Origin of the sequence: Kutzneria sp. NPDC051319 (genome assembly GCF_040682195.1) — a bacterium.
In the GTDB taxonomy this organism is placed as follows: Bacteria; Actinomycetota; Actinomycetes; order Mycobacteriales; family Pseudonocardiaceae; genus Kutzneria.
Window position 1 is genome coordinate 1 of record NZ_JBFBAM010000049.1, and the last position, 57,671, is coordinate 57,671.

Here is a 57,671-nt window from a genome sequence, read left to right on the forward strand (position 1 = left end):
TTTAACCATCTCAAAGGAACCCACTAAGGGGTTTATTCATTCAAGTACTGGCTATTACAGTACGCTGTTGAGTTCTCAAAGAACACACGCACACCATCTCGCATCGCAATTTCTTGCGAGTTGATCCGGGGCTTTGATGTTTCAAAGCTTATCCGGTCTGGGCTTTCCCGGTCAAATCGGCTCTGAGAGTCGAACTTTCTGGGGTCCAGGCCCGGCAGTCGCACACTCTACCACGTTCACACGGGAGCTTGTTTCGCGACTTGAGGATCTTGGTGTCTTCGCTTCGTCCTCGCCGGCCCTTGCGGTCCGGGGCGAGTCCGTGTTGCTCTGACTTGGAGAAAGTTACTCAGGTCGATCACCGAAGTCAAATCGCCTGGTCAGCGCGGTTAACAGTCGGGGTCAGACCCCTTTGCCCCGCGGCCGGAGCCACAACGTGGAGCTTCGCGAGTCGCCCGTGGCCTCCAAAACCTCCTCGGGGCTGACCACGCGCTGGTGGTCGACCGGCACGAGGTCGTAGCCCCAGGTGCGGAACTCGCGGAGCGCGGTCAGCGGGTCGTCGCCGAGCTCGGTGATCGCCGACGGGGAGAACGCGCACAACACGTGCGGGCGATCCCTGCGCAACAACCGAACGAGACCGCCGAGGGCACGGTGCTCACGGCCCGGCGCGTCCACCTTCACCACCGACAACCGCATGCCGGCCAGGCCCGGGATGCTCTCCAGCTCCTTGTCCAGGCGCACGCCGCGAACCGATCCGCCCAGGTCGACGGGGCTGTTCTCGTCCATCGGCTCGAGAACCGGCGCCCCCGCGAACTGGAGGGAACCCGCCGGCACCTGGTTCTGCGCCGGCGCCGCGGCGGCGTGCACGGGCGGCCCGGGGTTCGGCCGGACCGCCACCCCACCGGTCAAGGTGGGCTCGGCGAGCAGGTCGGTGGCCTGGTCCCAGGCCGCGCCTTCCACCACCACCAACCGCTCCGCGATCTGCGGCGACAGGTTCACGCTGACGTTGTGCCGCAACAGGCGGCGCACCGGGTCGCACGGTTCGACGGCGACGACCGCGCCGCTGGCGCCGAGCATGCTCAACACCCTGATCGTGTGATATCCGACGTGGGCGCCGACGTCGACGAAGATGCCGTCCGGCTCGACCAGCGAGTCGATCAGTCCCGAGAGCTGCGGCTCCCACACCCCGTTGCTCGACAGCAACGGCAGCATGAGCGCGTCCTCCGACGGCAGCCGCAGCAGCCCCACGTCGCACAGCACCAGGGAGCTCGACACCCCTTCGACCGTGCCGCTGTGCCGTTCGTGCTCGCGCACGACGACCCGCCGCAGCGCATCGGAGGTGTGCAGCGCCTGGTCCGCGGACCGGAGCCCGGATTCGAGCCGGCCGTCGCGTTCCCGCAGGTTCTCCGCGACCTTCGACTCCAGCGCGTCGATGCGGTCCAGCGTCTTGTCCAGCATCAACGTGAGCCGGTCGAGGCGGTCGGCGAGCGTGTCCAGCTGCTTCGTGCGCTTGCCGGCCTCGGCCACCAGCGCGTCCTCCACCTCCCGCAGCCGACGGCCCTGACCGGCGAGGTCGGCGCTGACCCGCACCACGCCGTCGTCGGTGTTGACGAGCTGGTCGCCGAGTTGGGAGTGGCGGTCGATGAGCCGCTCGAAGTCGGCGCGGAGGCTCTCCAGCTCCACGAGACCGCCGATGTCGCGGATCTCGTCCTGCCGGTGCAGCAGCTCGGCGGCGGTGCGCTCCATGCCGTCGAGCACCGTGCCGAGGACGTCGCGGAGGTGGTTGTCGTAGTGGTTCAGGACACGGAGCACGCCTTTTCGCAGCGCCGGCGCCATGGGCATCCGGCTGGCGACATCGACGTCCGGCTGGCGGAGCAGCGCGTGCTTGGCCGAGTGCAGCGGGCCCAACGGATCGCTGTCGTTGCCGCTACGGGACGCCGAGCGCCGGGCGCGCCAGGTGCGGTACGCGTGCTCGACGCGTTCCTTCAGCTGGTCGGCGACCTTCGGCAGGGAGTAGGCGCGCAGCAGGTGCCAGCGGCCGGTCCGCGACAGCCGGTCCGCGACCTCGGGGTCGTCGGCGACTTCGCGCAGCAGCTTCGACGCCACCTCGATGTCCGGCTCGGTGCCGCCGTGATGGCACGGCACCAGCACGGCGGTGTCGTTGTCGAACAGCTCCGTGACGACGCCGTGCGCGCTGGCGATCACCGGCACGCCGCGGGCGGCCGCCTCGGTGAGGCCCCAGGCGAGCAGGTCCGAGCCGCCGCCGCGGTGCAGCGACAGCGCCCAGTCGGCGGCGTCCAGCAGGAACGGCAGGCTGATCGGGTCCTCGACGAGCCGAATCCGAGGATCCGTCGCGGTCGCCAGCCGGAGCCGTTCCGCCGACTCCGGGTGCTCGGCCGAGCCGGAGACGGCGAGCACCAGCAGCACGTCCTGCCGGTCCGGGAACGCGGCCAGGAAGGCCGACACCGCGCCGAGAGCGTTGCCGACACGTTCGACGGCGTGATCCACAACCGTGGCGAAGACCACTTCGTCGCCGATGTTGTGCGCCGACCTCGACGCGGCCCGCGCGGCTTCCTCACGGGCCGGGCGGTCGAGCACGGGCAGGGTAATCGTCCGCACGGGGACGGTGATCGTCTGCTCCAGGGCGATGCGGGTCGTCTCGGAGGTGACCCAGACCTCGTTCGGCTCGATGGGACCGCCGATCGGCCCGGGCCCGGTGCGCACGGCGACGACGTAGCGCTCGGTGGCAGTGGCGACTTCGTCGTCGCAGAGCAGGACGACCGGGTAGCCGGGTTCGGTCGCCGCTGGCAGACCCGAGGCGCGGGCCGACGCGGCGATGAGGTCGGCGATCCAGCCGCTGCCCAGCACGGAGACGCCGAGCTGTTCGAGCAACGTGGTCTCGCCGCCGGGCCGCTTCGGCACGGCGTCGAGGTGCACCCGGCCGGTGGCCACGCCGGGCCCGGCGCACCATTCGCGGAAGGCCTGGCTGTCGGCTCCGAACGGTTCGGGGAACTGGCCGCGGAGCGCCGGGTCGTCCTGCCAGACCGCGAGGGCCCAGCGGGTGGAGCTGGGCAGGCCGTCGACGGCTTCCGCCGCCCAGTCGATGAACTCCGTCTGGGCCGTGCCGAAGGCCGGGGCCGGCGGAAGCTCGCCGGCGCGGTCGGCCGTGAGCAGTGCTCGGCGGTATTCCGTGCGAAGGCCGGCGGGCAGGGCGGTGCCGTCGGCGAGCTGCCCGAAGCCGTACTCGGCGCGCTCCTGGCCGAGGCCGTGGCGGACCAATTCGTTGCGGTAGCTGGTGCAGAGCTCGGCCAGCAGCGGGTGTTCGGACAGCAACACCCGCGGCCGGGCCGTGACGTCCACCGACAGCAGCCACGGGCGTTGCGGGTCGAAACCGCTGAACTGCACGGTGCGCAGCGGGCGCCCGTCGATCTGGAGCTCGCCGACGTCGTCCTTGGTGAGCTGGCGCTGCCCGGCGCTCCACACGGACAGGCCGATGCCCGGGTCGCGGAGCACTTCGTGGTCGACGAGCGCGGGCGCGCTGTCCAGGAAGGTCGCGGCAGTCTCCGGCGCCTGGCGGACGGTCTCGAACCAGGAGTGCAGGAACGCCTCCGCCCCCGGGGCCACCGCCACGAAACCCGCGTCGTAGACGCCGGCGGCGGCCAGTTCCTCCGGGGTGGGGCGCATGCCGTCGTCGGACAGCGGGCGGAGCACCCTCGGCACGAGGACCAGGGGCTTGCGGGCCAGCGCCGGCAGGACCTGGTCGGCGATCGAGCCGATGACGTGCACCGACGGGTCGAGGTAGAGGACCGGGCCGCGGTCGGCCAGCAGCCGCTCCAGCAACCGCGGGCGCAGGACCGCGCAGAGCTGCTCGGCGGTGCAGGCGGTGGCCAGCTCGGCCAGCTCGCGGTCGCCGATGCCGATGTCGGCCGGCGCCAGCACACCCTGGTTGGTGGTGGCCGGGTCCGCGTCGACGATGAGCGCGACGAAACGGCCGTTGCCGTGCACGGTCAGGAAAGCGGCGCCCAGGGTGCGGACCGCGGGCAGCTGCGCCTTCGTCGCCACCGTGCAGGCGCTCAGCGCCTGCTGCTCGGGCAGTGCGATCGACGGCGGCACATCCGGCCCGCTCGACCCGGCGGGACCGAAGCCGACCCGGACCACGGGGGTGGTCGGCTCGGCGGGCTCGTCGGCGTGTGGGCCTGCGGCAGGGACGTCAGTCACGGGCACAACCTAGCCCGATCCCGCGTCGGGTCGAAGTAATGCCGAGGCGTTGGTCGCCGCGGGGATTCACGCGGCCGCCAGCGCCGGTCGGCGCCGTGCGCGGCCCGTGCCGCGCTGGCCTGCCCGAACGCGTCGGCGTAGATCAACATGCTGCCATCGGCCGGTGGCGGGCGATGAACGACACGCCGCCGTCGTGAGACCTGCTCAGAGGATGGGCAGGAACGTGCTCAGCTCGAACGGCGTGACCCGGCTGCGGTAGGCGTCCCACTCGGCCCGCTTGTTGCGCAGGAAGAACTCGTAGACGTGCTCGCCGAGGGTCTCGGCCAGCAGCTCCGAGTGCTCCATCTCGCGCAGCGCCTCGCCGAGGTTCTGCGGCAGGCTCGCGTAGCCGGCGGCGCGCCGCTCGGACTCGGTCAGCGACCAGACGTCGTCCTCGGCCGCCGGCGGCAGCTCGTAGCCCTCCTGCACGCCCTTGAGCCCGGCCGCGATGATCACGGCGTAGGCCAGGTACGGGTTGCAGGCCGAGTCGAGGCTGCGCACCTCCACCCGGCGGGACGAGGCCTTGCCCGGGGAGTACATCGGCACCCGGACCAGCGCCGACCGGTTGGCGTGCCCCCAGCAGACCGCGGTCGGGGCCTCGCCGCCGACGATGAGTCGCTTGTAGGAGTTGACGAACTGGTTGGTCACGCCGGTGATCTCGCGGGCGTGCCGCAGCAGGCCGGCCACGAAGGCCTTGCCGGTCTCGGACAGCTCGTACGGGTCCTCGGCGTCGTAGAACGCGTTGCCGTCGCCCTCGAACAGGCTGACGTGGGTGTGCATGCCGGAACCGGGCTGGTTGGTGAACGGCTTGGGCATGAACGAGGCGCGCACGCCCTGCGTGATCGCCACCTCCTTCACCACGTACCGGAAGGTCATGACGTTGTCGGCCATGGTGAGCGCGTCGGCGTAGCGCAGGTCGATCTCCTGCTGGCCGGGCGCGCCCTCGTGGTGGCTGAACTCCACCGAGATGCCCATCGCCTCCAGCGCCTCGATGGCGTGCCGGCGGAAGTGCGGCGCGGTGTCGTGGCTGGCCTGGTCGAAGAAGCCGCCGTTGTCGGCCGGCACCGGCTCGCTGCCGTCGTTGTTGAGCTCGCGCAGCAGGAAGAACTCGATCTCGGGGTGCACGTAGCAGGTGAAGCCGGCCTCGCTGGCCCGTGACAGCGTCCGCCGCAGCACGTGGCGCGGGTCGGCCCAGGACGGCGAGCCGTCGGGCATGGCGATGTCGCAGAACATGCGGGCCGAGTAGTGGCCGCCGTCCGCGGCCTCCCAGGGCAGCACCTGGAAGGTGGAGGGGTCGGGCTTGGCCACCATGTCGGACTCGTAGACGCGGGCGAAGCCCTCGATGGCCGAGCCGTCGAAGCCGATGCCCTCGGAAAAGGCGCCCTCGAGCTCGGCGGGCGCGACCGCCACCGACTTGAGATATCCGAGCACGTCGGTGAACCACAACCGGACAAACCGGATGTCGCGTTCCTCCAACGTGCGCAGCACGAACTCCTGCTGGCGGTCCATGAGCGCAGCGTAGGCAGCCTTCGTTAACGGCATGTTTCGGGGGCCCGCCACTTCGAGTGAGCTTGCCCCCGTCGGGCACAGCGAGTACGACGTAGCGACGCCGTCAGTCACCGATCGGCCAGCGGATCAGGCCAGTGGATCAGGGAGGGGCAGGCATGACCAGCAGCGCCACCGAACCCCGGCAGCGCCTCACGCCCGACCAGCGCAACTCGTTCACCGCGGCCCTGCTCGGCTGGTCGATGGACGCCTTCGACTACTTCCTGGTCGTGTTGGTCTACGCCGACATCGGCAAGGAGTTCGGCGTCTCGCTCACGCAGATGGCCTTCCTGACCACCGTCACGCTGCTCATGCGGCCGGTCGGCGCGTTCCTGTTCGGGCTGTGGGCCGACCGGGTCGGCCGCCGCGTCCCGCTGATGACCGACGTCATCTTCTACTCGATCGTGGGCTTCCTCTGCGCCTTCGCGCCCAACTACACCGTGCTGCTCATCCTGCGCCTGCTCTACGGCATCGGCATGGGCGGCGAGTGGGGCCTGGGCGCGGCGCTGGCCATGGAGAAACTGCCGGCCGAGCGGCGCGGCTTCTTCTCCGGCGTGCTTCAGCAGGGCTACTCGATGGGCTACCTGCTGGCTTCGCTGGCCTACCTGGTGCTGCACGGCTGGGCCGGGCTGTCGTGGCGGTGGCTGTTCGCGCTCAGCGTCATCCCGGCGCTGATCAGCCTGCTGATCCGGGCCCGGGTCAAGGAGTCCGAGGTCTGGGAGACCACGCAGCAGAAGCTCAAGGCCCACAACACTTCGCTACGCAAGGTCATCTTCACCAGGCCGGTGCTGCGCCGGTTCGCGTACCTCGTGGTGCTCATGACCGCCTTCAACTGGATGAGCCACGGCACGCAGGACGTGTACCCGACCTTCCTCAAGGCGACCGAGCACGGCGGGGCCGGCCTGTCGGCCACGACGGCCGGCTGGATCGCGATCATCTACAACATCGGGGCCATGATCGGCGGCACCGTCTTCGGCACGCTGTCCGAACGCTACGGCCGTCGCTACACGATCGTGTTCTGCGCGGTGATCGGTCTGCCGATCGTGCCGCTGTTCGCCTTCTCCACGACGGCGGCGTGGCTGTGCGTCGGGTCTTTCCTCATGCAGGTCGCGGTCCAGGGCGCGTGGGGCGTCATCCCCGCGCACCTCACGGAGATGTCCCCCGACGCCATTCGCGGCTTCTATCCGGGGGTGACCTACCAGCTGGGCAACTGCCTGGCCGCGTTCAACCTGCCGATCCAGGAGTCGATCGCGTCCAGCCACGGCTACCCGTTCGCGCTGACCATCACCGTGATGCCGGTGCTCGCGATACTGGCGGTGCTGACCTTCTTCGGCAAGGAGGCCAAGGGAATCCGGTTCGGCACGACCGTCGGGGCGGCGCCGACCACTTAGGACGAACACCTCGGGTCGGCGGCCGGCAGCTTCAGGCTCACGAGATAGTCCACGCCCACCTGGTCGACGCAGTCGCTGCCCTGGAGGAAAGCGGTGTGCTGGGTGCTCTGGTAGGTCAGCAGGAACCCGCCGAGGGCCTTGGCCAGGTTGACGCCGGCCTGGTAGGGCGTGGCCGGGTCGTTGGTCGTGGAGATCACGAGCGTCGGCGGCAGGCCCGCGGCCTTGGGCAGGTGAGGCTCGCTCGTGTTGGGCACGGGCCAGTACGAACAGGCGTCGCCGGACGAGGTCGTGGGCAGCGGCTCGCCGTTGTCCAGGAAGGGGGCGGCGGCGGTGGCCCGGCGTTCGGCGTCGAGCTGCGCGGCCTGGTCCTTGGACTGGGGGTTGTCCACGCACTGGATGGCGGTGAACGCGTCCTGCTCGTTGGAGTACTTGCCGTCGGTGTCCCGGCCGTCGTACAGGTCGGCCATGGTCATCAGCGTCAGCCCGAGGCCCCGCTTCAGCTGCACCAGGCCGCTGTTCAACGTCTCCCACAGCTGCTGGGTGTAGAGCGCCTGGATCGTGGCGATGGTGGCGTCGCCGTAGGCCAGCTTGCGGCCGTCGCCGGTGTCCACCGGGTTCTTGATCAGCGGGATCACCAGGTCGTGATAGGCCTGCACGGCCTTGCCGGCGTCCCGGCCCAGCGCGCAGTCCTGGCGTTGCACGCACCAGGCCGTGAACTGGTCGAACGCCTTCTGGAAGCCGGCCGACTGGGCGACTTCGGCGTCGGTCGGGCTCTGCGTGGGATCGACGGCGCCGTCCAGCACCAGGGCCCGCACATTGGCCGGGAAGGCCTCGGCGTAGGTGGTGCCGAGAAAGGTGCCGTACGAGTAGCCGAGATAGGTCAGCTGCTTGTCGCCCAGGGCCGACCGCATCACGTCGAGGTCCTTGGCCACGTCACGGGTGCCGATGTTGGCCAGCAGGTCGGCGCCGCTGCGCTGGGCGCATTTCGCCGTGTAGTCATGCAGCTGCGCGACCTGCTTGGCGGTGCCGGCGGGCGATGTGTCCTCGATGTCGTCGGCCCGCTGCTTGTCGCGTTCCGCGTCGGTCAGGCAGTGCACCGACGGCTCGCTGGCCCCGATGCCCCGCGGGTCGAAGCCCACGAGGTCGAACCGGCGGCCGAGTTCGTTGCCGCCCACCGCGGAGGCCAGCGACGCGGCGGCGTCGATGCCCGAGGCGCCGGGGCCGCCCGGGTTGACGAACAGCGTGCCGATGCGCTGGCCGGCATCGGAGGCCTTGCGGCGCAGCAGTCCCAGGGTGATCGTCTTGCCGTCGGGCTTGGCGTAGTCCAGCGGGACGGTCAGCCGGGCACACCTGAGCTCGGGGCTGGCGGCGAACGTCTTCCGGTCGGTCTCCGAGCTGGCGTAGTCGTCGCACGCGCCCCAGCCCAGCTGCTGGCCGTAGAAGCGTTCGAGGCCGGCGGGGACCGGGCCGGCCGGGCCGGGCTTCTCGAAGGTGACGCCCGCGACGGCCTGACCGCCCGACACGGATGTGCAAGCGCCGGCCGCCAGCGCCGTCACGGCGAGTAGCGCTACCAACGGCACGGGGTGAGAACGACGAGGGCGCACCCGTCGATCGTGCCATCTGGTGACTCCGAATGAGGGAAAGGTCCACAACCGGCGCGAGCCGTGGGTGATCCTTGCGCCACAGATTCCGTCGGGCTCTCGGGGGTGTGAGGGAGGATGAGGTCATGCCGCAACTGCGCATCGCTCTCGCTCAGGTCAACCCCCAGGTAGGCGACCTGGCCGGCAACGCCGACCTGGTCGTCGAGTGGAGCCGCAAGGCCGCCGAGTCCGGCGCCCACCTGGTGGCGTTCCCGGAGATGGTGCTCACCGGCTACCCCGTCGAGGACCTGGCGCTGCGGCAGTCCTTCGCCCGCGCGTCCCGGACCGCGGTCGACGAGCTGGCCGGGCGGCTGGCCGACGCGGGTTGCGGCGATCTGCTGGCCGTCGTCGGCTACCTGGACCGCGACGAGGCCGGGGTGCGCAACGCGGCGGCGCTGATCCACCAGGGCAAGGTCGTCGCCCGGTACGCCAAGCACCACCTGCCCAACTACGGCGTGTTCGACGAGTACCGCTACTTCGTGCCCGGCAGCAAGCTGCCCATCCTGCGGTGGCACGGCGTGGACATCGGCGTGGTGATCTGCGAGGACATCTGGCAGGACGGCGGCCCGATCGCCGCGCTGGGGCAGGCCGGCGTCGACCTCGTCGTCTGCGTCAACGGCTCGCCGTACGAGCGGAACAAGGACGACCACCGGGCCGAGCTGGTCGCGCGGCGGGCGGCCGAGGCCGGGGCGCCGATCGCCTACGTGAACATGGTCGGCGGCCAGGACGAGCTGGTGTTCGACGGCGATTCGCTGGTCATCGACGCCAAGGGCGAGCTGCTGGCCCGGGTGCCGCAGTTCGTGGAGGAGCTCCTCGTTCTCGACCTGGACCTGGCGGCCGGCACCAGCACCTCGGTCGAGCCGGTCGACGGCTTCGAGGTGAGCCGCCTGACGCTGGACGCGGTGGAAATGCCGGCGTACGAGCCACTTCCGGCTCCCCCGCTCGCGGCGCCGCTGCCCGACTGCGCCGAGGTGTGGGGCGCGCTGGTCACCGGCCTGCGGGACTACGTCCACAAGAACGGTTTCCGCTCGGTGGTGCTGGGGCTTTCCGGCGGCATCGACTCGGCCGTCGTCGCCTCGCTGGCCGTCGACGCCCTGGGGGCCGATGCCGTGTACGGCATTTCGATGCCGTCCTCGTACTCGTCGGACCACTCGAAGTCGGACGCGGCCCTGACGGCGGAGATGACCGGGCTGCACTACGACACGCAGCCGATCGAGAACATGGTGCGGGCCTTCGTCGACCAGCTCGATCTCACGGGTCTGGCCGAGGAGAACATCCAGGCCCGCTGCCGTGGCATGACGTTGATGGCGCTGTCCAACGCCCACGGGCACCTGGTGCTGGCCACCGGCAACAAGACCGAGCTGGCCGTCGGCTACTCCACCATCTACGGCGACGCGGTCGGCGGCTTCGCGCCGATCAAGGACGTGCCGAAGACGCTGGTGTGGGAGCTGGCGTGGTGGCGCAACGCCGAGGCCGAGCGGCGGGGCGAGGTGCCGCCGATCCCGGAGAACTCCATCACCAAGCCGCCGTCGGCCGAGCTGCGGCCGGGCCAGGTCGACGCCGACTCGCTGCCCGACTACGAGCTGCTGGACCGGGTGCTCGACCAGTACGTGGAGGGCGACCACGGCTACTCCGACCTGCTGGCCGGCGGCTTCGACCCGGCGCTGATCGAGCGGGTGCTGACGATGGTCGACCGGGCCGAGTACAAGCGGCGGCAGTACCCGCCGGGCACCAAGATCAGCCTGAAGGCCTTCGGGCGGGACCGGCGGCTGCCGATCACCAACTCCTGGCGTGAGCACGCCACGGCACTGGTCTGAGGGTGATCTTGCTGGTCGGCCCGGGTGTGTGAAGCTGCTCGCAGGAGCGGGCCGGACCGGGGTCGGCGGTGTCACCCTTGTCCCGTAACACCATCCACATGACCCAGGGACCCGCCAGTGACGGGCCTTGAGGGAAGGACGGTCGGGACAATGACGTCTGCCGAAGTCACGGCGCCCTACGGCAACGGGGCCTCCAGCGCCAAGCCGGCGCGCAAGGTCCGCATCCACCACCTGCAGGAGCTGAAGGACCGCGGCGAGCCGTGGCCCATGCTCACTGCCTACGACATGTACACGGCCGGGCTCTTCGACGAGGCGGGCATCCCGGTGCTGCTGGTCGGCGACTCCGCGGCCAACAACGTCTACGGCTACGACACCTCGCTGCCGGTGACCGTGGACGAGATGCTGTTCCTCACCCGGGGCGTGACGCGGGCGGTGAAGCACGCCCTCGTGGTCGCCGACCTGCCGTTCGGCTCCTACCAGGTATCGGTGGAGCAGGCCGTGACCACGGCGGTCCGGTTCATGAAGGAGGGGCGGGCCCACGCCGTCAAGCTGGAGGGCGGCCGTCGATTCGCGCCGCACGTCGAGGCGATCGTGGCGGCCGGGATTCCGGTGATGGGCCACATCGGCTTCACCCCGCAGAGCGAGCACCAGCTCGGCGGCTACCGCGTGCAGGGCCGTGACGAGAAGGGCGACGACGTCCTCGCCGACGCGGTGGCGTTGGAGCAGGCGGGGGCATTCGCGGTGGTGTTGGAGATGGTGACGGCCGAGGTCGCCAAGCGGGTGACCCACGAGCTGCGGATTCCCACCGTGGGGATCGGCGCGGGCCCCGACTGCGACGCCCAGGTCCTGGTCTGGACCGACATGGCCGGCATGCGCCGCGGCAAGATGCCCCGATTCGTGAAGCAGTACGCCGACATGGCGTCGGTGCTGGGCACTGCGGCCAGCGATTTCGCCTCGGAAGTGCGGAACCGGGCGTTCCCCGGTCCGGAACACTCTTTCCACTGAGGCAGCCGGTGGGCCTTAACGTCGTTAAGGCCCACCTTTGCGCGGTTAGATGTCGGTGACGCGCAGACCGGCGTGCGCCTTGTACCGGCGGTTGATGGCGATGAGGTTGGCGGTCAGCGCCTCGATCTGACCGGCGTTGCGCAACCGGCCGCCGTACACGCCACGCATGCCGGGAACGGTGTCGGCCAGCGCGCGGACCAGGTCCGTGGCCTCGCGGTCGTCGCCCAGCACCAGCACGTCGGTGTCGACCTTCTCGACCTCGGGGTCGCCGAGGTGCACGGCCGAGACGTGGTGGAACGCCGCCGTGACGCGGGAGTCCGGCAGCAGGGCCTCGGCCTGCTGGGCGGCGCTGCCCTCGTCGATCTTCAGGGCGAACGGGCCCTGCTTGTCGAAGCCGAGCGGGTTCACGCAGTCGATCACGATCTTGCCGGCCAGCGCCTCACGTAGGGACGCCAGCAGGTCGCCGTGGCCCTCCCACGGGACGGCGACCAGCACGATGTCGGCCTGCCGCGCGCACTCGAGGTTGTCGGCGCCGGCGACGTGGCCGACACCGGCGAGCTCACGCAGCTCGCCGGCCGTGGCCTCGGCCCGGTCGGCGCTGCGGGAGCCGATGACGACCTTCAGGCCGGCCTTGGCCCACCGGAACGCAAGACCCTTGCCCTGGGGACCGGTGCCACCGAGCACACCCACTGTCAGGTCACCGATTTCAGTCACGATCTTCCTCTCCGAAAAACCTCTCGAAGGACACCTTGCGTCGTGTGGTGTCCGCCTCGACGAGCCGAACCCTGATCCGCTCGCCCTCGGGTAGCTCCGCCCCGGTGCACTTGGCCATCACCGGCGGTTCGGTCACGAAAACCTCGCCGGCGGCGGCCTCGGACCGCAGCACCACGGCGTCGAAGACATCGCCCACACGGTCGGCCAGCACCCAGGCCTCGACCTGGTCGAGGCAGGCCCGTTCGACCTTGGCGGCGATCGTGTCCGAGGCGGACATCAGGTGCGGCAGCTCCGGCAGCGCGGCGCGGACCCACGCCGGGACATCGGCGCCGGCCACGACGGCGAGGCAGCATTCCGTCGCGAACCGGTCGACCAGCCGCCGCAGCGGGGCCGTGACGTGGGCATAGGGGGCTCCGACACCGGCGTGGGAAGTCACCGTGGGCTCGGAGCCGTCGAAGGCGGTGTAGCCGGCGCCGCGAAGCAGGCGCGTGGCGGCGACATACATCGCCAGCGACTCGGGTCGGTTCGGGTCGAGGCCGGCCAGCAGCCGGGCCGGGCTCTCGCCCTCCGGCCACTCCACCCGGGATGCCGTCGCCGCGCGATGCAGCCCGGACACGGCGTCGACGTCGGCCGACGGCAGCGTCCGGAGCACGCCCACCTGGGCGTCAATCATGATCTTGGCCGCGCACATGCCCGTGAGCAGGGAGATCTCGGCGTTCCAGGCCTCGACGTCGGCCCGCAGCCGCACCCGCAGCGTCCACTCGCCGTCGCCGGACGGACTGATCTGCTGCTCGGGCAGCTGAAGCTCGACGGCCCCCCGCTCGGCTGCCATGGCCCGGCGCAGCCGGCCGACCTCGGGCAGCAGGGCGACCGACGGGTGCGGAGTCCCCGCGGCCAGGCTGGCCTGCACGGACTCGTAGTCGAGCCGGGAGACGGAGCGCACGAGCGCGCGCCGGACGACCACGCCCTCGGGATTGCCGTCCGGATCGAGGTCGATCGTCCACAACACCGACGGGCGGACCTGGTCGGGCAGCAGACTCGCGGCGCCCTCGGACAACACCGGCGGGTGCAGCGGAACCGTGCCGTCGGGCAGGTACAGCGTCTGGCCCCGGCGCTTCACTTCCTGGTCGAGCGCGCCGCCCGGCGGCACGAAACCGCCCAGGTCGGCGATGGCGTAGTGGACGCGGTAGCCGCGCTGCCGGCGTTCGATCAGGACGGCCTGGTCAAGGTCCTTGGAACCCGGCGGGTCGATCGTGACCAGCGGCAGTGCTCGGGCATCGAGGCGGGGGCCGCCGCGGACCTCGTCCAGCGCCTGCTCGGCCTCCACCAGTGCGGCCGCCGGGAAATCCTCACGCAGCCCGAACTCGCTCCGGATCGGAGCGAAGTCCCGCCCGCCACTGGTTGTGACCGTCCTGGACACCACACCGGAAACCTTAGACAACCGGCTCCGGGAATGTCGTTCTCAGAGGTCCACAACGTCGCGTCGCCGGCCGGATGTCACCAAGATCACCAGTTCTTTCGTTCCGGCGCGGACGGGTAGTGATACTCCGGCCGGGTATGGCCGCCGGGTGGGGTGGCCGGACCGGGCTGCGCCGGACCGGGCTGGACCGGGAAGCCACCGGGCGGGGTGGGCGGCGGTCCAGGCTGGGTCTGGCCGTGCTGCGCCGGGCCGTGCTGCGCCGGGCCGTTCTGGGTCGGGCCGTGTTGGACCGGACCGTTCTGCGCCGGACCGGGCTGGGCCGGGAGGCCGACGGGCGCCGAGTGCGGCGACATGCCGGCGGGCTCGACGCGGCCGTGGCGGTTGTGCGGGATCGGGTCGAGCACCGAGACCAGCGCGGTCGTCTGCTCCGGATTGTCGATCGGGGCGCCGTTGCGGCCGCGGTAGACGATCTCGCCGTCGGAGTCGATCTCCATCAGGTAGCCGGCCTCGGCCAGCTGCTCCTCGTCCAGGTCGACCAGCCGCTCGTAACGCGACGGCACGACCCGGTAGACCGGCCACTGGAGGTGGCCGTAGGCCTGGTGGAACTGCGACAGCAGGGTCGCGAACTGCTGCTGCCACGGCAGCGGCATGGACTCGGCCAGCGACCGGGGCAGCACCGCGTAGCCGGCGTCGACGCCCTGGTTGGTGGAGTTCAGGTAGTCGCGCAACGGTGTGCTCGACGCGGGTCGACCGGCCGGCCGCGGAATGGGCTCGGGCGTGAATTTCATGGACGCCTCCTGCTACACGCCGGGCCGTACGGCCTGGGGGACGACCTCGGCCTCGGTGAAGCTGAACGGCCGGATGTGGATCGGGATGCCGAAGTCCTGCGCCTCGATGATCTTGTGGTCGCCGAGGTACATGGCCACGTGGTGGATGGTGGCCGGATTGCTCTTGTCGGTGGCCAGGAACACCAGGTCGCCGGGCTGGGCCTGGTCGACCGGCAGCATCGAGCCGGCGTGGTATTGGTCGGCGGCCACCCGGGGCAGCTGGATCCCGGCCGAGAGATAGGCCTGCTGCATGAGACCGGAGCAGTCGTAGCCGACCGGCCCGTTGCCGCCCCAGATGTAGGGCTTGCCCAGCTGCTGCTGGGCGTAGGCGATGGCCTTGGCCGCGGCCTGGTTGGCCGGCAGCACCAGGCTGGCCAGATTGGCCTGCTGGCCGCAGCCGGTCGGGTCGGCCACGTCGCCGACGGTCTTGATCAGATCGGCGGCCATCGCCTCCCACTTGTCGTAGGCGTCGGGGAAGGCCGAGCGCTCGACGGACTGCGCGGCGTCGCCGGGGCGCATCTGCTGCCAGTTGGGGATCTTGGTCAGCACGTCGTAGAACTTGTTGATGGCGTAGCTGGGATCCAGCAGCTGGGCCTCGGTGCCCCAGCCCATGGTGAACCGCATCTGGAAGATGCCGCGGGAGTCGGGGCCGGCCACGTCGCCGTGGGTGACGTTGGTCAGGCTGGACTCCTGCATGCCGGCCTGGATGGCGGCCTGCCAGGCCAGCGGCGGCAGCTGGCGCTGCTTGCCGATCGAGATGATCTGGGCGGCGATGCCCCGCTGGTCCGCGCTCAGCCGGCCGGCCTGCCCCTCGCCGGCCGCCGCGTCGCCGACGGCGTCGGCCCACGGCCCGATCGCGGCGTTGCAGGTGGCCATGCGGAACAGGCTCAGCGCCTGCTGTTCGTTGGTGACCACGGAGGTCACCGTCAACGTGACCAGGAACAGCCCGGCCACCAGGCCGACCGCGACCCCGACGATGATCCAGACCTTCATGTCAGCCGGCCTTGTCGTACTTGGAGACCCGCCACCCCTGGCTCGGGGTGGTGATCACCGTGACCTGGATGGTGCCGCCGTCGGTCGACACGTCGGCCACGACCGAGCTGGTGGTCGAGTCGACGGAGACGGCCGCGCCGGTGACCTTGGTGGCCGGCACGTTGGCCGGGTCCACCGAGCCCATCTGGGGCAGGAACTCGTCGGTCGTGTACGGCTTGAGCTGGTCCAGCCACTGCTGGGCGGTGATGCCGGCGGGGTGGTTGACCCACGCCTTCACCCACTTCAGCGCCACGTCCAGGGCCTGCGGGGACGGCGGCGCGGGCGTCGGGTTCAGCAGCGGCGAGGTCAGCCGGGTCTGGGCCGTCGTGGTGGTCGTGGTCGGCGACTGGCCCGACGACGAGCCGGTGGCGCCCGCGCTGTCGGTGGTCGTGTCGCCGGCCGGCTGCGCCGAGCCGCTCGACGGGGCCTTCGGAATGACCGACGCCACCACGATGCCCAGCGCGACAACGATGATCACGAACGTGATCAGGTGCCGCGGCGAGCGCAGCGGCCAGCCCCACAGCTTGCGATACACCGCGGACCGGCCACGGTTGGTGCGGATCGGCATCGGTTACCCCCTCTCGCCCCGGCCGTACTGCGGCCCGTCCGGCTCCGCGACCTCGAGCCCGCGCGACGGGCGGTAGATCATGTGCACCGGCCGCCCGGCGATGACTTCCACCTCGGCCCGCCGCGGCTCGGCCTGCGGCCGCTGACCGCTGACCACCTGCGACGGCACGATCACGGCGTCCTCGCCGCGCCGTTCCCAGCTCCGGTCGACGACCGGCGGCGTGTCGACGGTCCGCGACGCCATCGGGCCGACGATCCCGCCGCCGCCCGACGGCAGCGCCGCCGCCCCGCCGCCGCCCGACGACAGGGCCCGGGTGCTGCCGGCCGCGAGCTGTGTGCCGTTGACATCGAGGCGCTGCGCCGTGGCGAGCACCGGGTTCGACGCCTCGGGCCGGTACCGGCGGCCACCACGCTGGGCGGCGGCGATCTCCGGCGGCAGGTGCTCGCCGTCACGGACGTTCTCCCAGAAGGCGTCCTGGGCCGAGGTGTCCGTCCGGCGGCCACGCATGCGGGCCCACAGGCCGCCGCCCGCGCCGGCCAGGTTGGACCCCATGGTGCCGACGGACAGCTGCACCATCTGCATCATCCGGCGACCGGGTTTGCCGATCATGAAGAAGGCGAAGGTGACCAGGCCGGCCAGCAGGATCTGGGCCAGCAGCGGCAGACCGTGGGCCGGGTCGAAGATCCACACCAGCACCAGCGTGTCCAGGCCGGCCAGCGCGGAGATGACCACCACGTTCAGCAGCGCGGCCCCGGCGGCCCGGCCGATCTTGCGCAGCAGGTCGGGGAAGACGATGGAGGCCAGGCCGATGAGCGGACCGGCCAGCACCACCATTCTCAGCAGCACCTGCGCGAGCAGAATGGCCGCCTTGGCCAGCAGCTGGAAAAGGGAGAAGGCCAGCGCCTGGAACAGCGCGAGGAAACCGTCGCCGATCCGGCTGCCGTCGGTGCCGTCGAAATAGCCGGTGACATTCCCGAGCTTGCCGCGGATATCCACGAACTGCTGCTTCTTGGCGTTCGAGTTGTTCGCGTCGGCGTCCTTGCCGGCGTTCACCTCGGCGATGCTGAACGCCTGCGCGCCGACCAGGTCCCGGCCGAACTGGGTGGCCTGCGGGGCGTCCGGATCCCCGAACTCGCCGCGCAGCCAGTTCCGGTAGACCACGTTGGTGTGCAGCATCGTCGGCAGCGAGTTGGCGCTGCTGCCCAGGCCGACCTCGCTGAGGAAACCGGCCTGGATCTCCGAGGTGCCGAAGATCAGCACCTTGTCCAGCACCTCGGTGTACACCAGCGGCGTCAGATAGGCCGCGGACGCCAGCCACAGGCCGGCCAGCGCCCAGGTGGTCCGCTTGCCGATGGCCGCCAGGTCGCCCTTCCATATCTGCCGGAAGAGCAGAATCGCCAGCCCCAGCGCGGCCAGCGCGAACAAGGGCGCGAACACCCCGTTGTAGAGGGCCTTCGTGCCGTTGGCCACGATGTCGTCCAGCGGGCCGGTCAGCAGATTGCCGGTGATGACGTAGTGCAGGCCGTTGGTCGCGCCGACCATCACCTTGGCCACGTTGAACAGCTGATTGCCGAACCACGTGTCGATCTCGGAGTTCGAGCCCGTCACCGCGGTGATCGAGCCGCAGTTCGGGTTGTAGACGTGCCAGGTGAGGCCGGCATAGCGGTAGTCGAAGTACACCGAGCCGGGATCGCCGTGCAACGCCAGCTGCTTGGACGGGTCCAGCGCGCCGACGAAGCCCAGGTCGGGTCGTTCCGGGTTGGGGGCGCAGTCGGTCGGCGCGGCCATCGCCGGCGAGCCGATGAGCGCCTGCATGGCCAGCAGCGCCCCGACCACCACCACCGCGCGGCCACGACGGCCACGGCGGAGCAGCCGCCACGCCAGAACTGCCAGCGTGGCGGCGAAGGCGACCAGCAGCAGGGCCGTCATTCCTGCTGGCCCCTTTGGTGCGGCGGCACCTTGACCAGAGCCTCCCGATCCGGCCGGCCCTGCGGCACCTCGGCCTCGTCGATGAGGCCGACCTCCAGCTCGGCGGCGAGCTCGTCGTCGTAGTCGTCGTAGCCGTTCTCGATGCCGTCCTCGGGCGGCATGCCGCTCTCCAGGCCCTCCGGCGAGGGCACGGCCGGCAGCTCGGCCAGCGGCTTCGCGCGCTCGTTGCGCTGGGCGTCCGGCGTGGTGTCCATGGCCGTGCGCAGCGCGCCGAGGTGGGGCCCGGAGAAGTCGATCCGGATCCGCTCGACGCCGCCCGCGCCGTCGCCGAACACGAACTGCCGGGGGGCGGTGTCGCGTTCGGTGCCGTTGCGGTGCGAGCCGGGACGACGGCCGAGGCTGGCGATGACCTGCTCGTAGCCGGCGCCCACGGGCACCTTGAGCAGGCGCAGCGCGTCGGCCTGGGCCTCGTCGTCGTCGAGGCGGCCGACGAAGACCGAGTCGAGCAGGGCGACGAAGCCCTGGATCTTGAGGAAGTCGGCCGGGATCTGGCTGGACAGCATGACCCGGACGTTCCACTTGCGGGAGTCACGGGCGAACCGGTTCATCAGCACCCGGCCGGTCGGCACCTCGGACAGGAAGAACGCCTCGTCGATCCAGACGCCCTTGCGCATGTCCTTGGGCCGCTCGTAGACCGACCGCTGGGTCAGCCACGCCGCCAGGTTGAGCATCTCGACGCCGAGCGCCTCGCCGTCGGTCCAGTGCTCGCGGCCGACGCCGTCCTTGGGCAGGGTCAGCCCGGCCATGGTGAGCACGGTGAGCCGGTCGTCGCGGGTCTCGGAGTACGGGTCGAGGCCGTGCTCGGGGATGAGCAGCGACATCCGCTCGCGCATCTCGTCGAGGAAGTCGGCCACCACGACGGCGTGCTCGTGATGCTCGCTGGCGTCCCGCCGCAGGGCCTCGAACACCAGGCCCGGATGCGCGTCGGGACGGCCGCCGACCATGCGGACGGCGCGCAGCAGCACGATCCGGGTCTGCGGCAGGCGGGCCACCTCGTAGGGCAGCAGGCCGGACAGCACGTCCAGCACCAGCCGACGCCGGGTGGCGGCGGCCAGCGCCTTCTCCCGCCGCCAGGCCCGCTCCGGGTCCTCCTCGTCGAGGAAGTGCTCCAGCAGCGGCTCGGCGACCACCCGGTACGGGTTGAGGATGCCGGGCTGGGCGTTGAGCAGGTTGATCGGACGCGCGTACGGCTTCAGCTCGGGCAGCTCGCACAGCGCGGCCAGCGGACCGGACGGGTCGAGCAGCGTCCAGTACGCGCCGGAGCGCAGCGTCTTGTAGACGATGCCGCCGCCGAGGAACGACTTTCCGCCACCGAGGCCGGCGACCATCGCGGTCAGGCCGGACCCGTCGCGGACCTCCTGCGCCATCCACGGGTCCCACGCCACCGGGCGCCGGGTCGCGGTGCAGGTCTCGCCGAGCAGGATGCCGCGCCGGTCGCCGACCTCGGCGGTCGCGGTCGGCACGGCCGAGGCCGCCCACACCACGGAGCCGCGCCGCAGATAGGCGGCCGAGGCCAGCGGCTCGCCGGGGATGAACTCCCGGGCCATCGCGTACTGGGCCTCGGGGTGCTCGATGGCGACCTTCGGCTTGTACAGCTCCAGCAGGGTCTGGGCCAGCCTCAGCGCGTCACGCTGGGTGGAGCCGGACACGGCGAGCCGCCACCACGAGCGGACCCGGGTGCCCAGCGCGGTGAAGCCCGAGGTCATCTCGTCGTCGATCTCGAGCACCCGGCCGGCCTGGCGGACCAGCGACTGCGGCGGCTCCAGGTCGTGCTCGTCGGTGTAGTGCCGGACCTGCGAGCGCACCTTGTTCATCTGGCGCTGGAGCTCGCCGCCGACCTCCTCGGGCCGTCGCACGTAGATGCGGGCCGACCACTCCACCGACGCCGGCAGGCGGTCCGCGCGCTGCACCCACGGGTCGTCGATCTCGGGGATCTGCAGGCCGTGCATGGGGCCGACGGTGAGCACGCAGACGTGTCGCCCGACACCGGCGTTGGACCCGGTGCGGCCACGCACGGTGACGGTCGGCGAGTACGGCTCCTGGTAGAAGTCGGCCGCGTCGGTGAAGCTGGCCAGGTCCTCCGGCTCCCAGGTGTCGGACGGCACGGCCGGCATGTTGCGCGGCGCGGGGAGCCCGAGCGAGCACGAGCGGTGCATCAGCCAGGACATCTCGTCGGCGCTGACCGGGCGGCCCTCCAGGCCGGCCGAGCCGATCACCTGGTCCAGGTACTCGACCTCGCTGTCCAGGGCGACCAGCTCGGCGTCCACGGCCGCGGGGAAGACGCGGCGCAGCAGCGGGGCGGCCCGCTCGACGGCGCGGTCCACGACGTTGCGGACCTGCACCTGGACGCCGAGGTAGACCTCCTTCTCCGCCATCGAGCGGCCCATCAGCTGCTGCTGCTCGCCGATCATGTAGTCGTCGAAGGACAGCCCACCGGGCGCGTCCGGCAGCCGGTTGAGCGCGTTGTGCACGTGCGCCTCGGCCCACATCCGGATCGGATAGGGCCGGGTCGTCACCCGCAGGTGCATCCAGCGGCCCTGCAGCTCGGCGTACTGGCCGGCGATGGCCGCGATCAGGTCCTGGCGCTGCGAGTCGGACCGGAACGACCAGCGCTGCGGCGAGAGCCGGTACCACGCGTAGACGTCCTGCCCGGTGCGCACCAGGTGGCCGTCGATACTGCGGACCGCGATGCTCGGCGTGTAGCTGGGGATCGCCTGCTCGCCGGGGAGCCGCCGTCCTCGTGTGCTGTACGCCCGCCTGTCGACCGGTAGCTCGGCGGCGGCATGCTGCGCCACGTGCTGCACCGAGCGGTTGTCACGGTCTCGCCGGCGTCCGAACACCGCGAACCTCCCTGGTACGACTGGCTGCCTGCCGGCGTGGTTGCTGTGTGTGCCGGCCGGGTGAGTTGTCCGCCGGCGGCAGCTGCCGCCGACCTGGCTTGGCCTGCGGCCGCTGGTCGCTGACCTTGATCCGGGTGGCGGTGAGCGCACCGCCGCTGCCGGTTGTGGACTGTCTGGGCGCGGTCAGCTCCCGCACCCACATGGTGATCACGGCGCCCAGGGGGCGCTCGTGGCTGATCCGCGAGCCGACCAGCCGGGTGATGACCACGGTGATCACCAGCGCCCACGCGACGCTGAAGAAGCCGAAGCCGATCCCGATCCGCCGCTCGACGGTGAGGGTGAGGAAGAACACGGCGAGGCCGATGCCCCAGGAGACGTACCGGGCGCGCCACGGGAACGTCGCCTTGGGCGGGCCGAGCCAGACGGCGTCGACCCGGTAGACCTCGTCGTCAGTGCGGATCCGCACGCCCGCTCACCCGGTGAACAGGCCGGCGAGCCACTTGCCGATGTCGACGCCCGCTCCCGTGATCGCGATACCGATGATGGCCAGCGCCACGATGACGCCACCGATGCGGCGCATGACACCAGCGTTGTCGCCCTTGCCGCCGCCCAGCCAGAGCAGCAGCAGCGCGACTGCGAGCAACAGCAGCGGCACGAGATTGCCGGTGATCCAGTTCTGGACGTTGGTGGTCTTGAGGGGCGTGTCGGCCACAAGGGTGATGAGGCTGCTGGTGGCGGTCATGTCCTACTCCGGAGTGCGTGGAGTGTTAACTGCCGGGGGGCGCCCCCGGTCGGCGCTGGCGAGTACAGCACGAGTGGTGGTGCCCGGCGTAGATGTCCCGGCCTGCTTGGCTGTCCCGGCTTGACTTGTCACAGTGTAGGGGTCGTCAGCGCCCTGGGTTGATCCAAAACGTTCCCCTCGGCCGCGTATTACGTCTAATCTGGCTCCACCCATCATCGGTGGCGAGGGCCGGATGGAGAACACGTGACACGGAATTCTCCCGCTTGCCGGAACAGTTCACCCGCTTGCGACAAAGCTCATCACACAGTGTGCGTCGACAACGGTAACACCGTGACAGACCTGACCTGTTCGGCTGACGGACCTGGCGACAGGGCCCGTGTGCTGCTGGACTTCGGTGACGGACGGCTCACCCCTCCTCAAGCAGGGATGTTCGCATGGCCCAGCAACCCGAGCTAGACCATGGCGAGGACGTCTCGCTGCACGCCGACCAGGCTACCGGCCGGAGCCGGGTCGCGGGCCGCCGGGTCCAGCGCACCGTGAACTTCGACCAGGAGGTCCTCGACCGCGCCCGGGCCGCCGCCGCGCACCTGGCCACCCACACGCCGGAGGCCGGCGTGCGCAGCCTGGCCGACATCGTCAACCCGGCCGTGGCCGAGCGCGTGGCCGAGCTGGAGGAGCGCTTCAACTCGGGCCAACCGTTCGAACCAGTCTTCCGCCTCCCGGCCGGTAGGCCACGAGAGTGGCAGTGACATGGCGCCGCCTTCGGCGCCGCGGCTCGGCCCCCGGGTAGCCGATGCCTCGCCCTTGCCGGATTTAGCCCGCCGCGTCGGCTTGGGTGGGGTGGGCGCGTGGGGTGGCGGCGGTCGAAATCCGGCAACCGGGCGAAGCACCGGCGGGGCCTCGCGCTCTCTGTCGGAGCACGAGCCCCTCACCAGGGGATGGGTGCGAACGAGTCGGCTTGTAAGCCGGATCCTGTACCTGGTTTGCGCCAGGCAGCGGCCATCCATCTTGGCCTGCCGTTGCCGGCAGGCTCCAGCGGCCTACCCGCAGGCATCGGGCGGGCAGCCCTCGAACGCCTGCGCAGGCGCCGCGTGCGGCGCCCTCTTGGCCTTGCTCCGGGTGGGGTTTACCTAGCCACCCCGGTCACCCGGGGTGCTGGTGGTCTCTTACACCACCGTTTCACCCTTACCCGGCCGCCTCGCGGCGTCCGGGCGGTCTGTTCTCTGTGGCACTGTCCCGCGGGTCGCCCCGGGTTGCCGTTAGCAACCACCCTGCCCTGTGGAGTCCGGACTTTCCTCGGCGGCGGACCGGGGCCCGCCGACGCGGCCGCCCTGCCGACTCGTCCGCGTCGCCCAGCCTAGTACGGGCCCGTCCCAGGGTCTGGAATGGGCTGGTCGACGCGTTGACCGTATTTGGGCTCCGTGCTCTACTCGCTGCATGGTCGCGGTTTTCCGACTCACCCGCCGTCGTCACGTGGATTTGGTCCGCGTCGCGGCGAGTGCCTGTCGAACCTGGTAGATCGTCCTCATTCTCCCCGTGATCCCGAGCGGGTTTCTTCTGTGTACGACACAAATTTCTGGAGAAGCCTTGTCCGAACACGTCGGATACGAGCCGGTGAAATTCGCCTACTGGGTGCCGAACGTCAGCGGCGGACTGGTCGTCAGCCGGATCGAGCAGCGCACCGACTGGGGCTACGACTACAACCGGAAACTGGCGGTGCTGGCCGAGAACAACGGTTTCGAGTACGCGCTGAGCCAGGTCCGCTACATCGCCGGCTACGGCGCGGCCTACCAGCACGAGTCCACGAGCTTCAGCCTGGCGCTGCTGCTGGCGACCGAGCGGCTCAAGGTCATCGCGGCGGTGCACCCGGGCCTGTGGCAGCCGGGTGTGCTGGCGAAGATGCTGGCCACGACCGATCACCTGTCAGGCGGCCGGGCGGCGGTGAACGTCGTCAGCGGCTGGTTCAAGGACGAGTTCACCAAGCTGGGCGAGCCGTGGCTGGAACACGATGAGCGTTATCGGCGGTCGGAGGAGTTCATCCGCGTGCTGCGGGAGATCTGGACGTCCGAGCACGCCGAGTTCCGCGGCGACTTCTACCGTCTGCACGACTTCGATCTGAAGCCGAAACCGCTGGCGAGCGAGGGCCGGCCGCATCCGGAGATCTTCCAGGGCGGCAACTCCACGGCGGCCCGCGCGATGGCCGGCCGGGTGTCGGACTGGTATTTCAGCAACGGCAAGGACTTCGACGGCGTCACCGAGCAGATCGCCGAGGTGAACGCGACCGCCGAGCAGCACAATCGACGCGTTCGATTCGGCTTGAACGGCTTCCTCATCGCGCGGGACACCGAGGCCGAGGCCAAGGAAGTGCTGCGGGAAATCGTGGCCAAGGCCGATGTCGAGGCGGTCGAGGGATTCGGCTCCGCGGTCAAGCAGGCCGGGCAGTCGACCGGCGACAAGACCGGGATGTGGCAGGACTCGACGTTCGACGACCTGGTCCAGTACAACGACGGCTTCCGCACCCGGCTGATCGGCACGCCCGAGCAGGTGGCGACGCGGATCGTGGAGTACCGGCGCCGCGGCGTCGACCTGCTGCTGCTCGGCTTCCTGCACTACCTCGAAGACGTCGAGTACTTCGGCCGCAAGGTGCTGCCGATCGTCCGCGAGCTGGAGGCGGACCTGGACAAGTCATCCGCGACGCCCGAACCGGTGCCCGCGAGCTGAACCACTCCCCTGCCTCGGTGCAGTGGCGGCAGCCGCTGCACCGAGGCGACCCAGGAGGTCGCCATGTCGACAGTGCTCTTGCTCTCCGGCAGCCCGTCGCCGGACTCCCGAACCGCGGTGCTGCTCGCGCACACCGGCGATTGGCTGGCCTCGCACGGGCACGAGGTGCAGACGCTGCACGTGCGCGAGCTGCCGACCTCGGCGCTGCTGACGTCCAACACCGAGCACCCGGCGATCCGGGCAGCGGTCAGCCAGGTGCACCGGGCCGATGGCGTGATCGTGGCCAGCCCGGTCTACCGCGCGGCCTACAGCGGACTGGTCAAGGCGTTCCTCGACCTGCTGGCGGACAACGCGCTGGCCCGGAAGGTGGTGCTGCCGCTGGCCACCGGCGGCACGCAGGGCCACCTCGTGGCGATCGACTACGCGCTGCGGCCGATGCTCACGGCCATGGGCGCGGACCGGCTGGTGCCGGGCTGCTTCGTGCTCGACCGGCTGATCCAGCCCGGCGACGACGGCGGCGCGATCGCCCCGGACGCGCGGGCGGCCGTCGACGGCGCGCTCGCAGGCTTCGACGAGGCGCTGAGCGCGACCCGGGAACGGCTGGCCGCCGCCTCCTAGCCCAGATACCCCTAGCCCAGGTGAGAGGTGTCGTTGAACAGCCGGACCGAGGCGTTGCCGTCGGGGTAGAACTCGGCGATCGACAGCGAGGCCGTGTCCAGGTGCAGCCGGTAGAGCAGGGACGGGCCGGCGTCCAGCGCCATCCGCAGCAGGCTCTTGATCGGCGTCACATGGCTGACGACGACGATCGTGCCGCCGCCGTACTTGGCGATCAGGTCGTCACGGCCGCGGCGCACCCGGCGGTGCACGGCGTCGAAGCTCTCGCCGCCGGGCGGCGCGACCGAGGTGTCGCCCAGCCACCGGCCGTGCAGCTCCGGATCGCGCTCGGCAGCCTCGCGGAAGGTCAGGCCCTCCCAGGCGCCGAAGTCGGTCTCGATCAGGCCGTCATGGGTGGTCAGCTCGACGCCGACCGCGTCGGCGACGGCCCGGCCGGTCTGCACGGTCCTGGTCAGCGGCGAGGCGACGACGGCCGCGATGTCCGAGACCTTGGCCAGCCGCTCGGCCGCGGCGGCGGCCTGCTGCTCGCCGAGCTCGCTGAGGGAGATCTCGCCGCGGCCGGAGTAGCGGCGCTCGACGGTCAGCGGCGTCTGGCCGTGCCGGAGCAGCAGGAACCGGGTCGGCGTGCCCTGCGCGCCGGTCCAGGCCGCCGGCGCCGTGGGCTTGGCGGCCGGCCTCGAAATGCCGGCCTGCTCGTCCATCGCCTCGTTGGCCAGCCGGTCGGCGTGCTTGTTGCGCTCGCGCGGGATCCACTCGTACGTCACCTCGGCGAAGCCGGCGACGAGCTGCTTGGCCTGGGCGTTGAGCGGCTGCATGGACGGGTGCTTGACCTGCCAGCGGCCGGCCATCTGCTCGATGACCAGCTTGGAGTCCATCCGCACGGCCACGGTGTCGGCCCCGAGCTCGCCGGCCGCGGTCAGCCCGGCGATCAGGCCCCGGTACTCGGCGACGTTGTTGGTGGTGGCGCCCAGGCCCTCGCTGCGCTCGGCCAGCACGTCGCCGGTGTCGGCGTCGAACACGACGGCGCCGTAGCCGGCGGGACCGGGATTGCCCCGGGACCCGCCGTCGGCCTCGACGATCACCTTCACAGGCCGGACTCCGCGGTCCGCACGAGGATGGCCCCGCACTCGTCGCAGGTCACGACATCGTCGGCGGCGGCCGCCTTGATCGTCGACATGGTGGTGCGGTCGATCTCGATCCGGCACGCGCCGCAGCGGCGGCCCCGCAGCAGGCCCGCGCCGATGCCGCGCTGCTTGCGCACCCGCTCGTACAGGCCGAGCAGGTCGGCGGCGAAGCCCTTGACCATGATCTCGCGCTCGGCGACCCGCTTGGACTCCGTGCTGTCCAGGTCGGCCAGCGCGGTGTCGCGGCGGCCCTGCGCGTCGGACAGCGCGGCCTGGGCCTTCTCCAGCTCGACGCGGGAGTGGTTGGTGTCGCCGTCGACCGCCTCGCGGCGCTCCATCAGCTCCAGCAGGTCGTCCTCCAGCACGCCCTGACGCCGCTGGAGCGTGGCCAGCTCGTGCTCAAGGTCGGACAGCTGCTTGGAGCTGACGTTGCCGTCGGCCATCAGCTTGCGGTCCCGGTCCTCGCGGGCCCGGACCTGCTCGATCTCGAGCTCCTGGCGGCGCACCTCGCGGTCCAGGTCGCCCAGCGAGGTCTCGACGGCCACCAGCGCGTCCCGCTTGGCCTGCACGGACTGCTCGGCCCCGGTGATCTCGGCCAGCTCGGGCAGCGTGCGCCTGCGGTGGTTCACCCGGCTCAGCTCGGCGTCGACCTCGGCGAGATCGAGCAGCCTGCGCTGGACATTGGCGTCAGCTTTCACTGGGTGCCCCCTTGAGGATCGTGCCGGTCGCTGCTCCGCGCGTGCAGAGTCCAGGGGTCCGTCCGGCGGGTGGAGACGAAGGTGTCGACGGTACCCGGCAGGGCGGCGGACACGACGTCCGCGGCCTGCTGGCACCAGGGCCATTCGCTGGCCCAGTGGGCGACGTCGACCAGCGCGGGCTGGTCGGCGCCGGGTTCGAGGTGCTCGCCGGCCGGGTGGTGGCGCAGGTCGGCGGTGACGTAGGCGTCCACGCCGGCCCGGGTGGCGTGCCCGAGGTAGGAATCGCCGGCGCCACCGGAAACGGCCACCGTGTGGATCATCCGGTCCGGGTCGCCGGCTGCGCGCACGCCCCACTCGGTGGCCGGCAACGCGTCGGCGACCCGCTGCACGAACACGGAGAACGGCTCGGCGGCGGGCAGTATTCCGATGCGGCCGATGCCGGTGCTGCTGCCGGGTTCGCGTGGGTCGAGGGGCCGCTCGACGGTCAGGCCGAGGGCCGCGGCGAACGCGTCGGAGACGCCGGGATCGGCGGAGTCGGCGTTGGTGTGGGCGCAGAACAGCGCGACGCCGGCCCGGATGAGCCGGTGCACGATGCGGCCCTTGGGAGTGTCGGCCGGGACGCCGTGCACGCCACGCAGCATCAGCGGGTGGTGGGCGACGATCATCTGCGCGTCTTCGTCCAGCGCCTGATTGACCGTCGCCTCGACGACGTCGACGCAGAACAGCACGCGCCGCACCGGTTCGGCCGGATCGCCGCAGACGAGGCCGACGGCGTCCCAGGACTCGGCGAACTCCGGCGGATAGGCGCGTTCCAGCGCGGTGACGACGTCCCCAACGGTCGTGGTCATGCCAGTACCTCACGCAGGGCGGTCAGGAGGGGCTCGGACTGTTCGGGCGTGCGGACGGCGATCCGGAGGTGGTCGGCGTCGAGCCCGGGGAAGGTGTCGCAGCGCCGCACGGCAAGGCCGCGTTCGCGGAGGGTGGTCCTGATGGACAGCCCGTCTTTGACGGTCAGCAACAGGAACGGGGCCGATGCCGGTTCGTTGACGTGAACTCCCGGCAGGTCGTTCAGCGCGCGGATCAGCTCGGCTCGATTCGTCTCGAACTCGGCGGCGGCCCGCTCGGCCTCGGCCAGGGCGGGCGGTTCGCTGCACGCGCGGAAGGCTTCTAGCGCAAGCGTGCCGACCGGCCACTGCGGCCGGTGCGCGGCCAGCCGCGCGAGCAGATCCGGCGCGCCGATCACGTAGCCGGCGCGCAGGCCGGGAAGCGCCCACATCTTGGTCAGGCTGCGGAAGACCAGCAGGCCGTCGGCGTCGCTGCCGGACAGCGATTCGCGCTCGCCGGGAACGGCGTCGATGAACGCCTCGTCGACGACGACCGTGCGGCCGGGCCTGGCCAGCGCCACCAGGTCGGCGGCGGGATGCAGCACCGAGGTCGGGTTGGTCGGGTTGCCGACGACAACCAGGTCGGCGTTCTCCGGCACGTCGCCCGGGTGCAGCCGATAGCCGTCCTCGGGCGACAGCTGGACGCGGTGCACGGGGACGCCGGCGTCGGTCAGCGCCACCTCGGGCTCCGTGAACGACGGATGCACGACGGCCGCCAGCTTCGGGCGCAGCTGCGGCAGCAGGGCAAAGCCCTCGGCCGAGCCGTTCAGCAGAAGCACCCGATCGTGTGGTTGTCCGTGACGGTCGGCGACCGCCCGCACGGCCGCGGCGTGATCGGCGGCGGACGGATAGCCGCCGATCCGGTCGAGCGCGGCGGCGAGCCGGTCGCGCAGCCAGCCCGGCGGGCGGGCCAGCCGCACGTTGACGGCGTAGTCGACCAGACCAGGCTCGGCGTCGACGTCCCCGTGGTGGCGCAGGAGCGCACGCGAGATCGATTGGCTGGTCATCGCGTGGAAGTCTAAGGGGGTGATGGTCAGCTTCATCTGCACCGGCAACATCTGCCGGTCCCCCATGGCCGAGTTGGTCTTCCGCGAGCACCTGCGGCGGGAGGGTCTGGCCGACGTCGTCGAGGTGAACAGCGCCGGCACCGGCCCGTGGCACGTCGGCGAGCCGGCCGACGAGCGGGCGCGACGGACGCTGGCGCGGCACGGGTACCCGACCGACCACGTCGCCGCCCAGGTCGACAACCGGCATCTCGGCGCGGATCTGCTGGTCGCGCTGGACAGCGGGCACGCGCGGACGGTGCGGCGCGTCGCCGACGCCCCGGAGCGGGTGCGGCTGCTGCGCTCGTTCGACCCGGACGCCGGCGAGGACCTCGACGTGCCGGACCCGTACTACGGCGACCAGGACGGCTTCGAGGAGGTGCTGGCCATGGTCGAGGCCGCAACACCCGGATTGATGACATGGGTTCGCGACAATCTGTGACGGAGGCCGTGGCGGAGATCACCGGTCTTGAGCCGGTCTCCGTGCACGGGTTGTCGTCGTCGGTGTGGGAGGTCGAGCTGGCCGACGGGGATCTGGTCGTCGCCAAGCGCACCGAGGGGGCCGAGGCCGAGGCGGCCGGCCTGGAATGGCTGGCCGAATCGGGCTCGGTGCCGGTGCCTGGCGTGCGCGGGCACGACTCCCGCTGGCTGGTGATCGAGCAGATCGAGCCTGGCCCCGCTTCACCCGCAGCGGCGGAGCGGTTCGGACGTCAGCTGGCCGCGCTGCACGCCTCGGGGGCAAACGCTTTCGGGGAGGCTCCGCCCGGGGCCCCGCCGTCGGGCTGGATCGGGCTGGCGGCAATGGATTACGCGTCGGAGGCCGGCTGGCCCGGCTGGTACGCGGAGCACCGGATCGCGCCGTACCTATCGCGGGCCACTGCTCTGAGCGCCGCCGAAAAGGGCGTTTTTGAACAGGTCTGTGCGCGCATCGAGGAGCTGGCCGGACCGGAGGAGCCGCCGTCCCGACTGCACGGGGACCTGTGGAGCGGCAACGTGCACTGGGCGGCCGACGGCCGGGTGTGGCTGATCGATCCGGCGGCCCACGGCGGGCACCGCGAGACCGATCTGGCGATGCTGCACCTGTTCGGGTGTCCGCACCTGGACCAGGTGCTTCGCGGCTACCAGTCGGTGTCGCCGTTGGCCACCGGCTGGCAGCGGCGGATCCCGCTGCACCAGCTCTTCCCGCTGCTGGTGCACGTCGAGCTGTTCGGCCATTCGTACACACATCAGGCCGTGAGTGCTGCGCGGCAGGCCCTTCAGCTGTGAGGATCGCGGCATGATCGACGTGACCGGATGGCAGTGGCTGAACGAACCCAGGTCATGGTCGGCGGGCGACGCGCTGACCGTGCGCACCGACCCGAGCACCGACTTCTGGCGCACCACGCACTACGGATTCGTCCGCGACAACGGGCACGTGCTGGCCCGCGAGGTGAGCGGCGACTTCCGGCTGCGGACCCGGTTCGCCGGGGCCTACACGCACCAGTACGACCAGGCCGGCGCCATGGTGCGCATCGACGAGGAGAACTGGGTCAAGACCGGCATCGAGTACGTCGACGGCCGGCAGAACGCCAGCGTCGTCGTCACCCGTGGCTTGTCCGACTGGTCCGTCACCCCGATCGAGACCGTCGACCAGGTCTCCATCGAGATCGAGCGGACCGGCGACACCGTGACCGTGCGCTACGGCGTCGGCGAGGACGAGCCCACCGTCATGCTGCGCCTGGCCTACTACCCGCCGGCCGTGCCCACCCTGGCCGGCGTGATGTGCGCCTCCCCGGACGGCCCCGGCTACACCGTCGCCTTCGACCGGTTGGAGCTCACCACCGGGTGAGGCATACCGTGGGGTCGTGCGGTTCCGGTTCCTGCTCCAGCCCAACTGGCTCCTGCTCACGCTGGTGGTGTTCGTGTTCACCGCCGCGTGCTACGCGGTGCTGGCCCCGTGGCAGTTCAGCCGCAACGCCGACCAGCAGGCCCAGAACTCCGCCCTGACCTCCTCCTTCACCAGCAAGCCCGTGCCGCTGGACTCGCTCGTCCCGGCCGGCGTCGAGCCGTCCGGGCAGGCCGTGTGGCGGCTGGTCACCATGACCGGCCGCTACGAGCCGGCCGGCGAGACCATGGCCCGGCTGCGGACCGTGCAGGGCGAGCCCGCCTTCGAGATCGTCACCCCGTTCCGGTTGACCGACGGCCGCACCGTCCTCGTCGACCGCGGCCACGAGGCGCCCCAGGCCGGCCGCTCCGTGCCCACCTACCTCGCGCCGCCCACCGGCCAGGTCACCATCACCGCCCGTGCCCAGGACGACGAGCCCGCCGACAAGCGCCCCAGCTTCCTCGACACCGGCAAGCGGCAGATCTACTCCATCAACGCCGCCACCGTCGCCACCGCCACCGGCGTCCGCCTCGACCCCGGCTACTACCAGCTCGACCAGAACCAGCCCGGCGTCGTCGCCGGCGGCGCCATCCCCCTGCCCCAGCTCGACGACGGCCCCTACTTCTCGTACGCCATCCAGTGGCTCATCTTCGGCTCCATGGCCCTGTTCGGCTGGGGCTACTTCACCTGGCGCGAGGCCCGCCCCGGCGGCGCCCTCGACAACACCGACAAGCCCGCCAAGCCCAAGCGCAAGTCCGTTGCCGAGATCCTCGCCGAGGACGAGGCCCTCGAACGCGAACAGGCCGCCGCCAAGGGCTGAGAAATCACTGGACGACGGACGGCCGCGTGCCGGTTTCAAGGAACTCCCGCAACCCACGCCGCACCATCTGAATTGGTACCTCGACGTCAGCCGGCACCTCACTCAGGCTGCCCATATAGACGTATTCAACAAAATCCTCAGGACTGCCAGCGCCTTTGGTGCTTCCGCCATCCGCGGTCTGAAAGACGATGAAGCCCTGGTCGTGACCGAGACCGACTTCCATGACACCGCGCTTCCAGTCACCGGCCACCGCCACTTGAACCATCACCGGAACCCGATTGCTCACGGTTTCATCGAGGATACGGTCGACCAGTTCGTCAAGCTGCGTCGCTGTCTCCACCACGAGCGGGCTTGCTTCGCCATCGGCCGCGTGCCGGTACCACACCTCTAGCGCCACCATGGCGTCGCCCCTCCCCGGAAAGTCTTCTTGTAGTTCGGGCCGTAAACAGTGAGAGCGTATCCCGCCGGCAAAATAACCGGCACGAGCGAGTCACACCCGTAAGGACCCTCACACGGAACATTGTTTATCAAGATGTCCATCGACACGCATTCCTCCCGCGCCATACGCGCGGCGACCTTTTGTTCAACGTCAGATACCCGAGCGGCCGGAGCTCGAAGCGGAATTCCCTGAGCTTTCAGCAGTCGCCATGCTTCCGTGGCATCGTCGTCACGACCGCTGACCACACGGTGCCTGTTTCCTTCTTCATCAAGCCACACGCCGTGTGTCTTGTTGCCTTCGACGTTGGGATCAGGCACTGGCGGCGGCAAGCTCTCCGCAAGCTCGGACACCTCGGCAGCGGACAGCCGCTTGCCCCGTCGAGGCCGATCACCGGCTTTTTGACGTCGCGCTGGTGGCGATGACGTCCCGGAACCGCCGAGTCGATCGAGGTACGCCCGTATCTTCGACTGAAGGAGACGCACCTGCTCCTGCACATCACGGGTCAGGCTTGTGGCCTGTCGAAAGCTGTCGACCAACTCCGTGGCCGCGGTGTTGTTGCTCCCGGCGACGGTCTCCCGAACAGTGGCGCTGGCTGTGTCCAAGGCGTCAACGGCACCAGCGACTCCTTGCTGCGGCAACTGTTCAAGGGCACCGCGAACCAGTCTGCCGACCTCGTCGATGGACGCCACCAACCACCGCCAATGCTCGCTGCCGCCCCCAGCAGACCGAACCGCCGATCGGGCGTCAACTGCTTGGCGAATCACTTCTCCGGCGTTCAGCGACGGCGGCGGAGGCCGATGGTGAGGGCCAGGAGGGCGGAGACGGCGGAGGCGGAGGCGCCGACGACGCGGGAAAGTTCCACCGCTCGGGTGACGTGGCCGGCGTCGGGGCTGCGGCCGTGGCCGAGGACGGGGCGCTCCTCGGTGCCGTGGGAGTAGACGGTGCGGCCGCCGAGGCGGATCTCCAGGGCGCCGGCGAAGGCGGCCTCGACCTGGCCGGCGTTGGGGCTGGGGTGGGCGGAGGCGTCGCGGCGCCAGGTCTGCCAGGCGCTGCGGGCGGAGCCGCCGACGACGGGGGCGCCGGCGGCGGTGAGCACGGCGGCGAGGCGGGAGGGGACGAGGTTGGCCAGGTCGTCGAGGCGGGCGGCGGCCCAGCCGAACTTGGCATAGCGGGCGGAGCGGTGCCCGACCATGGCGTCGAGGGTGTTGGCGGCGCGGTAGCCGAGCAGGCCGGGCACGCCGGCCACGGCGCCCCAGAACAGGGGGGCGACGACGGCGTCGGAGGTGTTCTCGGCCACGGACTCGACGGTGGCCCGGGCCAGCCCGGCGGCGTCCAGGCTGGAGGGTTCGCGTCCGCAAAGGTTTGGCAGCCGCTCACGGGCGGCGGCGATGTCGCTGGCGTCGAGCTCGCGGCCCATGGCGGTGCCCTCGGTGGCCAGGGAGGCGCCGCCGAGCACGACCCAGGTGGCGAGCGCGGTGGTGGCGACCTGCACGAGGGGCCGACGCCGACCGAGCCGCTCGACGGCGATGCCGGCCGCGACCGCACCCCCGGTGAGCAGGGCACTGTGCACAACGCCGGGGATCTTGTGGTCGCGGTAGACGGCCCGTTCCAGCGCGGCGGCGGTGGTCCCGAAGGCGGCGACGGGGTGCCATCGCCTCGGGTCGCCGAACACCGCGTCGGCCGCCGTTCCGAGCAGCAGGCCGACCGCCCTGGCAGCGTTCACTCCGCAGACCCCCGTGTTTCCCGCCTCGTCAGGTCGAAGACGTTATCGCCCGCTCATCACCCTTTCGGCGACAGGTGGCTCAGCGGCCGGGCGCGGGCCGGTTAATGTGGCCGACCGTGGAGCAGGAGCAGCACGTCCAGGACACCCTCGTGGGCGCGGAGTCGACCGATCGCCGGCTGCTGCTGTACGCGTACCTCCAGCCCCGCGAGCACCATCGCACCTATCTGACGACGATGCGCCTGTTCGCCTCGACGCTGCTGGCCGACCTGTCGGCCGGCGAGGTGGCGGCCAAGCTGGCGGCGGCCGAGCGGGAGGGGCTGATCGACCCGGGCGAGTCCCGGATCGAGACGGTGATCGCGCGGCTCAAGCAGCTGGTGGAGTGGGGCAACCTGGTGCCGGGGCGGCGCGAGGTGATCGCGGCCAGCATCGCCGAGTTCCAGCACGGCAGCGTGCGCTACCAGGTCAGCAAGCTGGCGGTGCGGGTCCAGCGGGACGTGGACGAGCTGCTGCGGGTGCCGGAAGGCGCGCGGGAGGTGTCCCGGGAGCTGCTGCCGGCCATCGAGCGCGGCCTGGGCGCCCTGGGCAAGTCGTTGTCGGACGCGGTGTTCACCGAGGGCGGGCCGGGCGCGAAGCGGGCCCGGGAGGCGCTGGCCGAGCAGGTCACGACGCTGTTCCTCCAGCACGCCGAGCTCGCGGTGACGGTGCGCGACTTCTACGCCTACCTGGGCCAGATCGTCACGCGGCACCATCTGGCCCCGGACGAGATCTCCGGGTTCCGCAACCTGCTGGTCGAGTACATCCAGATGGTCGTGGAGGACGTGCTGCGGCACACGCCGGCCATCGCGGAGTCGCTGGGGCAGCTGGCGCGGGGCCGCGGCGAGCTGCTGCGGCTGCTGGGCCCGGCCAACGCGCTGGGGTCCGAAGACCTGGCCATCGAACGCTCACGCGGCCGGACCATCGCCGACTGGCAGGACCTGACCGACTGGTTCGTCGACCGTCCGGGTCGACCCAGTCAGGTGACGGCGCTACGGGAGGCGACCGGTCGCGCGATCGGCTCGCTGCTGGCGAGCGTGAAGCGGGCGACCTCGGGCGGCGGGCTGCTGCCGGGTCGCCGGGCCGAGCTGCTGAAGCTGGCCGGCTGGTTCGACGGGGCGACCGCGGACCAGGCGCACTCGCTCTACGCCGCCGCGTTCGGGCTCTATTCGGCCCGCAATCTGCTGCCGTCGCCGGAGCACGACGGTGACGACGAACACACCCCATGGCGTGACGGTCCCGTGCTCGATGTGACGGTGAGTGTCCGCAGCCGGGGTGACCGCGGCGCCCGGGGCCGGACGTCGCGGATCGTCGACGACCCGATCACCGAGCAGGCGCTGCTGGCCGACGCCCGCGCCGTGGACAAGAAGCGCTCGGAGGCGGTGACCGAGCTGGTCGAGGCGGCGCCGACGATCGAGGAGAGCCGGCTGTCCCATGGCGCCCTCGACGTGTTGTGCGAGCTGTTGACGATGGCGATGGCCCAGCGCGAGCGGGCCGAGGACGTCGGCGCGGCGGCCGACCCGGTGCGCGGGCTGAAGCTCACCGTCACTCCCGAGGAAGGCCGGACGACGACCATCAAGACCGCGGGCGGAACGCTGACCCTGCACAACGCCTCGGTCGCGCTGGAGGCCGGCGCATGAAAGACGTGCTCGACGGCCTCTCCGACATCGACGCGGCCAACGTGGTCCGCTGCGCACGCGTGCTGCTAAGGCGGCCTTTGTTGCGTGCCGACGGACCAGATGGCGATCTGCTACCGCTGGTCTACCGGCATCGCACCACCTTGCAGGACCTGTTCGCCGGGCTGCTGGCGTACCGGCTCGTGGTGGAGCGGCGCTTCGCCCGCCTGTACAAGCCGGGGCCGGGCGTGGACCCGACCCGGGGCGAGCCGACGCTGTCCCCGCGTGGCTACACCTACTTCGCGTTGACGATCGCGGCGCTGACCGGCGTCGGCCGGCAGGTGCTGTTGTCCCGGCTGGTCACGGACGTGCGGGCGGCGGCGGTCGAGGCCGGCGTGGCCATCACGGACGACCTCCCGGACCGCCGAGCGCTGACGGCGGCGCTGCGGCATCTGCTGGCGCTGGGCGTGATCACGGAGACCGAGGGCACCGTCGCGCCGTGGGGCACCGAGGGTCCGGCCGAGGCGCTGATCACCATCGACACCGATCTGCTCGGCCAGCTGCTGTCCGGCCCGCTGTTGGAGGCGACCGGCCCCGGTCACCTCATCGAGCTGGCCGCCCGGCCCGGCCCCCGCGGCGCCGAGCATGCCGTGCGGCGCAAGCTCGTCGAGAATCCGGTGGTGCTCCAGACCGATCTGCCGCCCGAGCACATGGAGTGGCTGCGGCGCAACCAACGGCGCGAATCGAGCCTGCTGGAACGCAACTTCGGGCTGGTCACCGAGACGCGGCTGGAGGGCGTCGCGGTCACCGACCCCGAGGACTACCTCACCGACGTGCTGTTCCCCGGGTCGGGCACGGTCGCCCGGATCGCGCTGCTGGCGCTGCCGGAGCTGATCGCCGACCCGGATCCGGAGCTGTTCGCCGACGACGTCGAGCCGCCCGAGCCGCGCCCGGACGGGCGGCATCCCGTGACGTACGGCCAGGTCCGCGTGATCTGCGCGCAGCTCGTCGAGGACTATCCGGCAGCATGGTCGCGGCAGGCCACCGACGACCTCGACCGGCTCACCAACGATGTGCTGGACCTGTTGGTGCGTATGGGATTGGCGGTGGAAGACCCGGTCGACGGCTGGCTCGTCGCGCCGACCGCGCACCGCTGGGCGCCGCAGCCGGACGACACGCCGGCGCGCAGCGCCCCGCCGCCACCGCCGGCCGAACCCGAAGAGCCCGGCTGGTCCTTGTTCGATGGAGAAGGTGAGCAGTGAGCACACAGCGTTGGACGCTGCACCGCGGTGGCATCGTCAACGTGTGGCAGTACGCCGAGCAGGTCTTCGACTTCTCCGGCGGGCGGGCGATCTTCCAGGGCACCAACGGCTCCGGCAAGTCGCGCACGCTGGAGCTGCTGCTGCCGCTGTGCCTGGACGGGGACCTGCGGCAGCTGGGCTCGAAGGGCTTCGACACGGTCAGCATCCGGCGGCTCATGCTGGACGACTACGACGGCGGCCCGAACCGGATCGGCTACGCGTGGATCGAGCTGCGGCGCGGCGAGGACGAGTACCTGACCTGCGGCCTGGGCGTGAAGGCGTCCAAGACCTCGCAGCAGATCACCGACTCGTGGCGGTTCGTCACGTCGGCGCGGGTGGGCAAGGACCTGCGGTTGGCCGGGCCGGACCGGGTGCCGATCGGGCCCGCGCAGCTGCGGGACCTGATCGGCGCGGACTGCATGTTCGAGGACGCGGCGTTCCGGGCCAAGGTGGCCGAGTCGGTCTACGGCGTGCCGGCCGCCCGCTACTCCGACCTGCTGCACCTGCAACGCACACTGCGCAACCCGGACGTCGGCCTGAAGGTCCTGGAAGGCCAGCTGGAGCAGATCCTCTCGGACGCGCTGCCGCCGCTGGACTCGGCCATGGTCGAGGGCCTGGCCACCTCGTTCGACGACCTGGAGTCGATCCGGGAGAACATCACCCGGCTGACCACGGCCGACTCGGCGCTGACGGCGTTCCTCGGCACCTACTCCGGCTACGCCCTGGCCGGCCTGCGCGGCTTCGGCGACAAGGTGGTCTCCAGTCGTAAGAGCCTGCTGTCGCTGGGTTCCGAGCTGGAGTCGTTGGAGCGCAAGCTCGGCTCGGCACGGGATGGGCGGGTCACCGCCGAGCAGGCGGTCTCCGAGCAGGAGGCTCGGGACAGCCAGCTCGACGCGCGGATCGAGGCGTTGAAGGAGCTGCCGGCGTACCGCGGGATGCGGGATCTCCAGGACCGCGAGCAGCTGGTGGCCCGGTCGCGGTCGGCGGCCGAGGCGGCGCTGGACACCGCCGGCCGGCAGCGGGCGCAGGAGGACCGGGCCGTCGACTCGGTGTTGGCGGTGCTGCGCCGGCTCGGACTGGACATCGACAGTGCCGACGAGCTGGCCGGGCACGCCCGTGAGCGGCTGATGATCGCCGGTCTCGACGGGGAGCTGTGCCCCAAGGTGCCGCCGATGCCGCCGACCGACGCACAGGTGGCGCAGGATCGGGTTCGGGCCAAGCCGGATCCGGAGGCCGAGCCGCTGACGATCGACCGGCGGCTGCTGCCGGCGATCGATCCGCAGTCGCTGTTGGACACGTTGAGCGACGCCGGCCGGCAGGCCGAGCAGGTCGCGACGGAAGCCCGGCGGCGCAACGCTTTGACGCTGTCGCTGCACGAGCGGGCGCTGGCCTCGGATCGTCAGCTGCGTGACGTCGAGGAGCTGCACCGCGCGGCGCGGCAGGCGCAGCTGACCGCCACGGAGGGCGCTGGGCGTCGCAACGAGGCCGGTCAGCAACTGGCGACGGCCGTGGATGTGTGGCGTGAGCAGGCACGGCGGTGGGCTGCCGAGGATGGGCCGCAGCCGCCGACCGCGCAGCGGTTGACGGAGGATCGGGGCGCGGCGCGGGCGGCCCGGGACAGCGTGCGGCAGTGGGCGGCGCCGAAGTCGCACGAGCTGCGGCAGCGCGTCGTGGGCACCGAGCAACGGCTGGACGACCTGCGGGCGACGATCACCCAGTACGAGGCCGAGGTTGTCGCGCTGCGGTCCGGCGGCTCTGACGAGCAGTCGGGTCCGTCGGCGTTCCACCGGTTGGTCGACTTCGTGCCGACGCTGCCGGAGGCCGAGCAGGCGGGCCTGGAGGCGGCGCTGCAGGCGAGCGGGCTGCTGACGGCCCGGGTGTCCGCGACCGGCCGGGTCTCCGACACGGAGCTGGCCGAGGTGATCGCCCTGGCCGGCCCGGCGGCGGCCGGTCGGACACTGGCCGACGTGCTGATTCCGGCGGCGGAGCCGGGGTGCCCGGTGCCGGCCGAGGTCGTGGCCAAGCTGCTGGCGGCCGTGGGTGTCGACAACGACCCGGCGGCGACGGAGACGCCCGGGCTGGTGCTGTCGACCGGCGGCGCGTGGCGGGCCGGCGTCCTGTGCGGGGCGCAGGCGAAGCCGGTGGCGGAGTTCGTCGGCACGGGCGCTCGGGAGGCGGCGCGTCAGCGGCGGCTGGCGGAGCTGAGCTCGGCGGTCGAGCGGCTGCACATCGAGCTGGCCGACGCGGAGCGCATGTGCGACCAGGCCAGGGCGGCCGCCGGCGAGTGGGAGCAGCACGTCGAGGCGTTCCCGGACGACGGCGAGCTGATCTCCGCCCACGCCAAGCTGACCAGCGCCCGTGAGTCGGCCGACGAGGCGGAGCAGCGGGCCTACGACCTGCGGGCCGAGCACCAGGCCAGCGACGAGCGGTGGCATGCGGCGCGGGCCGAGCTGGTGCAGTCGGCGTCCGAGGCCGGCATCGGCCTGGGCGACACCGTCGACACGGAAGCACTCGATCGAGCGAACCGGGCGGCGTCGGAGGCGCGGGTCGCCGCCGAGCAGCTGGCCGAGGCCTTGGCCGGACGGTGCGCGCGGACGGTCATCGACCTGATCGACGCCATGCAGCACCACCACGCGGCGCTGACCGACCGGAGCGAGGCGGAGTCGTCGGCCGATGCCCTGTGCGTCGAGTACGCGGACCGGTCGCACGGGTTGGCCGAGCTGAGTTCGGCGATCGGTGGCGAGGCCGAGGAGGTCTCGCGGCAGCTGTCGGCGTTGGACGCGGAGCGGCGGTCGGTGCGCAAGCAGCTGCCGCAGTCCCGGGAGAAGGTCGTCGAGCTGCGTGAGCAGGCGACGAAGCTGGAAACGTTGCTGGAGACCAAAAGAGCCCAGCTGACCGGCCGCGAGATCGACGCCTCGGGCGCGGTGGAGGCGTTCGAGCAGGCCCTGGCCGCCCCGGGCATCTGGTCGGCGGCGTTCCCCGAGGTCGACGCTCCGTCCGATGTGGACGGTGCGCTGGCGTTGATCGACGGGGCCGCCGACCGCAAGGGATCCACCGAGGGCACGGTGATCGGCAAGCTCCAGGTGTTGCAGACGTCCCTGGCCGGCACGCACGACATCGGGGCCGAGACGGCTGGCGGCGTGCTCACCGTGACCGTCACCGGGGAGGACGGGCCCCGGCCGGTGGCCGACGCCGCGTTGCGGGTGTCGCAGCGGCTGGCCGAGCAGCGGGGCTTCCTCGGCGAGCGGTACCAGTCGATCTTCGCCGACTACCTGATCCGGGACCTGGCCGAGCGGCTGCGCGGCCAGATCGAGGTCGCCGAGGACCTGTGCCGGCGGATGAACGACGTGCTCGACCAGGCCCGATCGAGCCAGGGCGTGCACGTCCAACTGGAGTGGCGGCCGTCGGCGGCCCTGGACGAGCGGACCAAGCAGGCCCTGGAGCTGGTGCGGACCCCGCTGGCCGACCGGACGTCCGAGCAGGACGACCTGCTGCGGCAGGTCATCACCGAGCGGATCGAAGCCGAGCGGGACACGCATTCCAGCGGCTACGCCGAAATTCTGGCGCGGGCCCTGGACTACCGCACCTGGTACTCGTTCACCGTCCGCGTCCGCGACTCCGGGCCCGACGGCAAGCCCCGGGTGCGGCGCCTGCGGCAGCTGTCCTCCGGCGAGACGCGGCTCGTGTCGTACGTGACGCTCTTCGCCGCCGCCGCCTCGTTCTACGACGCCGTCAGCAGCGGCGGCGAGGAGGCCCCGCTGCGGCTGGTGCTGCTCGACGAGGCCTTCGAACGTCTCGACGACCCGACGATCGCCCGCATGCTGGGGCTGCTCGTCGACCTCGACATGGACTGGGTGATCACCTGGCCCAGCGGCTGGGGCGTGTCGTCGAAGATCCCGCGTATGCACATCTACGACGTGCTGCGGCCCAAGAACGGCCGTGGTGTCGCCTGCACGCACACCACCTGGGACGGCGCGGGCCTGGACCGCGAGGACCCGTAAAAGCAGGGTGGGGGCCTCCCGGCCCCCACCCCGGTCCTACGCGAAGTACCCGAACACGTCGGCCACCACATCGACCGAGCCGGCCAGGTTGTAGAAGTCGACCGTGCCGTCCGGGCCGATCGGCACGATCACCTGGCCCTGGGTCACCTGCCCCGGACCGAAGTTCAGGTTCGACGTGCCTGGCCGGTCTGTGCCGCCCGGGAACACCGTCAGGAAGCTGTTCGCGGTGCCGTTGACCACAGTCACGTTGAGCACCACGGACTTGGCGTTGCCCGGCACGGAGCCGACGCCGGCGACCTTGAGGCCGAGGGTGGCGTTGGGACCGAGGGTCGTCGCGTTGTCACGGGTGTCGACCAGGCGGGAGGGGGCGACGGGCGTGAACGCCGTCGTCTGGGTGAAACCGTTGGGCCCCGCGATGAAGTAGCCCGCGATGTCGACGACGACATCGGCGCTGCCGGCGAAGTTGTGGAACGCCACCACGCCGTTGGCCGACATCGGCACGATCACCAGGTTCGACACGGTCTGGCCGGCGCGGTAGTTCAGGTTGGACGCCGTCGGCAGGGGGCCGCCGTCCGGGTGGACGGTGAGGAAGCTGTCGGCGGTCGGGTTGGTCACCGTCACGTTCAACACCACTGCCTTGGCGTCCGACGGCGTGTCACGGCCGACGCCGCTGAGCGACACATGTAGGTCCCGGTTGGCGCCGATCTGCTGGATCGGCACGCCGCCGGTGCCGTCGCGAGTGTCGGCCACGCGCTGCGGCTGCACGGTGTGCAGGAAGCTGCCGGTCTCCTCCGCCGGCGTGGCGCGGTAGTAGCCCTCCAGGTCGACGATGACGTCGGCCGAGCCGGAATGGTTGGCCACCACCACCTTGCCGTCCGGACCGACCGGCACCGTCACCAGATTCGGCACGGTCTGACCCGCCGTGAAGTTCAGGTTCGATGTGCCGGGATTGGGGCTACCACTGGGAAAGACCGACAGGAAGCTGCTATCGGTGGTGTCCGTGGCCGTCACGTTCAGCACGACAGCCGTGACGCCGGTGGCCGGCACGCCCTGCACGCCGGTCACCCGCACGGCCGTCTGGCCGCCGGCGCCGAGCGGGCCGCCGCCGTCACGCGTGTCCAGCAGGCGCTGCGGCCCGGCCGGGTAGTAGGCGCTGCCCACGCTGATCTGTTGCGTGGTCTCGGCCGTGCCGCCATTGGTGTCGTGGATGGTCAGCTTGACCGTGTAGCTGCCGGGCGTCGCGTAGGTGTGCCGGAAGGTGGTGGTGTTCGGGTTCTTCACCACCGGGCTGCCGTCGCCGAAGTCGTAGTCCTCCCCGGTGACCTCCCACGGATCGGTCGTGCCGAAGGAATCCACGCCGACCATGAGCGGACCGACCTGCCGCACCCCCAGCTTGGCGACGGCCGGCGCCGGCGCGTTGACCCGGACGTAGTCGGTCCCGAGGCGCGTCGCGCCGCCCTGCAGCGTGGCCGTCACCGTTGCGCGGTAACCGAAATCGCCGTCGGGGATCGGGTCGAACACGCGGGTGTAGGTGTGCTGGGCGGTCGGCGTGTCGGTGGTGACCGGGGCGCTGCCGTCGCCGAAGGCGATCGTGTACCGCACCGGCGTCGACCACGGGTTGTCGATCGTGCCCGTGACGGTCGCCGGCAGCGGGGCGGGGCCCTCGCGCGGCGTGGCCGTGACCCGGGTGATCTTGAACGGGTCCTGGAACTCGAAGGCCCCTCGGTCGGCGAAGCCCGTCCCGGCGTTGGCCGCCAGCGGGTCGTCGACCCTGGCCGCGCCGACCTGGTCGGTGGCCAGCTCGCCCGGCGCCGCCGGGTCGGCGGAGTCGATCGCCGGCGATCCCTCGGTCAGCGTGGGGTCGTCGCCCAGCCCGAGCTTCGGGTCGGCGTTGATGTCGTGCGCGCCCTGGCCCGAGGCGGCGGTGAAGGCCGCCGGCGTCGAGTACGCGGTGCCGCCCCAGCTGTACAGGGCGTCGGACTGCGCGGTGTTGACCAGGTTGTGGTCGACGACGGTGTGCTCGGTGGAGCCGGCGGCCACCACGAGCTCCCCGGTCGTGTCCGAGGGCCCGCAGTTGGCCTGGCCGTCGAGGACATTGTGGTTGTTGTGCACCAGGTTGTTCTCGACGGTGGCACCGGTGGACGAGCCGGCCAGCGTGATGCCGGAGACGCAGTTGTCGATCACCGTGTTGCTCGTGACGACGGTGCCCGGGGCGTCGGTGGCGACGACGCCGGGCGCGAAGTTATACCGGATGAGGTTGGTGGTGACCGTCGCGCCGGTGACGCCGGGCGCGACGGCGACGCCGGCCGTGCCCCAGTTCAGGATGTTGTTGCGGCTGATGATGACCGGGCCGCTGCCGTTGACCAGGTCGACGCCGATGCCGGGCTTGGCGTTCGGGGCCACCGCGCTGCCGCTGATGTAGTTGCCGTCGACGGCGACGTGGTCGGAGTGGTCGACCACGACGGCGGCCTCGGTGGCGTAGGTCCTGAGCTTGGTCAGGACGACGTCGTGCGCGCCGCTGACCGTGACCGCCCGCGGCGAGAACACGCCCTGGTCGGACAGGCCGATGAACGTGCCCGACGGGTTGCCGACGAAGGTGATCGGCGCGTCGGGCGTGCCCGACCTGGTGATGGTCACCGGGGCGTACTGGCCGTAGCCGATGTGCACGGTCTGGCCGGGCGAGACGACGTTCGCGGCGGCCTGGATGGTGCAGAACGGCTGGAGCTGGCTGCCGGGGCCGGTGTCGAGGCAGGCCGCCTTGGAGCGGTCCACGTACAGGTCGGTTCCGGCGGCGCCGGCGGGTGCGGCGATGGCGACAAAGGCCGCGCTGATGAGCGCGAGCGTCACCGCCGACGTCACGAGACGTCTTGGCATTCGGTCGATCCCCCTAATGCGGTGCCCGCGGTGGGCACACCATTCCTGCCTCGGTATCGACCGGGAACCGTTGACCGTTACTACGGAAAAAATGTCGTGAATGCGGCTTTTACGCAGGTCAAGGCGTCGGCACCGGGAAGGCGACGGTCGGGGCGTCGGCGCTGGACAGCAGCGGCAGCGAGATGCGGAAGACGGCGCCGGTGTGGCCGGGCGGCGGGGCCTCGCAGCGGAGGTCGCCGCCGTGGGCGCGGCAGATGCCACGGGCGATGGGCAGGCCGAGGCCGGAGCCTCCGGAGGAGCTGGCGCGGGCCTCGTCGAGGCGGACGAGGCGGTCGAAGATGCGCTCACGGTCGGCCTCGGCGATGCCAGGACCGTCGTCGACGACGAGGAGCTGGGCGTAGCCGGCGGAAGCGCCGACGGTGAGGGCGATGCCGCCGGAGCCGCCGGTGGCCTGGCGGGCGTTGTTCATCAGGTTGGCCAGGACCTGGGCGAGGCGCTGGGGATCGCCGGTGACGACGACGGACGGGCCGTCGACGGAGACGGCGAGCTCGGGGGCGAGCACCCGGGTGCGGTCGGCCTCGGCGTCGGCGAGGTGGCGCAGGTCGACGGGCTCGTGCTGGAGGTCGAGACCGGCGTCGATGCGGGCCAGGGCCAGCAGGTCGTCGACGAGGCGGCCGGCCCGGCGGGACTCGCGGACGAGCAGCAGCAGCATCCGCTCCCGTTCCTCGGGATCGGTCTCCGGGTTCTGCTGGAGCACGGACTCGGCCACGGCCTGCAAGCCGGCGACGGGCGTGCGCAGCTCGTGGGCGGCGTCGGCGACGAACTGCCGGGTCCGGGACTCGGCGCGGCGGGCCTGCTGCTCGGCGCCCTCCAGCTCGTCGAGCATGCTGTCGAAGGCGGCGGCGGTGCGGCCCAGCTCGGTGTCGGTGCGGGCGGGCGCGAGCCGTCGACCGCGGTTGCCGGCGGCGATGGAGCGGGCGAGCGTGGCCATGTGGTCCAGCGGCCGCAGCGCGAACCGCACCAGGAAGATCAGCCCCACGGCGGTGATGACCAGCGCGGCGATGCCGACGATGAGCAGCAGCCGGCGCAGGTTGGCCTGCTGTCGCGTCTCGGAGTCGGCGTAGATGGTGATCCGGGTGCCATTGCGATAGGTGACGGTGCGGGAGGCCGGCGCGGCCGCCGGGGGCGGCTTGGAGCCGAACGCGGCGCCGCTGGGCTCGGTGATCCGCACGAAGATGTAGCCGCCCAGCGACAGCCGCGCGTACAGCTGCTCGGGTTGTAGGCGCTGCTTCTCCAGCTGGTTGGCCAGCTGCACGCGGTCCCGGATCAGGTTGTTCTGGTCCTGCACGGTCTGCCGGCCGAACAGCGCGTCCACCACGACGACCAGCCCGATCAGCACGGCGGCCAGCGCGATGGTGACCGACAGCGTGACCCGCAGCCGCAGCGAGCCGCTCTTCACGCGGTACCGACCCGCAGCACGTAGCCGAGCCCGCGGACCGTGTGCAGCAGCCGGGGCCCGTGGGCTTCAAGCTTGCGGCGCAGGGAGCTGACGTGCACCTCGACCAGGTTGGGGTCGTAGTCCTCGTACCCCCAGACGCTGGTCAGGATCTGCGTCTTGCTGACGACACGGCCGCGCTGCGCCGCGAGGTAGCAGAGCAGCCGCAGCTCGGTGGCCGTGACGTCGACGGTCGCGCCGGAGTAGAGCACGACGCCGGAGTCGGCGTCGACGAGCAGGTCGCCGATCTGCACGGCCGACGGCGTGCGGCCCAGCCGCCGCAGCACGGCGCCGACGCGGGCCACGAGCTCGGCCAGCACGAAGGGTTTGAGCACGTAGTCGTCGGCACCGGCCTCCAGACCGCGCAGCCGATCGGGCACGCCGTCGCGGGCGGTCAGCATGACCACGCCGGCGTTGCTGGCCCGGCGGATCACCTCCAGCAGCTGGAAGCCGTCCCGGCCGGGCAGCATGATGTCCAGCACCACCAGGTCCGGCCGGAACTGGGCGAGGTCGGCCTCCACCTCACGGCCGTCCGGCCGGGCCAGCACCTCGTAGCCGCTGTCACGCAGGGCGGAGCGCACCGCGGCGCGAATCGCCTCGGTGTCCTCGACGATCAAGATCCGGGCGACCGACACAGGCCCATTCTGCTGGTCCCGGCGGCCGCGCAGGTGGCGGCTGGCCGACGTTTCAGGCTCCGCTCAGGTCGTGGCGGGACGCAGCTCACTCCCCCAACCCGACGGCGTGGGTGCCGCGCGGCCGCCCGTCTGGGACGATGGTCGCGTGGCGGCTCGGCAGACCCAGGTGCGATGGGTGCTGATCCTGCTGGTCATCGGGCTGGTCGGGATCGGTGCGGCGGTGCTCGTGTGGTGGCCGACGCTCGGCTTCCCCGACACCGAGGCGCCCTCGGCCGTCCACACCAAGGCCACGGTGGTCACTTCGGCCCAGTGCGGCAGCGGCAACGCCCACGACACTGTCGAGTTCACCGTCGACGGGGCCAGGAAGCAGGCTCCGCTGGACGGCTGCGGCCAGGCCAAGGGCACCGCTCTCGATGTCGTCGTCACCACCGACAACGGCCAGCTCAGCGCGCACGCCGCAGACGCCTCGCAGGTCGCCGGCAACCGCGACGGCCGGCTGACCGCCGTGCTGCTCTGCCTGAGCGCCGTGGCCGGCGCGCTGTACGCGTACCTCATTCGATACCGGCCAGCTCCGAAAACAGCCGCTCCCGCGCCGGTGGTCGGCGCCGCGGAGCCGCCCGCCTTCCCCGAGCCCGCCTTCCCGGAGCAGGTGTACCCGGAACCGGCCTTCCCGGAGCCGGTTTTTCCGGAGCCGGCGTACCCCGAGCCGATGTACTCCGAGCAGGCCGAGGAGCAGGAACCCGAGGCCCTCGACGACGAGGAGGATCCGGCCGGCGAGGACGACCCGGCCGAGGAGAACGTCGAGCCCAGCCCGCACCCCTAGATCCGGACGTTGTCCGTCCACAACGACGCCAGGCCGTCGTCGGCGGTGAGGCCGCCCCAGGGACCGCGGTTCCAGAGCGACAGGTACAGCTCGGCCGCCGTGCCGGCGACGGTGCTGTCGGCCTCCACCGGCGACTCCACCCGCACGCCCGACGGGCGCTCCAGGCCGTAGCGGACCAGCCAGTGGTCGCCGGTGTCGGTGGCGCTGACCAGCGCGGACCGCTCCTCCTCGGCGTGCAGCCCACGGTTGCGGGGCAGCAGGCCGCACAGCATCTCGTCCACGCCGTCGGCGGCGAGCGAGGACGGGATGGGCGAGGGCAGCCCGGCGGCGGCCTCGGCGTCGACGCTGTGGATCGTGGTCTCGTGGGCCTGCCGACGGGCCCAGAACACCAGGCCCGACGGCGCGGACCGCAGGAACTTCCAGCAGTCGAGATCCGCGGGCGCGTCGGTGAGGACGTCGACCAGCCGGGTCACGCCGTCGCGGAACCAGGCGATCGCGCCGTTGTCGGGCAGGTCGCCGGCGACGGCGTGCAACTCGGGGAAGGCGACGGGCTCGGTCCGCGCCTCGCCGACGAACGTCGCCGCCCACCGGTGCACCCGGCCGGTGTGCAGCAGCAGGTCACGCACGACCCAGTCCGGGCAGGTCGGCACGGGGGCGTCCAGCCCCGCCTGCTCGGCCGCGGCGGCCATCCGCTCGCCCTGCCCGCCCACGGCGGCGATCCACTCGCGAGTCTCCATGCCGCGAGCCTGCCACTCAGGCGACGTCGGCGGAGCTGGCCAACCAGGTGTTGCACTGGGCGAGGCTGTTGCGCTGGAAGCCGGAGGTCCACCAGCCGACGGCGTGCTCGTCGGAGCCGTGGTCGCGCGGCGGGCCGAGGTGGTCGCCGCGCTGCTGGGTGGTCTGGGCCTCGTGGGTGATGTTGCCGTCGATGTCGCCGCGGCCGGAGGTGGCGGCCAGGAACATGCCGGAGAAGCACTGGGCCTGGAGCTCGAACCGCCGGGACAGCTCCTGGCGGACGTCGTCGTTGGCCGCGTTGTTGGTCTCCCGGCCGTAGGCCAGGTCGAGGCCGGCCATGTCCTGCACGTGGTGCCCGTACTCGTGGGCGAACAGCGCCAGGTAGACGCCGGGGTGCGCGCCGTACAGGTCGGTCTGGATGGCGGCGAAGGGCATGTAGATCGTGTTGTTGGTCGGGCAGTAGAACGCGGCGACACGGCCGCTGGCGGCGGTCTCGGAGCCGCACGGGCTGTTCCACGTGCCGCCGTCGGGGAAGGCGAGGTCGGCGGCGAAGAACGGCAGGCCGGCGGCCTTCATCACGGGCGACCAGGCGGCATCCAAGCAGAGCACCGCGCTGCGGAAGAACCGCTCGGCGCCGGCCGGATCGGTGGTCCAGCGCGAGAGCTTGCACGTCGTCGCGGGCAGGCCGCCGACCTCGAACAACGGGTTGTCGGCCAGCTTGGCCACCGGCTGCGGCCCGACCGGCTGGGTGGTCGTGGCCGGCGGCCGGGACGTCGTCCGCCGGCTGGTCGTCGGCAGCGGCGTGGTCGTGGTCCGGCGCGTGGTGGTGTGCGTGGGAGACGTGGTGGTGGTCGCCTCGGGCGTGTACGTCATGGTCGGCGTGTTGTCGGAGTGGGCCGTGGGCTTGGACCGACCCAGCTGGCTCAGGCCGATCGCCGCCACCCCGACGAGGACCACGCCCACCAACACGATGGCCACGAGAGGCCCGCGCGAAGGTCGCCTTGGTGGCGGCTGGCCGTGCCAAGTGCTCGTTGGTGGCGGCATCACTGGTGGTACGACGGATGCCGCCGACCAGTTCACCGGCGGCGGGGTGATCGGTGGCGGCGGATAAGCCGGCGCGTACGGCCCGGTCGGATACGGGCTGTTCGGATACGGGCTGGGCACCGGCGGCGGCAGCGGGCGCGCCGGCGGCATGCCGCCATAACCGGGCTGCCAACCGGGCGGCTGGGTCACGGGCCCTCGCTAGCGCTCGGCGGGTCTGCGACCCAGGTCCCTGTGCTCAATGGTGACCCCGCAAGCTCAGTCACGGCAGTTCTCCCCCTCGGTCGGTCACTGCACGTCGGAGCTGCTGGCCACCCACGTGTTGCACTGCGCGACCGTCTTCTTCACGAAGCCCTGGGTCCACCACGCCGACGCGTGCTCGCTGGTGCCGTGGTCGCGGCGCTCGCCGGGCTGGTCGCCACGGTCCTGCGTGTTCTGGGCGTCCCGCGCGACGGTGTTGTCGACGGAGCCGTGCCCGGCCGCGGCGGCCAGGAACAGCCCGGAGAAGCACTGCGCCTGCAACTCGATGCGGCGCGACACCTCAAGGGCGGCGGGGCTGTCCGGGTCGACGCCGTTGTACTCCTGCTTGTGCGCGGCCGTGAGCACGCCGCTGAGGTCCTGCACGAAGTGGCCGTACTCGTGCGCGAACACCGCGAGGTACGCGCCGGGGCGGTTGCCGATCTCGTCGGTCTGCAGGCCGGAGATCGGCATGTACAGGGTCTGGTCGCCGTTGCAGTAGAACGCCGCGGCCTCCTCCTGCGACACCGAGCCGCAGGGGCTGCTCCACGTCTTGCCGCTGGGGAAGGCCAGCTTCGGCTCATGGAACGGCAGCTTCACGGACTGGAGCACGGGCTGCCACGCCCGGTCCAGGCACGGCAACGCCGCGGTGAAGTACGCGTTCGACGCCGACGACACCGACTGCCAGCGCGGCAGCGTGCACGTCACGGAGGTCGGCCCCTGGGCCGTGAACAGCGGGTTGTCGCCCAGCTTGTCCACGCCGTCTTCGGTGCCGCCACCGCCGCCGGTGCCGGGCGAGTTCGTCGGCACGGAGGTAGGCAGGTTGGTGGGCGACGGCGTGGCGCGCTGCCGGCTGCGGCCGTGCCCGCTCAGCCCGATCACGGCGACACCCAGCACCACGAGCCCGATCAGGAACAGCGTGACGAACGGGCGCCGCGACGGCCGCCTCGGCGGCGGAGGCGGGTAGGGCGAGAACTGCTGCGGCGGTCCCACCGGCCCGTGGGCCCGCGCTGGCGCTCCGTGTGCAGACAGCGGCGGCGGCATGACGGGCCGCGCCGGCGGCATCGCGTACGGGTTGTAGCTGGGCGGCGGCTGCTGGCCGTAGTACGGGTTCGGCGGCGGCTGCATGGGCGGCGGGTACGGACTGGGCTGCGGGTACTGGCTGGGCAGCGGCGGCGGCAACGGATTCTGCGGCGGAACATTGCCGGAGTTCCACGGATTCAACTGACGTCCCCCTGCGGCGCGGCCCACGTGTTGCACGCGGCCGTCTTGTTCTGCTCGTACCCGATCTGCGCCCACCGGCCCTGGTGCGCCGCGGTGCCGTGGTCCTTCTCGCCACCACCGTCGGCGAACGCGGCGGCGCCGTCGCCGGCCATGGACCGGCTGACCGAGCCGTGGCCGGCAACGCTGGCGAGGAACATACCGGCGAAGCAGTTCGCCTGCAGCTCTAACCGCCGAGAAAGCTCCCACCCGGCATCCGTGTCGCGACCGGCGCTCGCCTCACGGCGTGACTCGGCCAGCAGGATGCCGCTCATGTCCTGCACGTGGTGCCCGTACTCGTGGGCCAGCACGCCGAGCACCACGGCCGGGATGCCGTCCGTGCCGTCGAGCACGGACTCCAGGGGCATGTGTAACTCGTTGTCCGCGCCGCAGTAGAACGCCACGGGCGTGCCGTCGCCGCGTGAGCGGCACGAGCCGGAACTGTCGTCCATGGTCAGTTTCGTGGGCTGGAACGGCATGTCCAACGCGGTGACGACCGGCTTCCACGCGGCGTCGAGGCACGTGAGCTCGGCTGTCAGGTACGCGCGCAACTCCTCGGACGCGCGGCCGAACTTGGGCAGCGTGCACGTGCCCGTGGCCAGCGACGCCGTGTAGGTCAGCAGCGGATTGGTCGCGAGCGCAACGACCGGCCGCGGCGGTTCCGCCTGCGCGGCACCGGCGATCGCTTCCGTGGGGCGCAGGTAGTCGACGCCGAACACCAGCAGCAGCACCAGACCCAGCGCAGCGAGCGAGATGTAGCGCTGCGCCGATGTCCGCTGTGGAATCCGAACCGGAGCACCACTCGCAAGAAGGTCGAACGCGCCCCGGTTGTCCATCTACGCCCTCTGCTCGCGGGCCGAGCCGGCCCCGATGGTGGATATCGCCGCAAGGATAGGCGGGCTGGACTATTGTCCGCTCCCGTGTTCACCAACTGGGGCCTGGCCGTGGCCACTGTCACGCTCTCCGTCGCTGGCGCCGGGTTCTCCGCCGGCGCCCTGCTCTCTCCGGGCGCCCTGGTCGCCACGCAGGCGGCGCCGGCCGACGGCGGCGTGCAGTCGCAGGTCGCGCTGAAGGTCGAGCGGGACGGCAAGCTCACGGTCAGCGAGAAGGTCACGGTGCCGGCCGGCAAGTCGGCCAACCGGATCGCGCCGCTGCGGCTGACCGCGGGCCCCGACACCGAGCGCGTGTACACGGTCACGCAGCCGAAGGTGACCGGCAACGGCAGCGCCTCGGCCGACGACCAGAACCTGACCGTGCACCTGGGCGCGGGCGAGTCGACCGTCAGCTACGTGGTCGACGGCGCCGTGGCCGACCAGGGTTCGCACGAGGACGTGCGCTGGCAGGTGGCCAGCGGCTGGGACGTGACGATCGATCGGCTCACGGTGTCCGTGGTGACGCCGGCCGAGCCGCAGTCGATCACCTGCCTGGCCGGCGATCCCGACTCGACGACCGCGTGCGGGCTGTCGCAGATCGGCGAGGGCGGCGTGCCGACGGCGGAGCAGGACACGCTCACGCCGGGCCAGCGCGTGGACTTCGCCATCGGCCTGCCCAACGGCTCGGTGCCGGTGAACGAGCGCACCGCGGCGACCAACCAGCTGGCGTCGGCCTTCGCGCTGACGCCGGAGACCGGCATCGGCCTGCTGGTGCTGGTCGTGTTGCTGCTCGTGGGCATCGGCCTGCTCTGGTACGCCCGCGGCCGCGACGCGAAGGCGCTCGCCGGCGACGTGGGTCCCGTGGAGGTGCTGGCGCGGGACGCCGCCGGCCACGTGGCGTTCGCCTCGCCTGACGGCGTGCTGCCGGGGCAGGTCGGCACCGTGATCGACGAGCACGTGGACGTGGTGGACGTGACCGCGACCGTCATCGATCTGGCCGTGCGCAACTACTTGTGGATCGACGAGGTGCCCGACGGCGAGGGCGTGCTGGACTGGCGCATCGTGCGTCGCAACCCCGCCGACGACTCGCTCACGCCGTACGAGAAGGCGGTCTACACCTCACTGCTCGGCGACGCGGAGCAGGTGCGGTTGTCGGAGCTGCGCGGCAAGCGCGTGGACCTCACGGCGGTGCGTGACGCGCTGTACTCCGACGTCGTGGCCAAGGAGTGGTTCGCGCGGCGCCCCGACACCGAGCGCAGCCGCTGGTGGTGGGCCGGCGTGGGCATCGTGGCGCTGGGCATCGTGCTCACAGTGGTGCTGGCGCTGACCATCGGCCACGCGCTGCTGGGGCTCGCCGTGGTCATCGCCGGCGGCGCGCTCGCGGCCGGCTCGCGGTCCATGCCGGCCCGCACGCGGCGCGGTAGCGCACTGCTGCACCAGGTGCGCGGTCTGCTGACGTACCTGACGACCGTGTCGCCCACGGACATCCCGGACAGCGACCGGGAGATGGTGTTCTCCCGGTCGCTGCCGTACGCGGTGGTGCTGGGCCAGACCGACCGCTGGCTGTCGGTGTTCCGCGGCCTCGACCCGGACGCCGACGGCACGCCCGGCCTGTACTGGTTCGGCGAGGCGGAGCAGGTGCGCGACCTGGACCGCTTCGCCAGCCGCTTCCCGGCGTTCCTCAGCTCCCTGGACGGGGTGCTGGCGCAGGGAGGGCACCTCCGGGCGTTGAAGGCTTAGGCGTCCAGTCCGGGTGACCCGGCATCGGCGGCGTGGTGACGCCGTACAGCCAGTCGTGCAGGAACGGCCCCAGGTCCTGGCCGCCGACGCTGGTCGCCACGCGGATGAAGTCGGCGCTGGTGGCGCTGCCGTCGCGGTAGCGGTCCAGGTAGGCGTCGATGATGCGCCGGAAGGTCTGGTCGCCGACCTTCTGCCGGAGGGCGTAGACGACCAGCGAGCCGGTGCCGCGGCCGAGCGGGAACATGAGGTCCGGCCGGGTGGGGTTGCCCGGCGTGATGCCCTGGGCCCGGGCCGTCGGGTCCAGCGTCTCGTAGGACCAGCGGAACTCGTCGGCCAGCGACGGGCCGCCGTGCTCGGCCGAGTACAGGCTGTCGAAGTAGATGGCGAAGCCCTCGCTGAGCCAGATGTCGTGCCAGTCGGCGACCCCGACGGAGTCGCCGAACCACTGGTGGGTCAGCTCGTGCACGACGACCGGCGCCTCCTGGGGTTCGGCCAGCGCGCCGGCCCGGAACACCGGCAGCGTCTGGGTCTCCAGGGCGTCCGTCTGCTGCACGGCGTGGTCCGCGCCCAGCAGGCCGACCGTCTCGAACGGGAAGCGGCGGCCGATGCGCTGTTGGAGCCAGTCCAGGAAGCTCGGCAGCTGGTCCAGCATCGGCTTGGCCGCCACCGGGTCGGGCACGGCGCTGCGCAGCGGGAGGCCGTTCGGGCCGGTTCCGGTGACCATCGTGAACTTGCCGACCGCCAGCTGGGCGAGCTGGGGTGCGAAGGGATGCGCCGAGGCGTAGGTGAAAGTGGATGCGGACTTGGTGTCGTTCCGCGCTACCAGGGAGCCATTCGCGGCGACGGTCCAGCCCTTGGGGACGGTCACGTGATAGGTGAAATAGGCCTTGTCGTCGACGGCGTCGTTGCAGGGGAAGAAAAGATGGGCCCGGTCGGGCTGCCCGAACCAGGCGAAGCCGCCGTCGGGGCCGTTGGCCCAGCCCGCGGTGTCGTCCACTTGCGACGGCACCTTGGCGGCGCGGTCGGCGGTGAAGTCGACGGTGACGGAGAAGGCGCCCCGCACGGCCGCGACCGGATCGACGACCAGCTTCTCCTTGTCCAGGTGGAATGCGGCGTCACGGCCGTCGACCCGGACCTTGCCGACGGCGCCGCCCGCGTAGTCGAGCCGGAACTCGGAGAGCCTGCGATCGGCCACCGCCGCGATGCGGGCCGTGCCGGGCGACAACGTGGTGCTCGGGTTCACGTCGTAGGTGAGGTCGTAGGCGGCGACCTGGTAGCCGTCGTTGCCCAGATCGGGCAGCAGCGAAGGCGGGGATGGTGTGACCGCGGACACAGCGAGCGCGGTCGCCGCGGCCATGCTTGACAGGCTCATACGGGAACAATCCCCAGTTCAGCCGTAGGCGGACATCGCACCTGAGGTTGATCACCTCGGTACGACCGGGGGCTGACGTCACGACGTCGTAGTCTCTGTGTCATGGCCGCACCGGAACTGCACAGGTTCACTCTCCCCAACGGCCTGCGCGTGGTGCTCGCCCCCGACCGCACAGCCCCCGTGGTCGGTGTGAGCGTGCACTACGACGTGGGCTTCCGCTCCGAGCCCGAGGGACGCACCGGGTTCGCTCACCTCTTCGAGCACCTGATGTTCCAGGGCAGCGAGAGCCTGGAGAAGCTGGCGCACTTCCGGCACGTGCAGTCGTCGGGCGGCACGTTCAACGGCTCCACGCACCCGGACTACACCGACTACTTCGAGACGCTGCCCTCGGCGGCGCTGGAGCGGGCGCTGTTCCTGGAGGCGGACCGGATGCGCGCGCCGCGCATCACCCAGGAGAACCTCAACAACCAGATCGACGTGGTCAAGGAGGAGATCCGGCTGCGGGTGCTCAACGCCCCGTACGGCGGGTTCCCGTGGATCTGGCTGCCGCCGGTGCTGTACTCGACCTATCCCAACGCGCACAACGGCTACGGCGACTTCGCCGAGCTGGAGCAGGCCAACCTGGACGACTGCGCCCAGTTCTTCGACACCTACTACGCGCCCGGCAACGCGGTGCTGACGGTGGCCGGCGACTTCGCCCTGGAGCAGGCGACCGACCTGGTGCACCAGCACTTCGCCGACGTGCCGGCGCGGCCGACGCCGCCGCGGCCGTCGTTCGCGGAGCCGCACCTGCAGGGCGAGCGCCGTTCGGTGCACGAGGACCCGCACGCGCCGCTGCCGGCGCTCGCGGTCGGCTACCGTCTGCCGGACCCGGCCACCGACCTGGACGGCTACCTGGCCAACGTGGTGCTGGCCGCCGTGCTGTCCGACGGCGACGCCTCGCGGCTGCAGCAGCGCATGGTGCACCGCGAGCCGCTGGTCACCGACATCTCCGTGGGCGCCGGCCTGTTCGGGCCGCTGGACGCCCGCGACCCCGACACGTTCACCGTGACCGCCATGCACTCCCCCGAGGTGTCCGAGGACCGCATCCTCGGCGTGCTGGACGACGAGCTGGAGAAGCTTGCCGCGTCCGGCCCGCAGGAGGACGAGCTGGCTCGTGTCGCCGCGCGGTGGGCGGCGGCGATGCACCGTGAGCACGACCGCATCACCTCCCGCACGCTGTCCTACGGCGCCTCCGAGCTGCTGCACGGCCGCGCCGAGCTGGCGTCGGACCTGCCGGAGCGGATCCGCGCCGTCACCACGGACCAGGTGGCCGCCGCCGCCAAGGCCCTGCGGCCGGATTCCCGGGCCGTGCTCGTCGTTCCCGCCGCCGGAGGCAACCAGTGACTTCAGTCAGCTACCGCACGGCCGAGCAGATCGGCCACACCGAGAAGGGGCCGCGTCCGCTGCCCGCTCTCGGCACGCAGACCGCGGCGGCGCAACCGTCCCTTGTGGACACCGTGCTGCCCAACGGGCTGCGGGTCATCGCCGTGCGCAAGGAATCCGTGCCCATGGTCGAGCTGCGGCTGCGCATCCCGTTCGCGGGCACCGAGCGGCTGCACGCGGCTCGCGCCGAGGTGCTGGCCAACACGCTGCTGACCGGCACCGAGCGCCGCGACCGCACGCAGTTCGACACCGACCTGGCCGCGGTGGGCGCCGACCTGAGCTCCGTGGTCGACCCGGAGCGGCTCAGCATCGGCGGCAGCGCCCTGGCCAGCGGCCTCGACGTGCTGCTGGACGTGCTGGCCGACGCCCTGACCGGCGCGGTGTACCGGGACGACGAGGTGGCCCGCGAGTCGGAGCGCCTGGTCGAGCGCATCACCATGGCGCGGTCGCAGCCCAGCGTCATCGCCCGCGAGGCGCTGCAGACGCACCGCTACGGCGACCACCCCTTCGCCAAGGAGATGCCCGAGGCGGGGGAGATCGGCGAGGTCTCGCCGGAGCAGGTTCGTGCGCTGCACAAGGCCTCCGTGCTGCCGCGTGGCTCGCTGCTGGTGCTCGTCGGCGACGTCGACCCGGACGCCGCGGTGGCGGCCGTGGGCGCGGCGCTGTCCGGCTGGGAGTCCGACGGCAGCGCCGTGGAGCTGCCGAAGCTGCCCGTGCTGACGCCGGGCGACGTGCATCTCGTGCACCGGGCCGGCGCCGTGCAGTCGCAGATCCGGCTGTCCGCGCAGACGTTGCCGCGCACGGACCCGGGCTATGCCGCGTTGCAGGTGGCCAACCTGGTGTTCGGTGGCTACTTCTCTTCGCGCCTGGTGGAGAACATCCGTGAGGACAAGGGTTACACCTACGGCGCGCACTCGTACTTCGAGTTCACCAAGGACAGCGCGACCGTGCTGGTCGAGGCCGACACCGCCAGCGGCGTGACGCCGGCGGCGTTCTGGGAGACCCGGTACGAGCTGGGCCGGCTGGTGCTGTCGCCGCCGAGTGCGTCCGAAGTGGAGAACGCGCGGCAGTACGCCATCGGCTCGCTGCTGACGTCCACCTCCTCGCAGTCGGGTCTGTGCGCCACGCTCGTCGCGCTGGGCGCGATGGGCCTGTCCTACGAGTGGCTGCGCGACCAGCCGCTGCGCATCGCCGCCGTGACCGCGGAGCAGGTGGCCGAGGCGGCGGAGCAGCACTTCGCGCCGACCCGGTTCACCGGCATCGTCGTCGGCGACGCCGATGTGCTGGCGCCGCAGTTCCGGGCGATCGGCGGTGTGGTGCTGCCGTGACCACCTGTGCCACCTCGGCCGGGTTCCAGCTCGACGAACTGCCGGCGCTGTCCCGGACCGCGGTGCCTCGCAACGACGTGCTGCGGGACGACACCGAGCAGCTGGCGCGGCTGTGGCCGACCGCCAAGCTGCTGCCGGTCGACCGCCGCGGCCGGGCGCCGATGGGTCGCTCCGGCGACATGCCGGTGCTCGACTTCCGGGCCACCGAAGGGCCGACGCCGCCGTCGGACGCCGTGTTGCTCGGCGAGCAGGACGGCGTCTGCTACTGGGCTGTGCGGGCCGAGCCCGACGGCCCCGTGCAGGAAGGCATGGGCTGGGACGCCACGCTGCCCGACACCGACGAGGCGGTGTGGCAGGACCTTCGGCTGGCCGGCGGCCTGCTCAGCGCCGAGGACGCCGGGCTGCTGACCACCGCGGTCGCCGTGCTCAGCTGGCACGACGTCGCCAGCTTCTGTGCCAAGTGCGGGTCCCGGGTCGAGACCAGGCGGGCCGGCTGGGCCACGCACTGCACCGGGTGCGGGCGCGAGGAGTACCCGCGCACCGATCCGGCCGTCATCTGCCTCGTGCACGACGGCGCCGACCAGGTTCTCCTTGCGCGCCAACCGATCTGGCCGCCCGACCGGTACTCCGTGCTGGCCGGCTTCGTCGAGGGCGGCGAGTCGCTGGAGGCGTGCGTGGTGCGTGAGATCTGCGAGGAGGTCGGCATCACCGTGGACACGGTGCGCTACCTCGGCAGCCAGCCCTGGCCGTTCCCCCGCTCGCTCATGGTCGGCTTCAGCGCCGTCGGCGACGCCGCCCAACCGCTCGTGCCGGCCGACGGCGAGATCGAGAAGGCCCGCTGGGTGCACCGGGACGAGGTCCGCGCGGTGCTGGCCGCCGGCGGCACCGGCCCCGGCCTGATCCTGCCCGGCGTCACCTCCATCGCCCGCCGAATGCTGGAGTCCTGGGCCAAGGGCTGACACGTGCTCGAACGGCCGGTTGCCTCTGTGGCGACCGGCCGTTCGCCATCCAGTGCGGGTCACGCCACCAGGCGTGGTGGTTAGCGGATTCCCCTCTCACCCACTACCCACCCCCCAGTGACACCCTGTTGCTGTCGCCTTTCGGGGCCATCAAAGCCTGGCAGGGGCGGCTACTCGGCCAATACCGAGGCACTACTCGAGTAATTCGA

46 protein-coding genes and 1 other RNA gene are annotated in these 57,671 nt (G+C 71.5%); 19 read left to right on the forward strand and 28 right to left on the reverse strand.

Annotated features, from left to right (window positions below; all coding sequences use genetic code 11):
* Nucleotides 1-399 precede the first annotated feature (399 nt).
* Together AB0M73_RS34205 and glnA are read right to left on the reverse strand one after the other, a co-directional pair.
* Nucleotides 400-4,215, reverse strand: coding sequence for an FkbM family methyltransferase (locus AB0M73_RS34205; RefSeq protein WP_363899658.1), 3,816 nt, complete (start codon nucleotides 4,213-4,215; stop codon nucleotides 400-402).
* 204 nt (nucleotides 4,216-4,419) lie between these two features.
* Nucleotides 4,420-5,763 carry a type I glutamate--ammonia ligase gene (gene glnA, locus AB0M73_RS34210; RefSeq protein ID WP_363899661.1) on the reverse strand — a complete coding sequence of 448 codons (1,344 nt, stop codon included), beginning with the start codon at nucleotides 5,761-5,763 and terminating at the stop codon, nucleotides 4,420-4,422.
* Nucleotides 5,764-5,918: 155 nt separating this feature from the next.
* On the opposite strand from glnA, the gene AB0M73_RS34215 reads away from it, so the two are divergent.
* Complete coding sequence (locus AB0M73_RS34215) at nucleotides 5,919-7,190, forward strand: MFS transporter (RefSeq protein WP_363899664.1); 1,272 nt, start codon at nucleotides 5,919-5,921, stop codon at nucleotides 7,188-7,190.
* On the opposite strand, the gene AB0M73_RS34220 is transcribed toward AB0M73_RS34215, so the two are convergent.
* A complete protein-coding gene (locus tag AB0M73_RS34220; RefSeq protein ID WP_363899789.1) occupies nucleotides 7,187-8,713 on the reverse strand; it encodes an alpha/beta hydrolase in 1,527 nt (508 codons plus the stop codon). The genes AB0M73_RS34215 and AB0M73_RS34220 overlap by 4 nt on opposite strands.
* 203 nt (nucleotides 8,714-8,916) lie before the next feature.
* Between AB0M73_RS34220 and AB0M73_RS34225 the strand changes: the two genes are divergently transcribed.
* Together AB0M73_RS34225 and panB are read left to right on the forward strand one after the other, a co-directional pair.
* Entirely contained in the window at nucleotides 8,917-10,647 is a 1,731-nt protein-coding gene (locus AB0M73_RS34225; protein ID WP_363899667.1) for an NAD+ synthase, read from the forward strand.
* Between the two features lie 150 nt (nucleotides 10,648-10,797).
* The gene (gene panB / locus AB0M73_RS34230) at nucleotides 10,798-11,652 is read left to right on the forward strand and encodes a 3-methyl-2-oxobutanoate hydroxymethyltransferase (protein WP_363899670.1); all 855 of its coding nucleotides are present in this window, start codon (nucleotides 10,798-10,800) and stop codon (nucleotides 11,650-11,652) included.
* 45 nt (nucleotides 11,653-11,697) lie between these two features.
* On the opposite strand, the gene npdG is transcribed toward panB, so the two are convergent.
* From npdG to AB0M73_RS34275, 9 genes are all read right to left on the reverse strand, one after another.
* A complete protein-coding gene (gene npdG / locus AB0M73_RS34235) occupies nucleotides 11,698-12,366 on the reverse strand; it encodes an NADPH-dependent F420 reductase (protein WP_043718961.1) in 669 nt (222 codons plus the stop codon).
* Nucleotides 12,359-13,789 (reverse strand): RNB domain-containing ribonuclease, encoded by a 1,431-nt coding sequence (locus tag AB0M73_RS34240; protein WP_363899674.1) that lies wholly within the window; start codon nucleotides 13,787-13,789, stop codon nucleotides 12,359-12,361. The genes npdG and AB0M73_RS34240 overlap by 8 nt, the downstream gene beginning before the upstream one ends.
* An 83-nt stretch (nucleotides 13,790-13,872) precedes the next feature.
* Nucleotides 13,873-14,574 (reverse strand): hypothetical protein, encoded by a 702-nt coding sequence (locus tag AB0M73_RS34245; RefSeq protein WP_363899677.1) that lies wholly within the window; start codon nucleotides 14,572-14,574, stop codon nucleotides 13,873-13,875.
* Between the two features lie 12 nt (nucleotides 14,575-14,586).
* Nucleotides 14,587-15,606, reverse strand: a complete 1,020-nt coding sequence (locus tag AB0M73_RS34250; RefSeq protein ID WP_363899680.1) for a C40 family peptidase — start codon at nucleotides 15,604-15,606, stop codon at nucleotides 14,587-14,589.
* Between the two features lies 1 nt (nucleotide 15,607).
* Nucleotides 15,608-16,213: a hypothetical protein gene (locus AB0M73_RS34255; RefSeq protein ID WP_363899683.1), complete on the reverse strand. Its 606-nt coding sequence runs from the start codon at nucleotides 16,211-16,213 to the stop codon at nucleotides 15,608-15,610.
* Nucleotides 16,214-16,216: 3 nt separating this feature from the next.
* On the reverse strand, nucleotides 16,217-18,142 hold the full coding sequence (locus AB0M73_RS34260) for a hypothetical protein (protein ID WP_363899685.1): 1,926 nt from the start codon (nucleotides 18,140-18,142) through the stop codon (nucleotides 16,217-16,219).
* A complete protein-coding gene (locus AB0M73_RS34265) occupies nucleotides 18,139-20,997 on the reverse strand; it encodes an ATP-binding protein (protein WP_363899792.1) in 2,859 nt (952 codons plus the stop codon). Before AB0M73_RS34265 ends, AB0M73_RS34260 begins: the two co-directional genes overlap by 4 nt.
* A 19-nt stretch (nucleotides 20,998-21,016) precedes the next feature.
* The gene (locus AB0M73_RS34270) at nucleotides 21,017-21,508 is read right to left on the reverse strand and encodes a hypothetical protein (protein ID WP_363899688.1); all 492 of its coding nucleotides are present in this window, start codon (nucleotides 21,506-21,508) and stop codon (nucleotides 21,017-21,019) included.
* A 6-nt stretch (nucleotides 21,509-21,514) separates the two neighbouring features.
* Nucleotides 21,515-21,784 (reverse strand): hypothetical protein, encoded by a 270-nt coding sequence (locus AB0M73_RS34275; RefSeq protein ID WP_043718970.1) that lies wholly within the window; start codon nucleotides 21,782-21,784, stop codon nucleotides 21,515-21,517.
* A 434-nt stretch (nucleotides 21,785-22,218) separates the two neighbouring features.
* Here AB0M73_RS34275 and AB0M73_RS34280 point away from each other — a divergent pair, with 434 nt between their 5' ends.
* Nucleotides 22,219-22,533: a hypothetical protein gene (locus tag AB0M73_RS34280; RefSeq protein WP_363899692.1), complete on the forward strand. Its 315-nt coding sequence runs from the start codon at nucleotides 22,219-22,221 to the stop codon at nucleotides 22,531-22,533.
* A 196-nt stretch (nucleotides 22,534-22,729) separates the two neighbouring features.
* On the opposite strand, the gene rnpB is transcribed toward AB0M73_RS34280, so the two are convergent.
* Nucleotides 22,730-23,126: RNase P RNA component class A (gene rnpB, locus AB0M73_RS34285), an RNA gene on the reverse strand.
* 95 nt (nucleotides 23,127-23,221) lie between these two features.
* On the opposite strand from rnpB, the gene AB0M73_RS34290 reads away from it, so the two are divergent.
* From AB0M73_RS34290 to ssuE, 3 genes are all read left to right on the forward strand, one after another.
* Nucleotides 23,222-23,302, forward strand: coding sequence for a putative leader peptide (locus tag AB0M73_RS34290; RefSeq protein ID WP_363899795.1), 81 nt, complete (start codon nucleotides 23,222-23,224; stop codon nucleotides 23,300-23,302).
* A 69-nt stretch (nucleotides 23,303-23,371) separates the two neighbouring features.
* The gene (gene sfnG / locus AB0M73_RS34295; protein ID WP_363899695.1) at nucleotides 23,372-24,505 is read left to right on the forward strand and encodes a dimethylsulfone monooxygenase SfnG; all 1,134 of its coding nucleotides are present in this window, start codon (nucleotides 23,372-23,374) and stop codon (nucleotides 24,503-24,505) included.
* A gap of 63 nt (nucleotides 24,506-24,568) precedes the next feature.
* A complete protein-coding gene (gene ssuE / locus AB0M73_RS34300; protein WP_363899698.1) occupies nucleotides 24,569-25,123 on the forward strand; it encodes an NADPH-dependent FMN reductase in 555 nt (184 codons plus the stop codon).
* 11 nt (nucleotides 25,124-25,134) lie between these two features.
* Here the strand turns inward: ssuE and AB0M73_RS34305 are convergent, their stop codons facing one another.
* From AB0M73_RS34305 to cobC, 4 genes are read right to left on the reverse strand one after another with little or no spacing between them, the layout of a single operon-like run.
* Nucleotides 25,135-26,202 (reverse strand): bifunctional RNase H/acid phosphatase, encoded by a 1,068-nt coding sequence (locus tag AB0M73_RS34305; RefSeq protein ID WP_363899798.1) that lies wholly within the window; start codon nucleotides 26,200-26,202, stop codon nucleotides 25,135-25,137.
* A 2-nt stretch (nucleotides 26,203-26,204) separates the two neighbouring features.
* Nucleotides 26,205-26,942: a C4-type zinc ribbon domain-containing protein gene (locus AB0M73_RS34310; RefSeq protein ID WP_043718977.1), complete on the reverse strand. Its 738-nt coding sequence runs from the start codon at nucleotides 26,940-26,942 to the stop codon at nucleotides 26,205-26,207.
* The gene (locus AB0M73_RS34315; RefSeq protein ID WP_363899700.1) at nucleotides 26,939-27,790 is read right to left on the reverse strand and encodes a Nif3-like dinuclear metal center hexameric protein; all 852 of its coding nucleotides are present in this window, start codon (nucleotides 27,788-27,790) and stop codon (nucleotides 26,939-26,941) included. The genes AB0M73_RS34310 and AB0M73_RS34315 overlap by 4 nt, the downstream gene beginning before the upstream one ends.
* A complete protein-coding gene (cobC, locus tag AB0M73_RS34320; protein ID WP_363899703.1) occupies nucleotides 27,787-28,833 on the reverse strand; it encodes an Rv2231c family pyridoxal phosphate-dependent protein CobC in 1,047 nt (348 codons plus the stop codon). The genes AB0M73_RS34315 and cobC overlap by 4 nt, the downstream gene beginning before the upstream one ends.
* A 22-nt stretch (nucleotides 28,834-28,855) precedes the next feature.
* On the opposite strand from cobC, the gene AB0M73_RS34325 reads away from it, so the two are divergent.
* The 4 genes from AB0M73_RS34325 to AB0M73_RS34340 are packed head-to-tail and all read left to right on the forward strand — an operon-like array spanning nucleotide 28,856 to nucleotide 31,553.
* Nucleotides 28,856-29,311 carry a low molecular weight protein-tyrosine-phosphatase gene (locus AB0M73_RS34325; protein WP_363899801.1) on the forward strand — a complete coding sequence of 152 codons (456 nt, stop codon included), beginning with the start codon at nucleotides 28,856-28,858 and terminating at the stop codon, nucleotides 29,309-29,311.
* The gene (locus tag AB0M73_RS34330; protein ID WP_363899706.1) at nucleotides 29,308-30,135 is read left to right on the forward strand and encodes a fructosamine kinase family protein; all 828 of its coding nucleotides are present in this window, start codon (nucleotides 29,308-29,310) and stop codon (nucleotides 30,133-30,135) included. Before AB0M73_RS34325 ends, AB0M73_RS34330 begins: the two co-directional genes overlap by 4 nt.
* Nucleotides 30,136-30,145: 10 nt before the next feature.
* Entirely contained in the window at nucleotides 30,146-30,697 is a 552-nt protein-coding gene (locus AB0M73_RS34335) for a DUF1349 domain-containing protein (protein ID WP_363899709.1), read from the forward strand.
* A 16-nt stretch (nucleotides 30,698-30,713) separates the two neighbouring features.
* On the forward strand, nucleotides 30,714-31,553 hold the full coding sequence (locus AB0M73_RS34340) for an SURF1 family cytochrome oxidase biogenesis protein (protein ID WP_363899711.1): 840 nt from the start codon (nucleotides 30,714-30,716) through the stop codon (nucleotides 31,551-31,553).
* Nucleotides 31,554-31,557: 4 nt separating this feature from the next.
* Here AB0M73_RS34340 and AB0M73_RS34345 read toward each other — a convergent pair whose 3' ends face one another.
* The 3 genes from AB0M73_RS34345 to AB0M73_RS34355 all read right to left on the reverse strand — a co-directional run bounded on the left by AB0M73_RS34345 (nucleotide 31,558) and on the right by AB0M73_RS34355 (nucleotide 33,715).
* Nucleotides 31,558-31,953: an Imm1 family immunity protein gene (locus tag AB0M73_RS34345; RefSeq protein ID WP_363899714.1), complete on the reverse strand. Its 396-nt coding sequence runs from the start codon at nucleotides 31,951-31,953 to the stop codon at nucleotides 31,558-31,560.
* Nucleotides 31,941-32,681: a DddA-like double-stranded DNA deaminase toxin gene (locus tag AB0M73_RS34350; protein WP_363899717.1), complete on the reverse strand. Its 741-nt coding sequence runs from the start codon at nucleotides 32,679-32,681 to the stop codon at nucleotides 31,941-31,943. Before AB0M73_RS34350 ends, AB0M73_RS34345 begins: the two co-directional genes overlap by 13 nt.
* An 86-nt stretch (nucleotides 32,682-32,767) precedes the next feature.
* Nucleotides 32,768-33,715 carry a cobalamin biosynthesis protein gene (locus tag AB0M73_RS34355; RefSeq protein WP_363899720.1) on the reverse strand — a complete coding sequence of 316 codons (948 nt, stop codon included), beginning with the start codon at nucleotides 33,713-33,715 and terminating at the stop codon, nucleotides 32,768-32,770.
* A gap of 116 nt (nucleotides 33,716-33,831) precedes the next feature.
* Between AB0M73_RS34355 and AB0M73_RS34360 the strand changes: the two genes are divergently transcribed.
* Genes AB0M73_RS34360 through AB0M73_RS34370 form a run of 3 tightly spaced genes read left to right on the forward strand, consistent with a single transcriptional unit; the run spans nucleotide 33,832 to nucleotide 40,666 of the window.
* Entirely contained in the window at nucleotides 33,832-35,388 is a 1,557-nt protein-coding gene (locus tag AB0M73_RS34360) for a DUF2397 domain-containing protein (RefSeq protein ID WP_232240884.1), read from the forward strand.
* A complete protein-coding gene (locus AB0M73_RS34365) occupies nucleotides 35,385-36,626 on the forward strand; it encodes a TIGR02678 family protein (protein ID WP_363899724.1) in 1,242 nt (413 codons plus the stop codon). Before AB0M73_RS34360 ends, AB0M73_RS34365 begins: the two co-directional genes overlap by 4 nt.
* Nucleotides 36,623-40,666 (forward strand): TIGR02680 family protein, encoded by a 4,044-nt coding sequence (locus AB0M73_RS34370; RefSeq protein WP_363899727.1) that lies wholly within the window; start codon nucleotides 36,623-36,625, stop codon nucleotides 40,664-40,666. The genes AB0M73_RS34365 and AB0M73_RS34370 overlap by 4 nt, the downstream gene beginning before the upstream one ends.
* A gap of 36 nt (nucleotides 40,667-40,702) precedes the next feature.
* On the opposite strand, the gene AB0M73_RS34375 is transcribed toward AB0M73_RS34370, so the two are convergent.
* From AB0M73_RS34375 to AB0M73_RS34385, 3 genes are all read right to left on the reverse strand, one after another.
* Nucleotides 40,703-43,540: a right-handed parallel beta-helix repeat-containing protein gene (locus AB0M73_RS34375; RefSeq protein WP_363899729.1), complete on the reverse strand. Its 2,838-nt coding sequence runs from the start codon at nucleotides 43,538-43,540 to the stop codon at nucleotides 40,703-40,705.
* A gap of 118 nt (nucleotides 43,541-43,658) precedes the next feature.
* Nucleotides 43,659-44,999, reverse strand: coding sequence for a HAMP domain-containing sensor histidine kinase (locus AB0M73_RS34380; protein WP_363899732.1), 1,341 nt, complete (start codon nucleotides 44,997-44,999; stop codon nucleotides 43,659-43,661).
* Nucleotides 44,996-45,670 carry a response regulator transcription factor gene (locus tag AB0M73_RS34385; RefSeq protein ID WP_363899735.1) on the reverse strand — a complete coding sequence of 225 codons (675 nt, stop codon included), beginning with the start codon at nucleotides 45,668-45,670 and terminating at the stop codon, nucleotides 44,996-44,998. Before AB0M73_RS34385 ends, AB0M73_RS34380 begins: the two co-directional genes overlap by 4 nt.
* A 145-nt stretch (nucleotides 45,671-45,815) precedes the next feature.
* Between AB0M73_RS34385 and AB0M73_RS34390 the strand changes: the two genes are divergently transcribed.
* The gene (locus AB0M73_RS34390) at nucleotides 45,816-46,493 is read left to right on the forward strand and encodes a hypothetical protein (RefSeq protein WP_363899738.1); all 678 of its coding nucleotides are present in this window, start codon (nucleotides 45,816-45,818) and stop codon (nucleotides 46,491-46,493) included.
* Here the strand turns inward: AB0M73_RS34390 and AB0M73_RS34395 are convergent.
* The 4 genes from AB0M73_RS34395 to AB0M73_RS34410 all read right to left on the reverse strand — a co-directional run bounded on the left by AB0M73_RS34395 (nucleotide 46,490) and on the right by AB0M73_RS34410 (nucleotide 50,602).
* Nucleotides 46,490-47,230 (reverse strand): maleylpyruvate isomerase family mycothiol-dependent enzyme, encoded by a 741-nt coding sequence (locus AB0M73_RS34395; RefSeq protein WP_363899741.1) that lies wholly within the window; start codon nucleotides 47,228-47,230, stop codon nucleotides 46,490-46,492. The genes AB0M73_RS34390 and AB0M73_RS34395 overlap by 4 nt on opposite strands.
* A 16-nt stretch (nucleotides 47,231-47,246) precedes the next feature.
* Nucleotides 47,247-48,206 carry a neutral zinc metallopeptidase gene (locus AB0M73_RS34400; RefSeq protein WP_363899744.1) on the reverse strand — a complete coding sequence of 320 codons (960 nt, stop codon included), beginning with the start codon at nucleotides 48,204-48,206 and terminating at the stop codon, nucleotides 47,247-47,249.
* A 351-nt stretch (nucleotides 48,207-48,557) separates the two neighbouring features.
* Complete coding sequence (locus AB0M73_RS34405) at nucleotides 48,558-49,730, reverse strand: neutral zinc metallopeptidase (RefSeq protein ID WP_363899746.1); 1,173 nt, start codon at nucleotides 49,728-49,730, stop codon at nucleotides 48,558-48,560.
* Nucleotides 49,727-50,602, reverse strand: a complete 876-nt coding sequence (locus AB0M73_RS34410) for a neutral zinc metallopeptidase (protein WP_052395156.1) — start codon at nucleotides 50,600-50,602, stop codon at nucleotides 49,727-49,729. Before AB0M73_RS34410 ends, AB0M73_RS34405 begins: the two co-directional genes overlap by 4 nt.
* An 84-nt stretch (nucleotides 50,603-50,686) precedes the next feature.
* On the opposite strand from AB0M73_RS34410, the gene AB0M73_RS34415 reads away from it, so the two are divergent.
* The gene (locus AB0M73_RS34415; protein WP_363899751.1) at nucleotides 50,687-52,378 is read left to right on the forward strand and encodes a DUF2207 domain-containing protein; all 1,692 of its coding nucleotides are present in this window, start codon (nucleotides 50,687-50,689) and stop codon (nucleotides 52,376-52,378) included.
* On the opposite strand, the gene AB0M73_RS34420 is transcribed toward AB0M73_RS34415, so the two are convergent.
* Entirely contained in the window at nucleotides 52,320-53,750 is a 1,431-nt protein-coding gene (locus tag AB0M73_RS34420; RefSeq protein WP_363899754.1) for a M1 family metallopeptidase, read from the reverse strand. The genes AB0M73_RS34415 and AB0M73_RS34420 overlap by 59 nt on opposite strands.
* A 102-nt stretch (nucleotides 53,751-53,852) precedes the next feature.
* Between AB0M73_RS34420 and AB0M73_RS34425 the strand changes: the two genes are divergently transcribed.
* Genes AB0M73_RS34425 through nudC form a run of 3 tightly spaced genes read left to right on the forward strand, consistent with a single transcriptional unit; the run spans nucleotide 53,853 to nucleotide 57,462 of the window.
* On the forward strand, nucleotides 53,853-55,136 hold the full coding sequence (locus tag AB0M73_RS34425) for a pitrilysin family protein (protein WP_363899757.1): 1,284 nt from the start codon (nucleotides 53,853-53,855) through the stop codon (nucleotides 55,134-55,136).
* Nucleotides 55,133-56,503 carry a pitrilysin family protein gene (locus AB0M73_RS34430; RefSeq protein WP_363899760.1) on the forward strand — a complete coding sequence of 457 codons (1,371 nt, stop codon included), beginning with the start codon at nucleotides 55,133-55,135 and terminating at the stop codon, nucleotides 56,501-56,503. Before AB0M73_RS34425 ends, AB0M73_RS34430 begins: the two co-directional genes overlap by 4 nt.
* Nucleotides 56,500-57,462, forward strand: coding sequence for an NAD(+) diphosphatase (gene nudC / locus AB0M73_RS34435; protein WP_363899763.1), 963 nt, complete (start codon nucleotides 56,500-56,502; stop codon nucleotides 57,460-57,462). The genes AB0M73_RS34430 and nudC overlap by 4 nt, the downstream gene beginning before the upstream one ends.
* Nucleotides 57,463-57,671: the final 209 nt, after the last annotated feature.

Coding starts and splice junctions, on each gene's coding strand:
- ssuE (WP_363899698.1), top strand. CDS start 24,569: ATGTCGACAGTGCTCTTGCTCTCCGGCAGCCCGTCGCCGGACTCCCGA.
- AB0M73_RS34425 (WP_363899757.1), top strand. CDS start 53,853: ATGGCCGCACCGGAACTGCACAGGTTCACTCTCCCCAACGGCCTGCGC.
- AB0M73_RS34325 (WP_363899801.1), top strand. CDS start 28,856: ATGGTCAGCTTCATCTGCACCGGCAACATCTGCCGGTCCCCCATGGCC.
- AB0M73_RS34255 (WP_363899683.1), bottom strand. CDS start 16,213: ATGCCGATCCGCACCAACCGTGGCCGGTCCGCGGTGTATCGCAAGCTG.
- AB0M73_RS34215 (WP_363899664.1), top strand. CDS start 5,919: ATGACCAGCAGCGCCACCGAACCCCGGCAGCGCCTCACGCCCGACCAG.
- AB0M73_RS34245 (WP_363899677.1), bottom strand. CDS start 14,574: ATGAAATTCACGCCCGAGCCCATTCCGCGGCCGGCCGGTCGACCCGCG.
- AB0M73_RS34315 (WP_363899700.1), bottom strand. CDS start 27,790: ATGACCACGACCGTTGGGGACGTCGTCACCGCGCTGGAACGCGCCTAT.
- AB0M73_RS34345 (WP_363899714.1), bottom strand. CDS start 31,953: ATGGTGGCGCTAGAGGTGTGGTACCGGCACGCGGCCGATGGCGAAGCA.
- AB0M73_RS34365 (WP_363899724.1), top strand. CDS start 35,385: ATGAAAGACGTGCTCGACGGCCTCTCCGACATCGACGCGGCCAACGTG.
- AB0M73_RS34375 (WP_363899729.1), bottom strand. CDS start 43,540: ATGCCAAGACGTCTCGTGACGTCGGCGGTGACGCTCGCGCTCATCAGC.
- AB0M73_RS34395 (WP_363899741.1), bottom strand. CDS start 47,230: ATGGAGACTCGCGAGTGGATCGCCGCCGTGGGCGGGCAGGGCGAGCGG.
- AB0M73_RS34410 (WP_052395156.1), bottom strand. CDS start 50,602: ATGGACAACCGGGGCGCGTTCGACCTTCTTGCGAGTGGTGCTCCGGTT.
- panB (WP_363899670.1), top strand. CDS start 10,798: ATGACGTCTGCCGAAGTCACGGCGCCCTACGGCAACGGGGCCTCCAGC.
- AB0M73_RS34225 (WP_363899667.1), top strand. CDS start 8,917: ATGCCGCAACTGCGCATCGCTCTCGCTCAGGTCAACCCCCAGGTAGGC.
- cobC (WP_363899703.1), bottom strand. CDS start 28,833: ATGACCAGCCAATCGATCTCGCGTGCGCTCCTGCGCCACCACGGGGAC.
- AB0M73_RS34280 (WP_363899692.1), top strand. CDS start 22,219: ATGGCCCAGCAACCCGAGCTAGACCATGGCGAGGACGTCTCGCTGCAC.
- glnA (WP_363899661.1), bottom strand. CDS start 5,763: ATGGACCGCCAGCAGGAGTTCGTGCTGCGCACGTTGGAGGAACGCGAC.
- AB0M73_RS34290 (WP_363899795.1), top strand. CDS start 23,222: ATGGTCGCGGTTTTCCGACTCACCCGCCGTCGTCACGTGGATTTGGTC.
- AB0M73_RS34335 (WP_363899709.1), top strand. CDS start 30,146: ATGATCGACGTGACCGGATGGCAGTGGCTGAACGAACCCAGGTCATGG.
- AB0M73_RS34420 (WP_363899754.1), bottom strand. CDS start 53,750: ATGAGCCTGTCAAGCATGGCCGCGGCGACCGCGCTCGCTGTGTCCGCG.
- AB0M73_RS34250 (WP_363899680.1), bottom strand. CDS start 15,606: ATGAAGGTCTGGATCATCGTCGGGGTCGCGGTCGGCCTGGTGGCCGGG.
- AB0M73_RS34275 (WP_043718970.1), bottom strand. CDS start 21,784: ATGACCGCCACCAGCAGCCTCATCACCCTTGTGGCCGACACGCCCCTC.
- AB0M73_RS34260 (WP_363899685.1), bottom strand. CDS start 18,142: ATGACGGCCCTGCTGCTGGTCGCCTTCGCCGCCACGCTGGCAGTTCTG.